Genomic DNA, 56,189 nt, shown 5'->3' with positions numbered 1-56,189 from the left:
GGCCACCTGCAGCGCGGCATGTAATTCATCGCAGCCGAGCGCTTGCATGGTTTCATAACGTTGCCGCTTTTCTTCTGGCTCGGTCATGGCCAAGGCGAGGCATAAGCTGGGCGGCACTACCCGGAACAGCATCTCGATCCGCTTGGCCAGGACGATGCCCTCGGTGAACTTGCCGTTCTCCTTCCTTGCCGAGAGCATCATCGTCTTCTGTGCCGGCGTGAGCTCACGGAAGCGCGCGATCTTCTCCACCTCGTCGGGCGGCATGTTCAAGCAGATCCACCACTCGATCATGTTGAGCAGCGCGGATGCTTCTGGGGGGATGTCGTCGACGTTCTGGGTTGCCATCCAGTACCAGGCACCCAATTTTCGCCACATCTTGGTGATCTTCACCGAGTACGGGGAGAGCAATGGAACTTTCAATGGGATGTGGCCTTCGTCGGTGAAGGCAATAAGTGGTCGACCTTTGAACTGGTCCCGCTCCGCAATGTTGTTGATGGTGTTCAGCAGTGAGATGTAGGCGATGGCCATCTGGGCCTGATAACCCTCACGCGCGTAGGTAGCCAGGTCAACGATCGTGATGTCAGCTTCCGGCCAGGCGGTACCAGGACGGTTGAACATCTCGGCTTCTGTACCCATGGTGAACATCCCCATGGCCTCGGCCATCTCCATGAATCGGTTGCGCCGGCTTTCAGGGAGTTTGTCGTCGCTGGCCATCGCTTGCAGCGCTGCGCTGATGTCTTCAGTGAGCACTGGACGGCTCTCGCTGACACACAGTTCAGCCGCGTTGAGGATGCACTGGCGGATGGCGCTGCGGTCAGCCCGAGTGAGGCGAGCATCTTCCTTGGACTCGCCGCCTGTGATCATCAATCGGGCAGTGATCTCCAGCTCGCCCAAGATATCCCGCTGCTCGTCCTCCATCCCCGCCAGGGCATCGGCCAAGTGTTGGTCCGAAGCATCCACGTCCGCCGCATTCAGAACCTTGACCTGGTCCTTGTTTTTGACGAGTTGCACCGCGTCGACGAACGGGGCGAGGCTAACGCCGCTGCCGGGCGCGAGCCGCACTCGGTTTACGGTCAGGCCGAGCCGCTTGGCGAAATCACCTAGCAGACCGAAGCTGTTGCCAGCCTCGATGATGAAGAACCTTGGGCGATAAAGTGCAATGGCTTGCATGATCAGGTAGTTGGCTGTCGCAGACTTACCCGCACCGGTGGGCCCAAACAAGAACAAGTGGGCGTTCATCTGGCGATCAAGCTTGTTCAATGGGTCGAAGGTCAGCGTTGCCCCACCCCTGTTGGATAGCGTAAAGCCGGGGTTACCTGTTCCAGTGGAGCGCCCCCATACTGGGGCCAGGTTCGCGATGTGCTGGGTAAACATCAGCTGGGTGTACCAATCCAAGGCACGGTTTTCATTCGGATCGAAATTGCACGGTAACCACCGCAGGTAGCTGTTCAGAGGAGCTACCTCGTCCTGTGGCTGGACTGGCTGCATGCCGGCGCCGAGGAGGACGTTGCACAAGCTGGTCGTGCGCTCCTCGAGCACAGCTTTATTCTGACCTCGGAGGAAGAAAGCAACACTGCCCCTGTAGAGCTTGTGCTTGCGGCCGAGGATGGAGCGTGCCGTTTGAACGTCATCCCGGGTGTGGCTGGACGCCTGGGTGTCGCCGATGGCCTTCCTGGAGAGTTGTTCAAGATGCCCTTCCAGCAGATCCTGTGGCGTCGGGACCATGGTGATGCACAGCACGGTATCCTCAGGCAGACGGTCGAATAGCGAGTTCAAGGAATCTGCCTGCTTGGTCTCACCGGTCAGGTGCCCGGTGAGGGGAGCATTTTTCAGGCGATCGAGTATCACAACTCGGTGTGGCATGCCGTCGAATGACCAAAGGCCGCTGTCGACATCCGAACGCGGCTCTCGGTAGAACAAGTTCTCCGAAAAGTCGGTACCGCTTGCCACTGGAAGCTCACCCTCATCGAGCTCGCGGGGTGGTTGGCAAACTGTGTCGTAAAATCGACGGATATCGCGATCAGTCGAGCCCAGGTGATCAGGGTGTGGGTTGAACCAGCCCACGAGCCAGCGCTTGACTGCGTGGCCATCCATACGTTTGGTTGTAACGCCGGCGTTGGCCAGGGATCCTTTAAGACGATCGCAGATTGACTTGAGGTAGGCGGCTGGATCCTGTCCGCGAACCACGAGGTCCTGTTTCTTTACCCGGCGGTACACCACCAGGCGGACTTTCCGGGTCTGTCCACGCCACGGGAGATTGCTGACTGCGGTGTCGACGAACAACCCACCCGGCTTGGAGATGGATTCGAGGTGGTGGCGGAACAGCGCGAGGTACAACTTAGTGAAATCCGTGTTCTCAGCCCGCGGCTGGACGTAGGCCTTGAGTCTTTGCAGGTAGTCACCCCAGTCTGTTTCGTCCTGGGCGTAGAGCTGGACTACCCAGTGGGAGCTTTCCAGCTCGTCGAAGCTGTCCTGCAGGACACCCTGCAACGCATCTCGGGCTTGTTGAAGCCAACTGTCGGATCGCCCCTCGGTGCCGATCGGGACAAGCTCGAAGAACGCGGCCCTGGAGATGCCATCCTCGAGGAGCATGGCTTCCTCCTCGGGCAGGTATTCTGCCCATGGCAGCATGTCCACGAACGACGGGTTGACCTCGTACATCCTCGACACGTCCGCTTTTGTCGCCGGGCGACGTTTGGGGTTCTGCCAGTCGATGGGGGACGGGATGCCCATGGACTCCAGGCGGGTGATGTACCGGTCAGTCGCAGCCTGGCGGTCCTCTTCGCTGAAGGTCGTACTGGCCGTTGCGGGAAAGTCGTCGACTGGCTCGTGCCCGGCAGTTGTCTGGCCAAGCACGGGCTCGATCGGCGTTACAGGGGCTTTGCCCAGCCATTTGCTGATTATCTGCATCAGTATTCCTCCGTCCGCTCGCCTGGCATGGCGTACTGCACCCGTTGATACATTGGGAACACCGTGGTGTAGCCCGGGACCGGTACCGGGTCCGTTCCAGCCAGGTGCGGGAACACGTACATCACCAGGTCAGGATTCGGCAGGCGCTTGAACTGGCTGTAAGTCTCGTTCTGGGGTGTGCGAGTGAAGGCGTCAGCACCTGTCTGTTGGCGAACCACCTGCGCCTCATCGAGCGGCCGACGAAGCTCTTGGCGAGCATCCAGTAGCATTCTGCTGTTGGAGCTGCCAGAGCTCCCGCCAGACGTGCCGTGTTGCCAGACGTCCATCATGTTGGCTTCCCCGTGGGGCAGCAGCTCGTCTTTGTCAGTCGTACATCCGCCGAGAATGAGGGCGAGCACGAGCCAGGCCCCGGCCTGCAGGTGGGGCTTAGTCCAGGTTTGCGGATACATGGTTGGCTCCGGCGTTGTAATCGACCTTGCGGCCTTTGATCTCGTAGTCGATGGCGAGCTGCTGGTCCAGATGCACGGCGACCTTTGCCCCGGGCTGGACGTACACGGCGGCGAATGCTTCGCCGTAGAGTTTGTTCATCCATGAGCGGATGTCGCTGACCCCGCCGGTGAGGATGGCGCCCATGGCGGAGTTCCCCGAGGAGCCCGTGGTCCCGAAGGATGTTCCGCCACTGCTGAAGGTCGTCGAGCTGTTTTGCTCATCAGCTTTCAACAGTTTGGCGATGCCGGCGCCTGCGGCCGTCACTAGGGATTGATTGGTCAAGTACTCCTTGGCGTTGGATCGGCGCTCGCCGGAAATGCAAGGGATCCCGTAGGAGTCGCTGATCCAGCCGAGTCCGCCCTGGATCGCAGGTTGACCGTTCCCGTTACTGCTGTTCTGGTTGTTGTTCTGGCTGCCGTTGGCCTCCTCTGCCGGGGCAGGGAACGAACGGACCGTGCCGTCGGCGAACACGAAGGTCAGGCTCCGGACTTGCCCGCGCACGCAAGACAACGTCCAGTCGCCCGAGGCGGTGCCGCTGGCGACTGCGCCGACGACGTCAGGAAGCTCGATGCCGTTTGCGGTTAGGTTGTCCGGGCCGATCATGACCTTGAAGGGGAAGGGATCATTGACCGTTCCATCAATCGGTACGCGACCAATGAGCGCCGACATGGCCACCGACCCCATCAACGTCGAGTTCTGAGGCAAGGTATAGGCTTTGCGCACTTGCTTGCGGGTATCCTGTGGAGATACCTCCGCACCGACGCTCTGCGCCGTCGCGCTGAGAACGGTCTGACCTTTGTCCAGGGTGTTGCCAAAGCTGGTGGGGAAATTGAAACCGCTAGCCGCCTGGGCGGAGCCGGGCTGAAGTGGTTTACCGCTAGCGTCCACGGCAGTGGCGTCGGTCGGCTCCACCCACACGAGGCCATTGGATTTCGCACCCTTGTCGAACCCTGCGCCGTCACCAGGTTGTACGCCAAGCCCGATAGGCAGGTCTTGTCCAGTGGCATTGGGGTTCTGCGACAGGTTATCCAACTGACGCTGGAATTGGTCCAGTAGGCCCAGGCTCTGGTTTTTAACCTGCTCTTGCAGCTCACCCTTCGCATCATTCAGCTTGCTGTCGACATTCTGATCTATGCGCGAGAGCCGGAGCTGGAGCTCTGCGTTCTGGTCCTTGAGTTCTTTGTTGTCGGTCAGCACTTTCGCGATCTGGTCTTTCACTTCCCGACTTTCAGCGACCACTGTGCGGAGAGTGTCGGCCGGGGTATCACCGTCCACCCCTAACTTGCGTGCGGTGTCGCCGCCGATGATGATCGGCTCATCTTCAGGAGCCTTCACCTCTTCTTTTTTACTCCCGCCCTTGAACAGGATGATGAGCACGACGATCAGCACCGGAATGAGCAGGTACTTGAGGAGTGGATTACTTTTCAGACTGCCCACGGCGCCCTCCTGCTTTCGGATCAATTTGGCTGACCGAGGACGGCAGCAGAGCCTCTTTCAGCCCTTTGCCTTGGGTGACCAGGTAAAGCGTGGTGGTATCGCTGGCGTTTCCGCGAGCCCCAAGGTACTGGTGCTGGAATGTCGCTGTGGTGAAATTACCCATCAGCTCTGTGGCATTCATCGTCAGCTGCTGGGCGCTCAGGTTCCTCAGCTTGACCGCAGTGACGTAGCTGTTGTCGAGGCGCCAAGCCCCCAGGATTGATGCCTCCACCGGCAATACCGGCAACAAAGTGCTCAGATCCAGGGCCCGGTCAACACGCACCTGGCTGATGCCGGCGACAGGCTCAACGGTCCGAAGTGGGGCGTACAGCATTTGTGCCGCATAGCGGGTCAGAGCCACAGGCGCTGGAGTCTCATGGCGGGGGGGCGGCGGAACATCCTCTTCCTCCTCCGACGTCGCGGATCGCTTCGTCGGAGTTCGTGCGGAGGTGGTAACGCCGTAGTAGGTGGAAGCGGCCGCACCGGCGACGATCTTGGCGGGCTCGAGCTTGGCTTGGCCCTCTGCCGCCGGTGTTGCGGCAATATCCACCAGCATGATCTCGCCGGTGGCCACGTTCTGCAGTTGGAGCCGAGTCGGTGGAATTTCTTGGCTGGCCAAGAGGTAGACCGCGCCACCGGTGCTCTGGATGCGCAGCGTGCCGACAAGTTGGGGAGGCATCCCAACGCGCACGTTTTGGTCGACGAACACAATGCGCTCTTGCCCGACAATCAGCGGGATTGCCATGGGGATACGGTCCCACTGCAGTAGCTCTACCGCTTTCACATCGGCAACTGCGAAGAGGCCCAGAGCAAGAAGCCAGGCGCGCAGATTCATGGCTTCACCCCGGTGGCTTGCAGATCAACCTCGATGCGTTGTGGGTTGGATGCGTAGCAGTTCCACATCAACCCGAATGGATTTTTCTCTGGGTTGACGTCGGCACGGACAATGGACAATGGGTAGCGGGTCATGGCGCGCTTGACCCGCTCCCCGTTCACCGACTCGTCAGCGAGCAGATCTAGGTTGACTGTCCAATCGTTGATCCCGATTTCTTCTACGCGCAGCACGCCAGGGTCGGTCAGCCCGTGACCCGGGATTTCTGAGACGTTCCGCTCACGGCGACGCAGCTCACCGGCGTTACGGCGCATCTCGTAGTCTTTCTTCAAGTATTCCTTGCAACCAGGGGTAACGTAGGAGGCCAGGCGTTCGATGTTGTCCTGGTAGTCGTCGTCCCCATTCTTCTCCCAGCGCTGCATCTGCTGGAAGATATAGAATCCGAAGGCGTACACGTTCTCTGGCGGCACTTCCCACCATTTGCGAGTGCTGCCGGAGCGGAGGTCCGGCGGCACATGCACGGTCAGGTCTTCGGGGGCTTTGTGCCAGCCGTAGAACGCAAAAAGACTGACTGCGCCCAGCACAATGACCGCGATTCGCAAGCTAAGGATGTGTGCCTGCTGAGCATCCACTCGTTTTCGAAAACTCATGAAGATCCCTACTTTCCTGTACGACGGCATGTCCACGCACCCTTCCGGGTGACCAACTGGGGGCCACCGAGGAAGGGGAGGTGTTGAGCCTTATAGAACTGGAGCTGGCGGTAAAACCATGTGTCCGGCCGGCCGCGCTTCATCTTCCGGAGGATTCGGCTTGCCACGGTCAAGCCCAGAGCTCCACCTACAAGAGCGCAAGCGATGAAAAGAGCTGGGTTGCCGAACAAGAACGACACAGGGATGCCCAGAATCACTCCGACCCCCCCACAAACACCGACCGTTCCCCACATTTCATCAGCAGTGAGGCCGCCCATGACGATGGGCTGCCTATTCAGGTTGTGGGGGAGGAAGTCGAGCGTTCCATCCTTCAGGTAAGTGGTCTCAGCCATGTCGCATCACCAGTTAGAGGACGCCGGTAGCTTTGGTGACCATGAAGATGCCAACGCCGATCAGACAGATCCCGACAACGGCGGTGAGCCCCAGGTCTCGCCACTTTTTCTTGCCCTCATGGATATCGTGGTAAACGCCGTAGGCATGGGAGGCGACCCCCACCATCATGCCTCCGAGCAGAAACAGCCCGATAAGCATGAAACCGTCGTAACCATAGTTCTGGATGGTTTGCAGCCAGCTCGTTCCCTCGCCGCGTGTGGGGGCTTGTGCTCCTGGCAAGGCGGCAGCGGCAATGACTGGGTGCAGACCAATGATCATTGCGGCGGCGCCGGTGAGTGACTTGGTGATGGTGCGGATAGACATCGGTTAGCTCCTTGGCTAGCTGAGAACGAGTGTGGAGAGGATCAGCAGGAGGACGATGACCTTGACGGTCGACGCGGCTGCAATGTTTCTGTCGATGTTCTGGGTCGCCCAGCCCCGGTAGATGCTGTACAGCGCCCAGGCACCCCAAAGGGTCGACAGTGCGATGACGGTGCCTACGAACAGCACGGTGCTGGCCTGCGGGGTGATGCCGCTGGCAGCGTTGAAAGCTGCGACTTGAGTGCCGCTCATGCTCATGGCATCCGCCCGCCGGTGAGGGTGTATTTTCCCGCCAGCTCTGCCGGATCCCGTGGCTGTGCGCGACTTGGGGTCAGGTACTCTTGCAGGCCCTGGCGAACGCGCTGGATATCGCCGGCCAGACGTTCATAGTCGAAGTAGTAGCGCTGGCCAGGTTCGCTGGCGATCGTGGCGCTGCGGCGAGCTGAGTCCTCCAGCGCGTTCAGTTGGCGGATCATCACCTCGATGTTGGCCTGTTCTGATGCACCGGCCGCCTGAGCGCTGGGTATTAGTGAGAAGCCGCCGCTGACGCTGATCAGCGCGCCAAGCAGGATTCGGCGAGGAGATACAAGGAGGAGGGATGGCTTGTTCACGGCTGGGCTCTGGGACGACTGACTGTGGATGTCAGAATGCCGAGACCAGGTGGGGGACGCCTCAAGAAATACTTATCTGGGGGCCGTAGAATTTTTTCTCGAGGCCAATCAGGCTTTGAAACCGTACAATTAACCTGTCTCGATAAGGCAGCTGATCAGCCCAGTTCGGCCTGAGCCCACTGCATCGATTACGATGAGCCGGAGTCAAGCCAGGGAGTTGGTGTACTGGAATACTGATCTGTGGGGACTCGTATGCCGCAGCAAAAAACTTATTCGCCGGCGTTTGATACTTGGGTCTCGGACTTTCTCGATGTGCGTTTCCGAGATGAGGGTTGCTACGATAAAGCGGTCCTGGCCGCTGAGCTGTTGCAGCACAGTCGGGCAGTTAGCTCGTCGGAGTTGATCGAGATGGTCAGAAGAGCCAATGCCATGTTGGCCCTTCTCCCTGGTTACGATCATGAAGGCTAGGCAACGGATGGGTCAGGCTGGTAACTCGATGTTCCTGGCCTCGCGCTTGAAAAAGAGTAGATATCCGACCGGCATGGGAAATCCGTAGGACCAGGCCTGGGCATTTTGATTGCCCACCTTGATCTCCCCTCGGCACACTGGCTGCGTGCTGACGAGTTCCCAGCCATCGGCGCCGAGCTCGAGCATCTTCGTCTGCAGCGGCTCGTCTTCGGACAAGAGAGACACAACATCGGGTTCCAACGTCTCCTCCGTGCTCTTGAAGATCCATGCGCCGCTAGTCGTGTTCTTGAATGGGATAGCGACAAACTCAGCGCGGTGTTCGAATTTCTTGCTCATGGTTCCTCCTTTACTTAATCAGCCGCGCGCTTGACGGGCCCCGGGGGTGAGCGCGTCGACGTAGCGTTCCATAATGGACAGCACCAGACTGTTGATCGCCAAGATCTTCATCGCTCGGGTGACGGCCACATACAGAAGGTTCAGCTCATCATCTCGTCGGCCTGGATCGATATCCGGTGAGAGCGGGTCTGACGTGAAGTCGTCGAAGAGCCCGACAAAATCCCACTCCAGGCCTTTCGACTTGTGGGCAGAGGTCAACGTAATAGTTGCGTCAAGCTCCTTATCCACCGTGCATGAGCGTAGAGCCAAGATTCGCTGGGGCAGGTCCGGATACATGTTGATGATCTTGATCGAGCGGATCATCTCGCTGTCCTGGCTCACCTCGGCGATTTCTACGTACTGGGCATAGTCCCGGTAGTCACGGAGCAGTTTTTTGTTCTGGACCAGGTCGCGCTGCTGTCGACTGAAATAGAACAGGTCCTCGAGATCGCGCACTGAGTAGCTGTCGATGCCGCCAACCCAGTAGATCTTGGGCTTCTCGGTGACCAGGCACAGAGCGTTTTCAATCACCCCAATGACGGTTCGATGAATGTACGTCCTGTGCGGCAGTCCAGCCGGCAGCGCTTTCTTCACCAACGTCTTCTCGCCCAGTCCCTGCAGCTTCCTGGTTTCTCCCTTGTAGGACAGGATGATGTTGGCGACATGGGCGACTGCCGGCCCAAACCTGAAGCTCTGGGTCAGGTAGTGCTTCTCAGCCCCGGACATCCAGCTGGCGTTGAGAGCATCTTCCGCGCCTCGAAAGCGATAGATCTGCTGATGACGATCACCCACTGCCACCTTGCGAATGCTCTGTATGCGCACGATGTCTGCGATCACAGGGTTTACGTCCTGCCCCTCATCGAGCAGAACACAGTCGAAGCGCTGGCTCAGATCGGGTTTGCTCAGCTGGTACAGCTTCAGGTAACCGTCATGCGTGATCTGCACCGCTGTGTCCTGCAGGTCAGTCATTCGCTTCCAGATGCCCATCGCTGCTACGAGCGCTTGCTTCAGGTAGCGCTCCTGGGCGGAGGTAAGCATCGGCCGGTCACGGAACCGCGGAAAGTGGCAGCGTTCGATAAGATCGTCGGCGCTGGCCATGTAGTTGTTGAGGGTGGTCAGCACGTCTCTGACCAACTCCCAGTCCTGCGTATCGATCGCACGGGCGATGTCGGTCAGCCGCAAGTTGTTGGTCTGCTTATGGCTGAACTGTGTGCCATAGACGGCGTATGCCAGGCCGTGTGCGGTTTTGTTCACCACGTTGCGCGGGAAGCGTCCCCGTGCGGCGATCTCCACCGACTTGTTGTAGCAGAGATAGAGAATCCGCAGTCGGGAGTGATGTTGAGCGTATCCCACCAGCGTGGTGGTCTTTCCACTGCCGGCGCCGGCCTGGATGAGGAGTTTCGGAGCCTCCGACTGGATGATCGGCGACTGTTCGTGGGTCCATTGCATCGTGCTCTTCCTCACAAATACTTCTTGAAGCTCGCGGCCGTGATGCTCACGGACACACCGAGCAGGGCGGCGCAGGGGAGCAGCACCAGCATGGGACTGATGCTGATCGGGAGTGCCAAGTAGAAGGTCCAGGGGAAAATAGCCAACGGCATGATCGTTGCGCGGGCCTTGTGATAGAGGTAGCTGGATTCGCGACCTGCGCCGAATTTGCGCAAATCTCGGCGCACTAGGCCGTCGACCAGGCCCGTCAGTGCCGCCATGGCGAACAGCGGTATGGTCATCAGCAATACAACCAAACGGACGCAAAACACCAGAACGGTGAAGAGAGCCGCCAGCACATAGTTCTGGACCGTTGTGACGCTTTGCGCGGCCCAGTAGCGCATGTCCAATTCGTTGCGGGGCCCGGCGTGGGCGATCGACTCCATCCCCTGGACCCAACTGAGCATCCCGGTCTTCACGATCAGCCAGTCATAAGCTTCGGTGACCAGCCATGTCGCAGTGCGCCCCGGCTCTTGGACGATGGCACTGTGGACCAGGCCTTTGGATAACCAGCTGACCTCGCTTACCAGCATTTGCTGACCGTGTCGCCATCCGGCTTCTGGCCAGAAGAAGTACAGGCATACCCAGTCGACCAAGATGGCGACGAGCAGCGAGCCGAACATCACTCCGATAAAGTTGAACGGGAACCAGAAGATCTTGCTGAACAGCGATTCCTGTCGCTCCTGCTGCTGTTCGGCCTTCTTGGAAACGTCGTCTGCCATGGCCTACACCTCAAGCTGCGTCATCGGTGGCCACCTGACGGAAATCTTCAACCAGGTCTTCGGGCAACGCAGATTTCAGTTCCTGATAGCCCGGGGCTTCCCACCAGTCGCTTGAGGACGCCGCCGAACGTCGCATGCCTGCGGCCAGGTCCTGCAGATTGCCGGGCATGACCTCGTCGGGGTCGTTCGCGGGAAGCGGCATGCGGACCTTCCAGAGGTTCCCACCCTCAATGAGCGCGAAGGCCTGCCCCTTGGGAAGCCCGACCACGTGGGCGGGCTCAATCATCGGAACGCTCGCCAACTGCACTTGGTCATGTGAGCTCGAGGTGAATGCTGTTTTCCCGTTGACCGAGTCGTTCGCACTGCTCGCCGGGGTGCTGTTGTAAATCTGCACCTTGGGCAGCTGGTTGGTCAGCAGCTCGGCGGTTGCGGTTTCACGGACGCGCAACATGAACAGGTTGTTGAAGTTACCGATCACCTGGCCGGCCTTGGCTTTTGAGCCAATCTTCGCCTCGATGTCGCTCATGGTCTGGGTGTAGGCGGTGACCTGCATGCCCGCGCCGCCTGCTTTGTTCACCATGGGGATGAACTCGTCCCCGATCAGTTCGTTGAACTCGTCAGCGTGGAGGTTGATGCGAACCTTGCCACCTGCCATATGGCCCGGCAGACCATCATCGATGCCATGCTTGTAAATGTGGCCGGCAACGGAGACCAGGTCGCTGAACATCGAGTTGCCCACCGCCGCAGCGACCTCAGTGTCGGACAGCGCATCGAGGCCGATGTATACGACCGCGCGTTTCCGAATCACTTGCATCCAGTCGAAAATCGGTCGCTGGTCAGCGAGATCCAGGTAGTCGGGCGCGAGTAGCTCAGCGATACGACCAGTGGTGAGTTTCTCCAAGAGCGGCAGCAGGGATGCGACGATCTTGTCGAAGTAGGTCTTGTCGTAGCGCACGGCACTTCGCAGGCCATCCATGACGGAGTCGTTGATGCGTTTCTGGGTCAAGTACATGTCGATCGCCACGACGCGCAGCGGACGGTCCTTCATGGCGAATGACAGGTTCTTCCGATCGATCTTGCCTTCAACTTCAACGATGGCTTGCCAGGCCTTCGGATCATGTTCTGCGAAATACTTCTGGGCGTATTCGATGAATAGCTCGTCGATGTTGATGACGTGCCGGCGGATCTGTTCGTAGTCAGGACGGCGGCCGAGGGCGACCAACGACTGCGCGATGATGTTGACGAATCGCCAGGCGAACTCCCGGAACGCAGCAGAGTTGCCCTCGCCGGAGAGCTGGCCAGCGATACGGGTGGCGACCTCGCTGATCCGACCAAAGCGGCCGATGGCGTTGTAGCGCGCGGAAATGTCCGGCCAGCCCAGGTGGAACACATAAAACTCGTCGAGGCGTCCGGCGCGCTTGCATTCGATGTACATGCGCTTGAGCAGATCCGCATCACCTTTCGGGTCGAAGACGATCACAACCTCGTGGTCGGCCTGTGCCTCTGCACGCCGGCGCCGGCTCCAGCGATGGGAAGTTTGGCTCCGGCGCCCCATACGGACTCGCGGCCCGCGTCGATGCGTTCGGCGAATGTCCTGCGTGATGAAGACCTCGGCCAGACGAGTCTTGCCTACCCGTGTGGTTCCCAGCACCAATGTGTGGCCCACGCGCTCACCGAGAGGTAGGCTAACGTTCTGCTCATCAGGCTCGATTCCATGCAGCCTGGGCAGGCCACCCACGGGAGGCAGCGGCCTGGCGGGGTTCCAGTTGGAGTCCCAGCCAGTGACCTTGGTGATTAGCTTCAGTGGAAAGGGGGCGAACTCCAGACGTTCTTCCAGCCAGCGCGCACGCATATAGAGGTTCGTCGGCTCGACGTAGGCCGCGAACTGGGGAAGGTAGGTGTCGGCCAGGCGTTGCGTGTGCTTCTGTGTCCACCGGAATCCACGACCGATGAACAGGCGCTCGTTGCTGATCGGCATTTCAGCGCTGGTCATGGTGTAGTGGGGAAGCCGCCGTAAATTCGCCTGGTAGCGTAGGACCCTCCGCGCCTGCAGGAGCCGAATGGTGCCCAGGTAGATAAAGCCCAGGGCGGCGACAATCCCGAACAGCGGTGTCAGGGCAAAAGCCCAGGGTGCGCCAATGCAGAGTGCAGCCGCTACATAGCAGACGGCAGTGGTGAATAGTTCTACCGGGGGGCGGAGCAGAGATTCAAGGGTATATGTCGCCATCTCACGTCCTCGAGGTGTAGGTCAGGGCGTCGGCTTCAGCGCGTGCTGCCTCGACCTGGTCCGGAGTCAGCCGTTCGGCCAGGCGCTGGGCGAATGCGTGTTCGTTGAACTCGGAGATCCCGGTTAAGCGCGCACCGTAGAGCTCGCTCACGTGGCGGACCTGGTCGATCATTTGCTCGCGGCCGGGTCGGTGCAGGGGATGGCTGATGATCAGCGTGAACACCGGCGATACAGGTCGTGTTGGGCGCATACCGGGTCTCACTGCTGAAGGGTTGTGGCTGTGATCAGCACCGGGTAGTGCTGCAGCCCCAAGCGACCAGCAATATCGCTGGCAGGAACGGGCATCACTTGCAACCCGGGAGCCCAGCGGCGGATCTCTTGCAGTCGTGCTGCGTTGCCGACATTCACGGCGAGTCCCACTGCCTGCAGGCCTTGAAGTGCCGGCAATTTCTGCTTGAGCCAGGCCTGCGACATTTGATCATCCCCGACGATGAACATCGGCTGCAGACCAGCTGCATTGATGGCCCGTCCCTGTACTGGGCCCGGACTCAGTTCTGGAGTCAACACCGGGAACGCCCCTCCAGCCCGGACACCAGTCACAACCGGGGGAGCGTGCGCAGGCTCGGGGTCAATGTCCTGGTAGTAGGGCAATGCGGATGCTCCGCCGCGGTCCTCCACTACTGTGAGCACCGCTTGCTGGTCAGCCCTGGTGGGTAGGGCCAGGCTGGTCACTATCGCGAAGGCCAGGGCTTGCAAGACGTATGACCGCCAAGCGTGGGGATATGTCATGGGGTCCGTACCTCGAAATTGATGCCGGTGACCCGGCTGAGATGTTTCGCGAAGTAGCCACGGTACTTTGCCGCCGGCGCGCCGCCGGCCGGGCGGTGATACCGCCCTGCAGCATCGATCCAGGTTCCCCCCTTGGCCTTTTGCTCAGCCAGGATCTGGGCGGTCACCGCCAAGTTCTTGTAGGGGTCCAGGCCTTCGCAGGGAAAGCTGTAGCGATGCCCGTTCGAGCGAATATTGGTTTGCCCCAGTCCCACGTCGACTCGAGCGGGCCCAGCGGTCGCAATTGCGACCAACAGCGCTCGGCAAGCATCTGCGCGGGTGGCGAAGCGATAGCCGGTGCCCGCGACATTCAACGTCCACGGCCAGGGCACAAGCTGACCCCGAAGGCGGGTGCCGCTCTCCTGCAGCGCCACTGAATAGAGCACGACCGGTGGAACCCCGTGCCTGATGGCGATCGCCTTGTAAGCTGGTGGCGGATCTTCCACGCCCCACGCATTGCCGGCGAACAGTAGCACCGGCAGCAGGCAGAGCTGCCACCAACTCATTGACGGCGCCATGATCCGTTCACCTGCGTCACGGCCGCTGGCAGCGAGCCGCCGAGACCGAGGCGAATCCAACGGCCCTGGTCATGATTGAGTGTGATCAGTCGGCTTTTCACGCTGGACGGGTCAACACCCGCGAGGATTGCCCAGCGGCGAATCCGTTCATCGTCGTTCTGGCTGCCGACGAAATAGAGGTCAAACGGCGTCTGGGACGCCTGCAGGCGTTTGACCAGGTCGATGCAGGGCAGACAGTCGTCTTTGACGAAGAGTGCCATTCGCCCGTTACCTTCCAGAGCTGGGCCGCTCCCGGACCCGGACCGGGCCGAAGGGGAGGCCGAAATCTCAATGGCATTGATGCCCGGGAACAGACGCTGGTACGCCTCATCGTAGGCTCGCTGGTAGGCGAGCTCCCTGTCGACTCGTTGACGCTCTGCCTGAACCTGGAGCTCGGCAAATCGGCGCCGCTCACTATCCGATCGAGCTTCGATTCCGAGTGCAGTTAGCGGGTCAAGCCCCGGCGAATACACCCCCCGAGGCCCTTGCATCACCTCTTGATATCGGTCGTATTCCTTGGCGGTCAGGCCCCACTCCTGCGCTGCTTTATCATGAAGCTTGTCCTGCGACAGGATGCTTTCGCTGGTGAGCTGTTGAACACTGGAGGCGCCTCCTCCTACAGCGGAAGGAAGCGGCGCGGCCTCAATGCCCGCAGCAGTAAATGCGCAGGCGCAGGCGATGGCTCGAACGATCGGTAGATTCATGATGCTTTTCTCATGGCTGGATGCTCAGGGTTCGGGTTGTGCCGCCGGCGTCGAAGGTTGCAGTTCGTTCATCTACAGCCTTGAGTCGCCAGGTGCTGCCACTGACCACTTCGCCTGGCCGAAGCAGGTAGATCTGGCTCAGTCGCGTGCTACCGGTGGGGGCAACAGATAGAAAGCGCTCGCCGCCCCGGTATTCGAGACCGACCATCTGAAATGGCGGAGGCTCTTGCGGGATGGGCGTGGCTTTAACCGGTGCGGGCTTCGCCTTCGGTTTGGAAGTGGAGGCTTTAGGAGCTGGTGCAGTTGCCTGGGCCTGTGGCCTGCTCATTTTCTGCAGTTTGCCGTCAAGTGACTCAAGGTCGGCTTTCAGTACCAGGAGATCGCCCGCAGTCGCGGATGAGCGAGTGGCTTCAACTGCAGCTTCGTGGGCCTGCTTTGCCGTGGCTTGCACAGCATCGATCCGGCTCGACAGTGTTTGCTGGCTAACACGGAAGTCTTCCATCGTGACCAGGGGTTTGCCTGACACAGTGTCGAGACGATCGTCGATCGCGCTCATCCTGCTCTGGAGTGCGTCGATGGAAATCTTCTCTGCTGCTCCGTTCACAGCGCGAGACAGGGTCGACAGCTGGTATTGCTGGAACGCGATGATGCCGCCCAGGATGAGCAGTCCTGCGGCGATGGGCAGATATTTTCGGATCGGCAGTTTCATGGGGGTCCTCTCGAAGCCGAGCACACCCTCGCGCAACCATGATGCTGTTTCAGCAGAAAATACTTAGCCCGCCCGCGTGGAATTTATTGATCGATGCCGAAGGACCCGCCATCTGCTGGTGAGCGCCGCGACTGAAAACCCACTCTTGCAGCCCAGGTCGCTCAGGACGAGCGTGCTGGACCAACTGCTTTTTTCGGCCTACGACCAGTGAACGATTGCCCCGAATGTTTAGAATCAGCCATCTGTGGCTTACACTGGATTCACTTTCCAGCAGGCAAAAAAAAACCGCCTTTAGGGGAGGCGGTTTTTGTGCAGTCCAGATTAGGGGTCTGAATTGCGAGTCCTCACAGGGACCATCAACGTGCGTTCAGTTTACGTTCGTAAATTACGATCTGTAAATGGTGGTGGTCCGATTGGGATTGCGTTTTGGCATGCGACGAATGTAGCGGCCGTTTTCGGTGGCCTGAAAACAACGGGCGGTGCGGGCAGCCCGTATTTTTGAAACAGCGGTGCCAGTGCGGCCCCGGCTACCTCGGACACGGCGGTGTCCCCCTACAGCGCCTCGGTGAGTTCGGCCAGATTCTTGGCATTGCGCAGCGGATGCCTCGTCGGAAAACACCAGCAGCCTGTTGATGCACAGCCGCTGGTTTTTCCAGTGCCTTGAAGAGTACCCGGCCAGTGATCGGACCGATGTAAAAGTCCATTTCGCCCTACTCCAGATCTTGCTGCATACGCGGTAACAGTCCCTCATGGATGGTCAGCTTGACGGCCGGATAACGCTGCTTAAACGGCTCAAGTACTATTGGTAGAAAGGCAATGTGGGGAACAGTGGAAGGCCCGACCGTGACCGTTCCCGAGGTGCTGCCAGCCAGTTGCAACACCTCGTCCCGCGCCCCGTCCATGTCCAGCAGTATCGCGCTGGCCCGCTGCTTATAATGCTTGCCGGCCCACGTCGGTGCCAGATCGTGGATAAAGTTGTCATCATAACGTTGGTAATGTCTGATTGTCTTATTTCGCACCGTATCACAGTTTAAGTGGGCATGCACAATCACTGAAGCTGCAAAAGGCGAGGATCAACTTCGCCACACGTTGCCATATGCTCCAGGCATTCCTGTACGATGAGACTGGCTTCCTCCATGGCGGCGACCTCTTTCGATAACGTGTCTGAGTCGCGCGAAGCGTGCGCCTTTAGAGCAGCAAAAGCAGCATCATGAACTCTTTTATGTGGGGGCTCAATTTCTCGATAGCCAGGTAGTTGAGAGTAGCTTTTTTTACCTGCACCCTCATAGTACCACTTACCAAGTCGACAGTGAGTATGAAGTGCAAAACTACTTTCGCTTTCGTCGGAGATACCAAATAGTACTTTATAAACTCGAAACTTATAGATCAGATGATCAATTTTTGCCAGCTCACAGAAACTACGCAACGCTGAGGCAGAAACAGTCCGTTCGGTGGTGGAGGACATTTCCAGAAGACGTCGCATGGTGTCAGCCGCCTCTTGGCCGTCTTTGCTAAACACCGCGGAGTGCTCAGCTAAATCAGCGATCTGATCGCGGCTATTTGAACTATCTAAGCGAATTTTTCCTACAAGAGTTGTAATTTCTGCGGTGGCTTCTGCTGTCCGCTTCGCCAGTTTACGTACTTCATCAGCCACTACAGCAAACCCTCGCCCCGCGTCACCCGCTCGCGCAGCTTCAATGGCAGCATTAAGGGCCAATAAATTCGTTTGGTCAGCTATCTCTTTAATAATTTGGAGGATGCCGCCAACCTTCTGCGCTTGCTCATCAAGTTGACCAACTTTCGCTGACGCCTCTTCTGAGGAGCCGGCCAATGTTTGCAAGTTCATTGCAATTGAATCGATAGCGCTTCGGCTATCTTGGGAAATCAGCTGAGCTTGGACAGCGTGCTGCCTTTCTTGTCCCATACTCTCCGCCAATTTAGCGAAGGAGGATTGAGTCATTTCCAACGATCTGGAGAATGTTGCAAGATTGGCGACCAAGCTGGCAAATTTTTGACTGCTCGCTTGATATTCGGCCGCTCGCTGCTCGGCTTCAAATGCACGCTTATTGGCTGAATTAAGGTTTTTATCCGCAATCTCCAGAGCTAGCTTCAACCTCTGAATTTCATTGTTTTCATTTTCTGATTTATTCCACCACGCCCTCATATTGCACCTGTCTGTAATCGCTTAATAATTTGTTATGAGCCGGTTTCGAAAAATGGAATTTTATAATAAAATAGCAAGTCGCTGGCCGGCGTAATTATTCTAGTGGCAAATGCCCTGATGCAGTTGCGAATATTGCCACAAATAAAAGTGAATTCAGTATATGATACTTTGATGCCCTGGTTCGCGATGCTTGAATGGATAAGAACGCCACGGGGTTGGTTGCTTTCATATGGGTGTTCGCCAAAGTCTCATTGCTCAGATGTCTATACACAATATTCTCAAGCATATTCTTTGCTTCTGCCTTAAATGCTTTCGATAACGAGTTGATACTTCAAAGAAGGCTTCTTAGTATCTGACTAGAACACTAGGTTTAACAGGGGCTAGCCTCCTACCCGGCTAATGTAGTGAGAGTATAAAACATTTTCCATAGACAGGCGGTACTCCCGAATACTCGATAAACTATTAATATCTGAATTAGTGGTGCAACCAACCTCATTTTCGGTTTGGCAAAAGCTTAAGAAGCCAATGTCAATACCTTCAAAATAGTATATTTCTATCAAGCAGCAATAGCTAGTCTATCAAGTAGGGGTTGGATCCAATACGTCAAGTGCCATTTTTTGGACGCCAAAAAAAAGTCTGGCAGGTGCGCGCTTATTCCATTATTGGACGATCGCAATCCAAAAGTGTGAGTTCCGTCTAGAGCATATGGTGAGATATCATATTGCCATTATAAGCATAAGTTATCCTTGTTTGATGAGATGTGAGATGTCGGGTTGCTATAGATTTAAGATTCAAGATAAGACTTTAAGAGTGAATCCCAATGCTTAACGATGTGGCATTGTTTGTTGAGATCGTGCGATCTGGAAGCTTGTCGAAGGCGAGCAAAAAGCTTTCGGTTCCAGCCAATACGTTAAGTCGACGACTGATAAATCTCGAAAAGAGACTTGGCACGTCGTTGATTCTCCGGTCGACTCAAGCATTACGGTGCACAGCCGATGGTGAGCGTCTTTTTGACAGTTGTAGCGCTCATATTGATATTTTAAATTTAAAAATAAACTCTTTACAGTCTGCGCTCAATGACGTGTCCGGGAAGGTCAGAGTGCAGGTTCCTTCAGGTTTCTTTAATTATCCGAAAAATGATTTCCTGTGCAAATTGTTAGAAGCTCACTCGGAACTTGAAATTGAGATAATTGTTTCAGATGAGGAAAAGAATCTCATAGAGGAAGGGATTGACCTTATGTTTCACTTCGGTGAGCCGAGGAAGGGGAGCTATATAATAAGGAGGCTGAGTGGTTCGGAGTTGGGGTTGTACGCGAGTCCCTCGTATCTTGCCGAAAATGGACTTCCTGAAAGACCTGAAGAAATGGAGATGCACGATTGCTTCCACTGTACATCTGAAAGCTCCGTTGAAATTAAACGGCGGGACGGTAGCGGCGCCAAAGAGATTATTTTATGCAAGAGATTGAAAACTAAGTCAATTCCAGCCCTGATTAACGCCGCCGAGCATGGCGTTGGAATCGTGTTAATGAATACTTCTTGTATGATTAACAATAATAGTTTGATACGGGTTTTACCTGAGTTCATGGCTGAAGGTGAGCCTTTGTTCGCAGTCTACTCTAATCATCATGCCTTATCGGCCTGCGCTAGAGTGGTAATGGATTATGCCTTTCAACGGAGCGAAGAATTCGACGTTTATCCATCAATGCCTTCCCATCTAGAATTTAATCATGAAGAAGAACTTACCCGTCACAAATAACCAGTGCGTTTTCCCTTCGGGTCAGCGTTTGATTTCAGCTACAGATCTTCAAGGGAATCTGACCTACTGCAATGAGGAGTTCGCCTCCATCAGTGGATACAGTCGCGAAGAACTGATAGGGAGTCCCCATAACATTGTAAGGCATCCCGACATGCCAGAAGCCGTATTTAAGCAGATGTGGTCATATCTACGGTCGGGAAGAAGTTGGATGGGTGTCGTAAAAAACCGATGCAAAAACGGTGATTTTTATTGGGTCAGCGCTTACGTCACTCCAATCATGGAAGATGGCCGGTTGACCGGATATGAGTCTGTAAGGGTCAACCCTACCCGTAAACAAATAGAGCGCGCTGAACTGCTATATGCTCGTTTGCTGATCGGGAAACCTGCGATTCCTTTGCTGCGTAAATTCATGGTGGTCCTGTGCAGATATGTAGTGTCTATCATAGCTGGGATGGTCGCCTGTGGTGCGACTCTATTACTCCCGAGCCTAGCAGCCTTATCTGTAACATTTATCTTATTCCTGGCCTCGGGTTGGTGGATATGCGCCAGGCAAGAAAAGGTATTGAAGGCAATTTTTAAAACTGTCCCTCATGCTTTTAAGGATTCATTAAGTTCTCTGACCTATAGCGACAGGCCGGGCAGTCTAGGTGAGTTGGAGTTGATCTTACTCAGCGAGGATGCGCGTCTTAAAACTGCGCTCACTCGCCTGGATGATCTGGCTGGCAAAGTGGCTGAAGCTGCATCGCATGCCTCTTTGCTTTCGACCCAAATCGAACATGCGTTAGTGGAGCAGCGCGCGGAAACAGACATGACCGCCGCCGCCATGACAGAAATGGCCGCCTCTATCAGCGAGGTCTCCGGGCATGTCCACCAAACTGCCACAGAGGCTGAAACAGCACATGGGCTGGCTGTGCAAGGTGACAAAGTTGCCGGGACTTCTCGTGAGGCTATTCAGCTCCTAGCAACTACGGTCACGAACATTAGCAATGCTGTGGATAATCTCGCCCGAGAGACTCAACAAATCATGTCCGCCGCAGAGGTTATTCAGTCCATCGCGGATCAAACAAATTTACTCGCGCTCAACGCTGCGATAGAGGCCGCACGGGCTGGCGAGCAGGGGCGCGGTTTTGCTGTAGTAGCTGATGAAGTCCGCGCCTTGGCCAGCAAAACTCGGGTATCCACACAAGAAATTCAGAGAGTGATTGAAACGCTGAAAAAAGGCACCGATGAGGCAGTTGACATCGCGAGGATCGGTACGGTGGAAGCTGATCATGGTGTGCAGCAGGTCATACAGGTTCAAGGGGCGCTGGAAGGTATTCGCGAAGCAGTTGGGCGCATTAGCGGCATGAGCCAGCAGATGGCGGCTGCCTCAGAAGAGCAGTCTCATGTCGCAGAGGATATTGCCCAACAAATTAACAATGTTGCTGACACCGTGGAGCACACTGCAAAGAGTTCCCACGCAGCAGTGATTCGTGCGGGTGAGCTTGAAACCACCTCGCGTGGTTTGCATGCCCTGGTTGAGCGCTTCAATAGGTAACGTCTTGGAAAGCTATGGGATTAGTCAATGAGTGAAGGATATCGTGCAGCTGTTGATGCGGCGGCTATTTTTTCAGAAACCGACATGGAGGGAAATATTACCTATGTCAATGATCATTTCTGCGCTATTTCCGGTTACAGCGCTCAGGAGCTCTTAGGGCAAAATCACCGGATTCTGAATTCGGCCATGCATCCGCCGGAGTTCTTTACCGAGCTATGGAATACCATTTCACGCGGCAACGTCTGGAAAGGGGAAATCTGTAATATTCGCAAGGATGGCAGTCTCTATTGGGTGGACAGTACAATCGTCCCCACGTTTGACAGTGTTGCAAAAGTTAAAAAATACGTGTCTATTCGTTTTGACGTGACCGAAAAGCGTAAATTGATGGATACGCTACAGTGGCGTGCGGATCATGACGTATTGACGGGTCTTCCCAATAGATCCTTGCTGGATAAACGTTTCAAACAAGCCATTCAGACGGCGAGTGACCGCGGTATTTCCATCGCGGTGTGCGTGCTTGATCTCGATGGCTTCAAAATTATCAACGACCGGTATGGTCACGCTACAGGTGATCGCTTACTGGTAGAGGTGAGTGAGCGGTTAAAGAAAACTATTTTTGGCGATGATACAGTGGCGCGCTTGGGAGGCGACGAGTTTGTACTCCTGTTATACCTGTCGGACACCAGTGATTTAGAAGTGGTGATGTGCAAAATTCTGCATGATATTTCCTCTGCGTATACTATTGACGGTGTCGAACTGGAGATTTCCGCCAGTATTGGCGTTACCCTCTACCCCAAAGATAATGTCGGTATCGACTCGCTCCTTTTGCATGCCGATCAGGCAATGTACAGGGCTAAATTGAGAGGGAGAAATTGTTTCCATGTATTTAATTTGTTATTGGATAATAAGCACCGTACTGCATTCGAAACGGTGGTCGAAGTCAGCAAGGCACTACGTAATGACGAATTCCGATTGTACTATCAACCAAAAATTGACTTTAATACCGGAAAACCTGTTGGTTTCGAGGCGTTGCTACGATGGTTACATCCGCAAGACGGGATTATCTCACCTCAGAATTTTATCCCGTTCATCGAAAATACTAATCTGATCGTGGATATCGGTAATTGGGTTATGGAAGAAGCTCTGAAGCAAATTACACGGTGGCGCGAATCAGGACAAGTATGGTCGATTTCAGTCAATATTGGTGCTTTACATTTCCAGCAAAAAGGTTTTGCTGAGAAGTTAAAGTGCTTGCTTGCCCAATATCCCGAGGTGCGACCGGAACAGTTGGATATTGAGATTGTTGAGTCTGTCTTGCTAGGCGATATGCCCGGTGCCATCAAAAACATTAACGATTGCCAAAGCTTGGGCGTGACCTTCTCGTTGGACGATTTCGGCACAGGCTATTCATCACTTAGCTATCTCGAGAAGCTGGATACCCAGTCCATAAAAATTGATCAGTCATTTATACGGGGCATACTGAATGACAAGAAGAGCTTGTTGCTGACCATCGCCATAATTGGCCTGGCGAAGTCATTTAATCGACAGGTCATAGCTGAAGGGGTCGAAACCGTTGAACAGGCAGATCTGCTGATGCGCCTAGGCTGCGATATCGCTCAAGGGTATGTGATTGCCAAGCCTATGCCAGCGGAACACGTCCTGCAGTGGGTTGAACAGTTCGTAAAAATCGGAGGCGAACGCCACTGACGCCCGGTTGGCTCAGTGATCGCCGCAGATGGGGTCAGCTCCCGATCCTGAACGGTAACACTCCACAATACGTTTGCGCTGAAATTCTGCAGAGCACCATGGCTTTGCGTGGTGTAGCGCCTAACGGTAGTACCGAGGTGAATGGCTTTACTAATTTCCTAGTGATAGCGACACTAAGTACCATCGTCCTAAATCCATTCAAGGTCCCTGTTTCCTCGAATGCGTTGGATTGGCGATAAGTGGTCACTGGTCCGTGAGGTCTTCCTTGCGGGGACGAACTGCCTGCTCACAGCCAAAAACATAGAATCACACCAATAGATTGATTTTTTAAAGTGCATGGCTTCAAATATGTTCAGGGTGGCTTTCTTTATCCTCGGGTGCCTTTTAAGGATCTCAAAGAGTTGCTCTCTAGCCTCTGACATCGTCATAATTATCGAAGTGAATTGGAGTTAGCGTATGGGCCCCATTACTGGAATACTATTCGTTTTTTATGGCGAACATGGCGATAGTCTCTGCCCTTGCTATGCATTGGTAAAGTATACATCCGTCAATGACCCAGGCGTCTCTATGCTCCTAAGTGAGCCCTCGTCACAGCACACTTATGCTCAGTATTTTCTTACTGTCTCGCAGGCCATGCAGCCAACCGCCTGGTTGGCAATTGCCGCGTGGTTTGCAGAAGCCCCTGCGAGAAAACTGACTATGCAGTTCGGCCAGACGCAAGTTCATGCTTATTCGCTACTGGAAGTCGCCGTCCTGCTGGAAGAGCTACTGTCTCAAAATACCACGCGCACCACTAAACGTAATTGAATGTCAACCTCAGTGCCTTTGGAGGTGTTATCTCCCCAATCACATACAAGGACGCGGGCGCAACATATGTGCTTTTTTGGTGCTGCAACCTTTCTCCTGGTTCGTGAGGTGTTCGAGCCAACCACTCGACTTAGAGAGGTCCAACTGTAGCAACCCTAGAGCAGGTGAGCCGAGCGCGATGCCAAGGCCAAGACAAACCACCGAGGTGGTAACCGGTGCCCAGCGAAGATAGGACGATGACAGGGCTAGGACCAAGAGCACTGCGCCCAGCATGGCGAACCAAACGATGGAGGTCATTACCCAAATGCCTTGAACTCAGATGGTGAGCGTTCGAATGGGTGCCGAAGCGGCTCGTTCAGCCTGTCTACAGATGTCACTTGTCTAGCCGACCAAATGTAAAAAAAGATTTCAGGCTCTGACGACGGTCCTACGTTCTAGTACGCCTAGGAGAAAGTCATGAAATTCGCGCAGTTCTGCCAATGGCTCGCCAACCGGTCGGGCAAGCCAAGTACATTTTTGATCGCCGTGGTGCTCATCGGGCTATGGGCTATCTCAGGGCCCTGGTTCCACTACAACGACACCTGGCAGCTCATCATCAACACCTCTACGACGATCGTCACTTTCCTGATGGTGTTTCTGATCCAGAACACGCAGAACAGGGATAACGACATCATCCACGTGAAGCTGGACGAGCTGATTCGCGCCACCCAGTCGGCTCAACGTTCTGTCTTGGATTTGGAAGATATGGACAGCAAAGAGCTTCGAGCGCTGCGCAGGGAATACCGCGCGATGGCTGAAAATTGCGGTGAAGCTGGGGCGCCAGAGTCAAATGCTCCTGACTGTGGAAAGGAGCGCGGAAAAATCGATCAGCAACGGTAGCTTGGAGCGCTTGATTGATTAGGTGAGTCAGAATGAATTTTTCTGGCACAAGCGATGTCGTAATGACATCGCGCACCAAGCCGCCTTGAAGACGGCGACAGGATGTCAGCTTCGACCTGGTGCGCATTACGCGAGCCAGATGATGAAACCCACGATTTCCCCTCCACCGCTTCCCCCCGTGATGCTTGTAGAAGACGAACCTGCGTTAAGAGAAATCCTCACCTTTATGCTCGAGGATCTCGGAGCTGTGGTAACCAGCTTTGCAACGGCAGCTGAAGGCCTCGCCGCTGTAGGTACTCAGGACTGGGCGTTGGTCCTGACGGACGTTAGAACCCCAGGGCCTGTCGATGGGCTTGCTCTTGCAACCACAGCTCGGGCAAGACTGCCGGCCGCTGGGGTCATAGTAATGAGCGGGTTCTATGAAGAGATGGGAAGACCACTGCCGATGGGAGTGTCTTTTCTGCCCAAACCGTGGCCTTCAGAGTCTTTTGACCAACTGGTAATGCCCGTTCTCGAACAGTTCAGCAACCGGATGTACCCAGAGTAGGTGGTTACCGGCTTAAGGCTTGTCCGATGGCGTCAATGAGTTGTTCAAGAGCCCAAGGTTTGAAAAGGAAGATGGTCCGAGGATCGAGCCCACCTGTGTCTAGGTTGAAGCCGGACGTGAAGATACAGGGCAAATCGGGCCACTTCTGTTGGATCATGGAAAGGAACTCCATACCTTTGATGCTACCAGGTAGCCCATGGTCGGCGATGGCCAGAGAGAAGCTACCGTGCTGCTCCAATAACTCGATGAGCGCGTCATCGGCGTTATCGAAAGTTGCGCAGTCACCTCCCAACTCCCGAATGATATCGGACACCAATGTCCTCAACGTCTGATCGTCTTCCAGAACAAGTACCTTCATTCCGGTCAAAGACAGTCCTTTTGTCTCGAATTCCATAAGGCCTCTCGCCTGCAAAAAAGAGAGTTTTACATGATCCTGGGGGGTAATCGACGGTAGCGTATAGCCATCGAGCTGTCTGCTTGCGCCGTCATATTTTTGAACAGAACACCAAAGGAAGATGGTTGCGAAGACGGTCGTCTTCGGTGTGTGGATGCGAGCCTCCACGTCCAGAGATATTCTGAGCGAAGCGGCTTGATAAAATTCCCTACTCGGCGCTATGGGTACGCTCGAGGTAGGGGCGGAACTCTCGCAGAAAAATTTCGAGGGTTTTCGGCCCGATCCCGTCCAGGCTGAGAAGCCAAGTTTCAAATTGACCGGTGTCGGATGCTGTGACGACAGTGGCAAGCTTGGCGTGGAGCTCTGCCTCAAGGCGTAGCCCTAAAGCGTGGAGCCGGCGGGATGTTGATTCGTCATAACGTGCATAGCCCGCCTGGCCCAGCAACTTTACAAGGATCTGGTGCGAGCATCCGGCCAGCTTGCTCGGTGAATCCAAACCATGTCTGTCGACCAGGGTGCGATAGGCCTCTGCTGCGGTGCTGGACCGAATCCTCTTTCCAATCAGAAAGCTGGCCAGCAGCCACTTGTAAACACCGACTTCATAAGCCTCTGAAATGTCGATGCCCAAAGTGGCAGCGGTAACTGTGATCACCCCTTGGTACGCTGCGGGTCAGCGGCACGTGGATACGTCCGTTCTTCCTCGATTGTCCCGTCGGCCTTGTGGATCTTCACCGAGGCGGTTTTCCCGTCGAAGAACTCGGAAAGGTGGCCGACCAATTCAGCCTTCGTAGCAGCGCGCTTGGAAGCACGTTCAGCACCGGCTTTCTTCAGCTCCCAACCATCGGCGGTCGGGCTCACGTGATAATTTTCCACGGCTCATCCTCCTATTAGATTGATTCGCCATCGTCCTGGATGTCTTGCTCGGCTTCAGCTGCATCCGTGGCGTCGGCATCGTTCAACGGCGGAGACGTAGGCTTCTCCGGGTCATTGATGAAAGGGACCTTGCTCGGCCCTTGCTCTTCAGAACCTTCTGTTTTTGGCTGCATGGTGCACCTCCTTTACCCACGTTTGGAGCGCTTCGCCGCGTCTACGTTCAGTTCGATCAGTTGCACCGTCCTTCCAATCCTATGCTGTTGGCAGAGGTGTTCAGTTATCTGGGCCCCGGGGTTCACACAGTTACTCAGCGACCATGTTGCCTCGCAATCGATGTTGAGGCGGCTTGGCCAAGGTGGCGAGCACGAGCAACCCCCCAGTTCATCGCGCGGGTCATTGTCTCGCCGGGGCGCTTGTCGAAACCCTCCTCGGAGAGCGGCTGACCGAGCTCATCGTAAACCCCGACGAAGAGTTGGGTTTCTCCTGTCCGGGCCAAGCGCACCTGTACATCGATCAAACGCCCGTTATCCAATTTCTCACTGTGGGTTCGGTGATGAAGATTAGGATCCGCCCACTGCAAAAAGGCCTTTCCCCGGTGTTTCATTGTCTCTGCCTCCGCTTCGGCTGCTGTGTGTCTTTTGACAAAATAGCGGAGGCACCAGTCTTCTCAAATCCGTCGCCTAATTATGTGACCTGCTTCAGCCGCGAGGAGCGCTCAGTCCTTTGTGAAGGAGTTTTAGGGCTGGGACACTCGCCACTCTCTATCCGGAGCAGGCGACACGTGACCGTCTACGAGGTCTGCTGAACCAATCGTTTTGGATAAACGTCAATCCAGAAACAGACCAAGGGGACTACAGCCTTGTTTAAGGATCCCGTTGCGGACCTGCTGGCACTGCAAGGAAAATGATCTTCTGGTGACCACCGCCGAATCATGTACTGCCAGCTACATGATTTTCCTGCTGGCAACGGGGCCGATTATGTCTGGGGTATTACGAGGCCTCAATAGATTTTGGTGCGCACCCTTACACCAAGTCTGTGATTGGTCATCTGTCTGACTCCGGGCCGGCCGGAGAAGGTCTGCTGGGTTTGAGCTTACTAGCGTGTGCGGGGAAAATAGCTGGCAAGTCAATCACACCTTGTTTGTCTGTGTTGAGGCTGGGCAGGCCATCGCATATTTAATAGCGGCCTTAATCGATAATCACCCTTTAATCTACGAGCGTAGTACAGTATTTCAAGGCTGGGTAGATGCCAAAAATCGGATGGTTGAGGTGCTGACTGGTGAAGCTTGCGATCGCAGTAAGCCAGTCTACTCTTCCGTGAGCCCCCGCTATGACTACATGGAAGAGTTGCTATGCTGAATATAAGTGAGAATGCGTTCAGGGATTATATATTCAATAATCATAAGGAAGATTTTTCCTCGAAAAAAATGGCCCTCATCCGACTCGCGTGGATCTTTTTGGGTGCTCGGATTCTACAGGCATCACTATCATCGAGTTGAAAAAGTCGCAGCAAACCGAACGGCAGGCCTTTACTGAACTCTTAGCCTATGCAAATCATTTCTCCTCGATATTTGCTGGAGTTAACGAGACGGCCATCACCACAGTGTTGGTTGCTCCGATGGAGACCCGAACGGTAAAGGATGCATATGTTCAAGAGCTATTGCTGAACAAGAAGAATATTGTCTCTCTTATTCCTTCTTGTGAGGGCGGTCGCTATCGCCTTAATGTGTTTTACCCTGATGAGAGCTATTATAGATGGTTTGAGAATAATGTGTTCAATGATCACTCCATGACCTGTTTGACTCTGTCATTTCCGTTGATTAAAGGTTGGATAGATTCTGAATACAGTGAGCCTCCGCAGTACGCAAAAGATGCATTGAATCAAATAAGCAAATCTATTGCGCAAGTCTTAGAGTCTAAAGGCTTCCATTCTATAGTTTATGCTTCTCAGAAGTGGAGCGAGATCACGAGTCTATTCCCCTATCCTAATATGATTGTTGTGGCCGCAGTGAGTCCATTTTCCTCGGTGAGAACGTATGTTGAGGATGATGAGATTGGGGGAAGATCTGCGCCCGGGAGGCTGACTGAAATTCAAGCAATTTATAACCAGCTCACCAAAGACGATCAGCGCTTTAACTGGTTTGAGGCGATGGAAAGTAACTATACCGGTCGTTTTATTCGAGCCGTACGCGATCAGCTGGAGTTCTGCCTTCTGAATGATTCGCGATCAATACATGTCGAAATTTGACTGCCGGATTGGTATGGATTTAAGACGAGTATGGTCGATGCGGTATTTACACACAATTTGGAGGCTCATACTACTGGACTTTTGAGGGAGGTTTATACCGAATATATTTGCTATCTTTATGAAACTGGGCAGCAAAAAGTCATGTTTGGTTATCAGATGTTAACTCCGTTTCTCGCAGTGTGGGAGATTTGTCGCGGCTTCGGTTACGAAGCAGAGTAATAGCATTCGGAGAAAAATGGCCACCGATTGGTGGCCCTTTTTTCATGGAGCTATAAGTTGTCTAGCAAGAGCCATTTCAACAGAGTCCTCATCCTGGTTCAGTGAGTCGAGCCCGGATTCCGGCACATCGCCCGAAGTGCTCTGCGCCACTGCGATCTTCTTGGCCATCAGCTGCAGGCAGGTGATCTGCGAGCTGCCGGCGTAGCCGAAGAAGACCACGCGCACCGGGTGTTTCTGCCCGATCCTCCACGAACGCCGCGCGGCTTGCTGTAGGGTGTACACGTTGTACCCCGTTTGCAGGAACGCGATGGTTGGGAAGTCCAGCAGATCCAGCCCGGTCTTAACCAGCTCCGGGTTGGTAAGCAGCACGTCGACATCGCGGTCGACCTGGTCGAGGATCCAGTCCTCGCGCCGAGCCGTTTCAACCGTGGCTCGCAGTACCGCAACGCGCAGACCGGCCTGCTCGAGGACCTTCTTCAACCTGGACGTGGTGTCGCGCGTCCCGCTGTAGACGGTATATGCAAGTACCTTGCGGCCTTTTGCTTTCTCCTCGAGGCACAGGTTCAGCAGCGCCTGCTCCTTGGGCATCAGTTCATCGTCACCGAAGAGCGCCGGCACAAAGGCTAGCGTGTCTCGGGTGCGAGGATGTTTGACCATCTCCGATCGGAAGCAGCAATCCGGCCAGGCCAACAGCACATTGAGCACCACTCCCAGAAGGGTGGTGTCTCTCCGGGCCAGAGCCCGGCGGAGTTCAGCTGTCAACGTGGCCGCCAAGCGCAGGTAGGCCGAGGCCTGCTCCGGCGCCATGGGCACGTCGATGAACTCCTCCTGGTAGCTGGGCAGCACATTGCCACCGATATCCTTGAGCTTCAGGAACACGGTGAATGGCAGCACGAACCGGTGGATGCCTTTAGGGCCGAAGCCTGGGGCTTTCACGGTGCGTACTGACAGCTTCTTGCCCTTGGCGGTCTTGTGCGAATCGCCATCGCGCTCGGTGTAGATGTCCTTGAGCACGCCGTGATCGCGCATGAACGACATGGCTGCAGGAGCCATACTGCCGCGTGCGTTGGGTCGGTAGCCGTCCTCGATCATGCGCTGGGTGAGGATGCGGAACAGAAGGTAGAACAGGTCGTCGGCGTAACCACCCATCAAGGTGCCGGTGAGAAGCACGGTTTTACGCGCCTTCGCGGCCAATACCCCCATGGCCTGGCCCTGGGCCGAACCGCTGTTCTTGTACTCATGCCCCTCGTCGACCACCAGCAGGTCGAAGAAGCCATCGGGTAGGTAGCGCTTGATGAACTCTGTCGGCTGATAGCCGCCTTCGCCGAATCCGAACTCGATGTTGGCCATCGCCCGTTCCATGCGCTTGGCCTGGCGATCGCTGAAGACGAAGTTGCCTTTCGCGTCCATCAGGTTGATGAACTCTGAAACGTTGTCGACCAGCATCGAGGCCAGGAAGTCCTCGCCGAAGTCGTTCAGCAGCCGTTCCGCCCGGACCGGGCCGATCGTCGGTATCCGGCACATCGACTTCAGGATTGTCGAGCGCCGGTCCCCACCATCGGCTTTACCTGGGCGCATAAGCGTCCAGAGGGCAGCGTTGCAGGCAGTGCAGTTGCGACGGCGATCACCGCGCTCGAATTCATCCACGGTGACCAGGTTGCCTTCCAGGTCCTCGAGGACCTGGCCACAATCTGGACATGCCGCCAGCAGCTGGCCACCTGCAGTACGCCGCTTCCAGCAGGCGAGCCGCCAGTGGAAACCCATCCGCATCCTGACGCGGCCGAGAATGAAAAACTCCGGTCGGCCATCGTAGGCTTGCCCCGACTGGTCACGCAGCTTGAGCAGTTTGACCAGCGTGTCCGGGCCGTTGAGCACCCAGACGCGGGCGCCTGGTGTGGTTTCCAGGATCTCGCGCCGCCACTTGTAGACCAGGTGGGGCGGCGAGATGACGAGGGTTCGACGGTAGCCGGCCGCGTGGAGCACGGCAGCGACTGCGATGGCCATCATCGTCTTCCCGGTCCCCATCTCGGCGTTGATGATCGCAGCTTGCTCGTTGCGATCGAGCAGAAGCGCGGTGATGGCTTGAACAACCTCAGCTTGCGCCACGAATGGCGTGCGCTTGAGACTTGCCATCACGGCCTGCCGCTGTTCGTTAATGCTGCCGGTATAAACCGGAGGGTTGGAGCGGTTGAGCGACTCCAGGAGCTCGTCGCCGAACTCGTCGATGAAATCGGTCAGGTTGATGTTCAGTGGTGAGTTGGCCGAGGCGGCTACTTGGGTCAGTGCGTTCATGTGCATCTCCTGCAGGGAAAGCAGGGCATGCCCAAACCCCGACGGGTATAGGCATACCCTGTGGGTCGGTGTGGGGTTGTCGCCGTTGCGGCGCTGGTCAGTAGTCGCTGGGAAGCAGCAGGGTGGTGGAGCTGCGGTCGGCTTCGGTGATGATCCAGAGCCTGGACTCGTCGCCGGCGTCGATGTCGTAGCCTGAGAACAAACGGTCTCCGTGGGTAAGCGCAAGCTGATTGGAGGCTCGATCGTCATCGCATAGCTCACCCCAGTCGCCAGCAAGATGGCGTTTCAGCGAGGGAGTAGGGTTGAGCTGCCCGGTTTCGACCAGATGGCTGACAGCGGCGGTCATCATGATCTGCCCCGGGTTGAACAGCGGCGTTGCAACTGACTCAACAGTTGCAGGCGCCTCGTCGTTGCTCGCCGGTGAGGAACTGATGATCAGCACCTGGCCGTGGTTCACCGAGGAAGGTGTCATTTCCCAAGCGCGGATGATCGGAATGAACCGGTCGGTGAGGATCCTGACTTCTGAGACGTTGCCTTTCTCGTCCTCGGTGAATTCGGTCTTGCGCACCTTGTCCTTGTAGGTATCACCCTTCACGACCAAGACGCGCCCCGACTTCGAACGTACAACACCGGAGATTGCGCCGGCGGCCAGGGCCAGTGCGAGGTGCCAGCGGGAAAGCTCGCGGACAGGGGCCCGGGGTTGAAGGCCGACTTGCCCGAAGTGCAAGTTGAAGTCGGGCCAGAGGCCTCGCAGCCGCAGAATCTCGGAGGCGAATTGCTCCGGCTCCAGGGTAATGCGATAGAAGTGCTCAAGCTCGCTGGCAACTGACGGAATGAGGTACGGCTCCCATGGCCAGGTGGCAGGGACCTCCTCGGGCAGTTGCTGCCCAGCGCCGATCGCCTGCAGGCGGGACCTCACCTGGTTGGTGGTGGCCCGAGCCAGGTCTTGCCGGCGTACGCGAATGCCGAAGATCACCACCTGTTTGAAGGTGGGGTCTGCAGCAGCGTATACACGCAGTTCGGCGAAGTGGTTGCTCAGCCATCCTGTGAACTCGTCGTCCAGCACGTAGTGAGGAACGATGAGCACCATGACGCCGCCGTACTGCAGAAGCGGGAGGCAGCGTTGATAAAAGGCTTTCTCCAAGCGCCGGCGGCCGCTGCCTTGGTACTGTGATGCACCGGAGTGATCCGCGACCAGGTCACCGTAGGGTGGGTTGAGCCAGAGCAAGCCGAACGACTGACGGCTGATCAAGGTGTCGAAGAGGTCACTGTGTAGCACCCGGTCGAGCAGACCTCGCGCGTGAACCGCGCGTTCGCGATCGTACTCGACCGCGAACGCTTGGACCTGGTCGCGGCCCAGGAAGTGAGCTGCTTCAGCAAGGGCAACACCCTCACCGGCACAAGGGTCGCAGATCCTCATCCTGCCCGAAGTGGCGGGAGTGAGTGCCTGCAGCGTGCGTTCAAGAGTGATTTCATCGGTGGGGTAGTAGCCGTTGCGGGCAAAGTTGCGCGCCAGGCGCGGAAACATGAGGGCCATAGGGCATCCTTTGAATTGGTGAATGAGCTCAGGCAGGCGCCTGAGCTTCAGTGGTGAGTACGCCCTGGCGAATCAGCTCTCCGAGAGCAGGCTCAAGTACCTCGAGCTTCATGGCGAGTCGCCAGGCGCAGACATCGCCGAACGCTCCAGAGAGGGCGATCAGCATCTGGTGCTGGGTGAGGACTTCCATCACAGGCTCGCGCCAGTGGGAGAGAAGGGGAAGCGGGCAGGTCTCGATCACCAGCGGCCAGAGCCGATGGTGTGGGGCTTCATTACGCTTCAGTAGGGCGAAGGCGAAGTGATTGGCTTGGTCGGGCACCGAGGCGCGTCGATCGAACAGCCAGAGGTGCAACATGCTGCCGAACAAAGTCCCGCGGAATTGCCGTGTTGTGCGCTTTTCCAGCTGGTCCTGGTTGGGGAAAACGGGGATGCTCCGCCCGTCGACGAGAATGTGAAACTGCTCGAGGCCGTTATCTTCCCGGCCAAGCGTGAGCCTGGCCAGAAACTCCTGCAGGGCAGTGTCACGACCCCAGGCCGACATGAACACCAGGTTGCGCTGCTCGTCGCACACGCAGGCGTCGACGTACAGGTCTGGGCATTCCTCGATCTGGAACAGGGGGGATGGGTGCATGATGGCCTCCATTGTGGAGGCGTCCGTCCCAGAGGGCGGAAACGCCCCCCGGGATGGTCTGGTGGTTAATTGAAGGTCCTGGTGAGCTGATCGAAAGCCACACTGTGTTGGTGCAGCGGGCCGTGACCCTCTAGGAATATTTGGATCCGGTACTGGTCGCGGAGACGTATAGCAGCCTCAGCCTGGTCTAGGGTGAGGTCCAACTCTTCGATGAAGAAGTCGACGAGCTCCTCGTCAGTCGACACCTCGTTGTTGGACAGCTGGTCCTCAATGTTGGCGAGGATTTGTTTGCTCAAGTTGCTGAACATAGCGTTCATGATGGTGCTCCAGGTAGATAAATGGAGCCCCTGAGGAGGCCCCTCAGGGTGTGTGGTTCAGGTTGACTGCGGCAGTGGTCTGACAGGCCGCTTTAAGGGGAAGCCCTGGTCCAGGTTTGAGTTTTGAAGTCCATGGTAAAACCGAGCTGGTCCAGCCGCGTGCACTGGGCGCGCAGCCGTTGTCGGTCTACGGTGGTGTCGAGCCTCACGGTTTCGCTCAATGGCCACACCGTGCCAAATAGCTCGGCATCGATGTCGTTCGTGATCGGAGACACCGGTGGGGTCATCCCGAAGGGCTCATCCGAGGCGAGGGCATCAGTTTGGGGCTGTCGCGCCGGCGCACTTGGAGCCCGACGTGACGGTATCGGTGTGGGTGGTGGCCCGTCCTCTTCAAGAGGGTCAGGGACGTTGGTTGGCAGGTGTTCTTCGTCCTCGCGACTGAGACCTGTGACATCCTCCAGGGTCATGCCCTCGAGTTCAGCCCTGATCTCAACAACGAGTCGACCGCCGTGTGAGTAATACGATGGGCGAATCTGCTTGATCGCGAAGTCACCTCGGTATTTACCCTCTTGGTATTGATCCAGAAGAGCATCCTTGATGGTGAACTCACCGATCGAGGTACTGAGGCGGCCGACGTTGAAGAGCCCGAGTCGGCCGGAGATGGTGCGGATGGCCAACTGGCCGGTGATTGAGATCATGTGTGCTCCCCGTAAAGCATGGGGAACTCCCTGCGGGCGTTCCCCGCGAGGGTGGAAGGTGTTCAGCAGTCGAACAGCGGCAGACCGTCGAGAACGTTACCGTTGGGGTCGATGACCAGGAACCTCACTTCAGCCTCAGCGGCAAGAGTGAGCACTCGGATGGTCTGCTCGCTGAAGCCCTCGGCGGCTTGCAGCGCTTGAAGTGTCGATAGGTCGTACCCCCAGTACTGTCCCAGATGTTGGTCGGTCCAGGGCGTACTGAGAAGTTTGAAGCCGATGGCATCACTGTCGGGCAGTACAAAGCACTCGAACTGAAGGAGAGCTGTATCAGCAGTTTCAACGAATGCCTGCAGCTCCTCCCAGTCCTCCTCGGGCAAGTGCGCAGATGCGATCTCGAACGCGTGGCTGCAGCAGGGATGAGTTACAGGGTGATCACCAGCAGAGATGTGGAAGGGGTTGGGTGATTGTGCCATGTGGCGTGCTTCTGGTTGAGAGGAAGCCACCCCAGAGGGTGACCCCTCTGGGTGAGTAAAAAATGGCTGTGTCAGGCAGGGGCTGCAGCGGGCTGCAGCTTGATCTGGATGTAGGATGGCTCGTCCTCGGGGGCCACGATTTGCAACATGAGGGTGACCCAGTCACGGTCACAGCCGGTGTGGCGCTTCGTGTACACACCGAAGGACAGAGCATTCGCCTGAGGCTGCTGCTTGAGCTCTTGCCACGCAGTTTGGACGACAGTGGCGAGGCGTTGGCTCATTTCGGCTACCCGGTCCGGGTTTTCGAGATAGACCGCACGCATCCACGCAGCGTTGTCCAGGACAACCGGAAGGGTGAGGTATGGCTCGGACGATGCGGATGGTATGGACATCAGAGGTCTCCAGAATGAGCGAGGCCTCGGTCCGCGAGGGATGAGATCCCCGCGGGTAGGTAAAGTAGAAGGCACTCCATCACTGAGTGATGTGATCGCGCTACCGAGTGCTCGGCGATCTTGGGTGGGTTGGCGCAATGCGCTGGAGCCTTAAACCCTGGCTCCGGGAGGCACTGTCAACGACAGTGAGCTAAATCTGTCCCCGTCTAGACGGGGAACTTACGGTTATATTGGAAGCCCGGAAGAAAAGTCTCTCCGTGCGATTTTCAATGAGGCATGAAGTCATCATCTACATAGCTCAATTCGAGCTCATTCATTAAGCTCTTGTACTTCCTGAGAAGCCCAAGTTCTTCAAGTATCGGTTGATGCTTCGGGCGGTAGTTGTGAAGGTGATCCGAGCCTGCAAGCTCCCATAAGGCTATCTCCCACTCACTGTCCCTATCAAAGAGATTGAGCGGTGTTTCTGCAGAGCCAGTATAGGGGGGTATTGCTGTTGAAAAATCGAGTTCAATCTTATCGAGAACCCGCTCATGCGCGTAGAGAACACCAATCTTGATGATTAGAGATAGTCTTTCAGGATAAGTATTAGTGTGCATTTTTTAGCTCCAAGGGAGGTGAGGAATACGCCTCCCCTAGGAGATCGGCGTCCCCTAGTGGGTTGGAATCAGGTGGTGTGATCAGTTGATCGGCACGATCGTGGGCAGAAAGTAAAGGCGCTGAAATCAGCGCCTTGATAGGGGTTACGCGGCCTCGTTGACCTCTTGGGAACGATCACTGCCGAAGACTGGGGGAAGCTGTTCACCGAGCTGCTCGGCGCCTGGCTGACCTTGGTCTACGGGTTGGTCCTGGTCGCCCGGACGGTCCGTATCATCAGAGTGGTCTTCATTGCCAACGGGCGGGTTGGTGAATTTTGGCTTCGCTTCGTAAACCAGCTTGCCGTCAACTTTGATCCAGCCGATGAAGAGCAAACGGCCTTTGAGGCTTGCGCCGGCCTGACCCTTCTTGTCGCCTTTATCGTAGGTGAAAGCATCAGCCCAGATGTCGCCGATTCGGAAGGAGACGAGCACCTTCTTTTTGGCTTCAACGGCCTCCTGGCAGCGTTTGATCAGCGATTCTGCCTCGGCACCGACAACATTGCAGTCGATGTAGGAGTACTCGGCTTTATCAGCCGAGCCGTGCAAGGCTGCAACGGTGACACAGGTGAAGGGCTTGCCCTTGCGGGGACTGACTTCACGGATACGGTTGAGGTAGCCGATGCCAGTGGTGTGCAGGTCGAAGAATTTGGCTTCGTTGGATTGGTTGCTCATGGTGATTCTCCAGTTTCAATAGCGAAAGCGGAGAAACACTTTGCCCATGGGGGAAGTATTCCCCGCATGGGTTGGGATGTAGCAAGTTGGGTGGGCTTCCATCAATCGAGAGATTGATCAATCGCGCTTCCGGAAGCTTGGCGATTTTGGGGAGATCAACACCGTAGTGGGTGTAGCGGTCTTTCAGATCATAACCGCTCGGGCTTGGGTTACTGACGACGTCAGCAGCTCACAGTCACAAGGATGGAAACGGAGAAACACATTGTCAAGCCCTGAAAGAAAAAAAACCTCCTGGTGGAGGGTTAAGTTGGGAAAATAGATGATCAATGTGCTCGAAGAATCTTCTGGCACCGGCGTTTGATGTTAGGCCAATCGGCCCAAACTGCCATGCCGACGCAGATGACGAGCAGGGCGGTGAACATGAGGATGCCGAATGTGGTTTGGCTCATGTCATTCCTCCGGGGTGAGGTAGATGCCTGTTATCCAGATTACAACACCACGAGGGCGAAAGCGGTTAGGAGACGGCTAGTGCTGAGGAAGATACCTACGAGGGCGGCGGCAACGGCCGTCGTTCCGATCTTGCGAAGGTCGTCTGCCACTGCCGCACGTTTTTTTGAAACCATGGCGTTCCTTTGATCGCCAGGCCCTCACCTTGCCAGGTAGGGAGCCTGGCACTGGTTGAGGTTGGAGGGGAGTTAGATCGCAACTGGAGCTATGAGATCGTTCAACGGGCCCATACGCAGCTCTGATGCGTTGGATTTGCTCGGCTTGCGCTGACGGGGCCGGCGCTTGGTCGGTGGTACCGCTTTGGTGTTGATTTCGTACCACTGGTTCAGATCAACGCCGCGGCGTGAAAGGGTTGGAATGCGGCAAAGCTCATCCCAGTCGTTGCGGGTGGGCGTTATGCTCGCGAATTGAACGACAGGCCGGGCGTGGGCTGGGACGACTGGGGCTGGACGTTTCATGGCGCGCAGGAACTCACGGGTGAGAGTGCCGAGCGCGTAGCCAAAACGGAAGCCGATCGAGGGTGTGGACATTGCGGTCATGGTGTTTCTCCTGCGGTTTAAAAATGCGGAGAAAACACTGACCCTGACGGGGAAATGTATTCCCCGCTGGGTTTGCGGAATGAGCTTCTATCGACGGAGGTCGACCGGTCGTGCTACCAGAAGCTAAACGACCTTGGGCTGTTGGACCACACAGACTTCGTGCTGCAGCATTACGGATCCGAGCTGCATGGGACATGTTGCTGACGACGTCAGCAGATCACCGCTTAATAATCGGAGCGGGGATGGATTGTGTCAAGCGGAGGGGGCGGAAAGGGGGGAGAGAGAGGGAGAAGGCCGGCTGGATCAGCCCTTGGAGGTGATCCAGCCGTATTTGAAAAAAAGTTGAAGAAGCCACCTGTGTCGAAATCGTCGATCCCTGGGCATTGATCGTCTCGATTCTCATCACCTGGCCATTCTCGTGGCTTTGGCCAGCAAACATGAGGCACGCATCCGCGCACAAAAGGAGCCCGGCTTATCGCCGGCGGGCCACCGGCAAAGGAGAGAGTACCCATTGGGTAGCCTCATGAACCTTTCACAAGTCCATCAGGCTACCCAAGGGGAGGAAAAGAGGAGGGGCCACATTACCAATGTGGCCCTTGGATCAAAGAAGCACCGAACCTCTTGAAACTCTATGTGCCTTTGAACCCGATCATCACGAGTTAGACGGCTGCGCGACTAGAGAGAGCAGGGAGACACAGGGAGAGCTTTCAACCAGATCCGCACGCCCTTCCCGGAGCTATAGCGTGCTTACGGTTTGGTGTTGAGGCGAACCACGACACCTGGGCGCTACTGATGACCGACAGTAGCCAGCGGGGTTAAACCAGAACTGATGTCATTATGGGTTGTACAACGGCCGGGACGCAAGGCTCGTAGGCATTTTCGCACGGCGTCAACGGTCAATAGACCGCAACGACTGCCCCTTCCGGGACTGGCGCTGGAACAGCGATGGCCATGCTCCCCCCCTTCGGCGAGAACAACTGGCCCGACCGCTTAATACCTACCGTCATGGACTCAGTGCGCTCGCTCAGTGCGGAAGGCAGGCCGGCAGGAACCATTCCGCTGACGTAGGTGTATGAGACCCCTCCGACGATGTATGTGGCGATCCCGTTTTGCTTGATGTACCAGCTCGGAAGGTTCAGCGATGCGTCCGCCGGCGCTCCAGTGAATCCAGGATTGGTCTGGGCATACTCTGCTGCGGCAGAGCGGTAGATCAGCATGCTCCGGCTGAGAGCATCGATCGTTGCCTGCTCAGAAACGACCTCATCTGTGTGCTGCACCTGGGTGAAGATGCCTCCTGCCACGATTAGCAGGGTCATAGCGATCCAGTAGATGTACATGAAGAAATCCTGAGGATTAAGCGTTGTGGACTATAGTCCGCTGACGATTATAGTCAACAACCCGAAAATTCTGACCTTTGATCTCGTGATCTCGGGTTGGACTTTTGGAATTACAACCAGACTCTTCGAAAAAGCACAATCATGCTTTCGGCATGGTGTTGGCCGAGTTGCGCATTGCTCGGGGCATCTCGCAAGAAAAGCTGAGCTTCGAAGCTGGTGTAGATAGGTCGTACATCAGTCTGCTTGAGCGTGGCCACAAATCTCCAACCCTGGATACCGTTTTCAACCTTTGCCGCGCATTGGAAATCTGATTCGACCAGTTGGCCAGGCTGCTGCAGGCCAAATTGGAAGATTTGAATGACCCAGGACATGACGCTTGCTGAGGGATTGACCCTTTATCGACAGAAAGTCTCCGTACTGAAGAAAGGCTTTGTACAAGAAAGTTACCGTATCTCTAGTCTGCTCAAGTCCAAGTACGCCGACAAGAGCATGCGTGAGTTTCGAAGTCCAGATATCGCTAGTCTCCGCGACGAACGTCTGTCGCAGACCAACCCAAAAACGGGTTCACCGATTTCACCATCGACGGTGCGCCTGGAGATGTCGTTGCTGTCGAACGTGTTCGACATCGGCCGGATCGAGTGGGGGGTATGCGAGTCGAACCCAGTCTCGAACGTGCGTAAGCCGAAAGCAGCACCTGGCCGTGATCGACGCTTAACCGCCCGTGAGGAGCGCCAGATCATGCGTTATTGTCACACGCATCCCACGCCAGACCTCTATGTCCTTGTCGTCCTGGCAATCGAGACGGCTATGCGCCAGGGGGAACTGTTGAAGCTTGAGTGGGAGCACATCAGCCTACAACGGCGAATTGCGCACCTCCCGGATACCAAAAACGGATCGAAGCGGGACGTGCCCCTGAGCCTCAAGGCTCGTGATGCGTTAATCCAGCTCGGTGCACGATCGAAGGGCAAGGTGTTCGGCTATACCGCCAATGGGTTGAAGTCGGCCTGGCGCATCATGCTCCAGCGCCTGGATATCAAGGATCTTCATTTCCACGACCTCAGACATGAGGCCTGCTCGCGCCTGTTTGAGCTTGGCACGCTCGACATCATGGAAATTGCTGCCATCAGCGGGCACAAGAGCCTCGCAATGTTGAAGAGGTACACCCACTTAAAAGCCTCTAGGTTGGTCAAGAAGCTTGAGGGGAATAAGCATCGTGGTCAGCAGGTGATCATCAATCATCTAGTTCCGTATCCTGCTGTAGTTTCGGAAACCCCTAACGGTGTCATCGTGCGAGTGCTCGACTTTGATGGTGTACAAGGGGCAGGGCGGACTGCGGAGCTGGCAAAGCGCGTGGCGCAAGATGCGCTGCTACGACATCTGATGGTGTCGTTGCGAGACAAGGAGCCTATTCCAGCGCCTGACCAGTATTTAGAGCCGGTCAACGAGGGCGACATAATCATGTTGGACCCGTTGAGTCAGAATTGTCCCTTAGGGACACCATGAGTTACAGCACGCACAAAGGTGCCCTGCTAACCCGCTTCAGCCTCGAACCGCTATATAAGTCCGTCGAGCAGCGCGCTTGCCCCATCGCCCGTACAGCCTTGCAGAAAGTCCTGCTGAATGCCTGTGGCGCTGAGAACGTCACTCTGAGTGTGAGCTGCGACAGTGTCGAGGTTCAGGAGGGCGGTGTGCTCGTGAAGCTCTCCGATGGCCAGCGCATCCAGGCCGATCTTGTGGTGGCCGCTGACGGTACCCACTCGCGGCTGCGCAACTACGTGGCTGGCTGCGAAGTAGCGCGTGACTACTGCGGCTATGTCAACTGGAACGGGCGCGTGGACGCTAGCGACGATCTTGCTTCTGCTGACGAGTGGACCCAGTTTGTCGGTGACCAAAAACGCGTTTCGCTCATGCCTATCGGCAACGGCCAGTTCTACTTCTTTTTCGATGCACCACTTCCCGCTGGAACTCTCAATGTGCGGGATCGCTACCGTGAAGAGCTGTACAGCCACTTCGAAGGCTGGGCTCCTCCAGTGCAAGCCCTAATAGAGCGTATGGATACCTCCATCGTCAGCCGCGTCGAAATCCACGACATAGCGCCAATCACCAGCTTCGTCAAAGGCAGGGTAGTTCTGCTGGGCGATGCGGCGCACCCCATGGCGCCTGACCTGGGCCAAGGAGGCTGTCAGGCTATGGAGGATGCCTGGGTACTTGCCAAATGCCTGGAGCTAAGAGCCGCTGATGTCGTAGCCCCGCTTGACCTCTACAACAGCGCTCGTGTCGATCGCACCGCGCAGATCATGCTGCGTGCCCGTAGCCGGTCAGAACTGACCCACGGGAGAAGCCCGACGCATACGCAAGCTTGGTATCAGGAGCTCGCGCAGGAGACAGGGCAACGTGTAATTGCGGGGATCGTCAAAACTACCCTAGGAGGCGGGGAAATGGTACTCGGCTGATCCGGAAGTGGCCAACCCTGTCTGCGCAATCTGAGACAGTAATGATCTCCCTTGAAAGTCTCTTCAGACGCATAGGCGCCTGGTCGATCAGGTCATTGGTGGCATCTGCGTCATTACCGATCGAACCATGCGTTCAACCAGATAACCTTCACCTGCGACCTGGATTGTACCTGTGCAAGGGCGGACACCATCGCCCTTAATGCTGGAGTTTGGAGGTGGGTTCGCCGAACGCATACGTTCGAGTAGTGATCTCGACTGCTCATACTGATAGGTCCAACCGTGATCGCTCCAGGGGCCGCTCTACACGAGGCCCACTTTCAGTTGGTGCCCGGCATACCTCGCAAAAGCTGCCGTCAAACCCAGCCGGTGACCATTCCCATTCAGGCGCAAGTGTTTCATCGTCCCAAAGCTTCGTGCGGGGCATTGTCAGAATGGCTGGATAAAGGCCAGTGCGATCGCGCTGGCCGTGCAGACCGCATTACATGGCGTAGGTTTTGCGGAACATGTTTTTGTAGTGGTCCTCGACAGTGATCACCGGGTACTTAGGCGACTCTCCTGGAATCAGACATTGCTGAATACACTCGATCTTGTGATCAACATTCCCAGAATAGAAATATGGCACTGAGTAACGCTCGTTCCCTGACAGATTGACTACCCGATGCAAGGTCGAGCGATACAGATCGTTGGTCCAACGCGAAATCAGGTCGCCTATGTTCACCACGTAGGAACCAGGCACAGGCATAGCCCAGATCCAGCCGTTACTTTCCTGATCCCAAACCTGCAAGCCCGAATTATCGTCCTGCAGTAGTAGCGTCAGGCCGCCCCAATCGGTGTGTGCTCCGCAACCTTTTTCACCTGGTGCTGCCGAAGGTGACTGGGGCGGATAATGGAGCAACCGCAAGGTCGTCATCGCGTCGTGGCAGAAGCCAGTAAAGTGCTGCTCAGGAAGACCAAGGGACAACGCGACGCCTTGCATCAACAGTTGCGCTACACCCTCCAGCTCCCATTGGTACTGCTCCATCGTTGCACGAAACTCAGGCAAGGTTTCTGGCCAGAGGTTTGGACCTTGGTTGAACTTACCATTCAAAACATCAGGGTGGTCGAGTGGCTTATCCTGCCCGATATAAAATCCCTCTTTAACATCGGCAGGCGCCCCGGCCTCAAGCACCTGATTGCGTAGCGGCTCGTAGCCTCGATTTGCTTGAGAGAGCGACTTATCAACCTTGGCTTTTTCTTCGGGGGCCAGTGCAAACAGCTTCGCTGCCTGGTCGATGACTCGCTGCTGGAGCTCCGAAGATATCTCGTGACCGGTCACATAAAAGAACCCTTTATCGCGGCAAGCCTCACCGATTTTCCGGCCTACCTTGGCGCGTACAGCGAGGTTCGATGAGCGCAGTCCGGACATATCGATGATCGGCAGCGATGCAGCCGTATCGGAGATTTCAATGGTTGTTGGTACGAGTTGAGCGTTTGTCATGGGAGCAACTCCTGCTTGAAGACTTTTAGTGTCATCGGTTGAGCCGCATACGAAAAGCATCGAATATCGCTCTCGCTGATGCCTTTTTGGCAGCGCTAGCCAGGAGCCCCGTAATCAGCGGCCTCTTGGCGCTCGCGGAGCAAAATCTCGTCTGCGAGAATTCTGGCAAAGGCATCAACGGCAGTCGGGATATAACGACCCGCCCGCTTATACAACCCAAGATCGCAAAAAACCCCGCCGCCATCCGTTAACGGCAGCATTTTTAGCAGCTTCGCCTCCATTTGCGCCTCAATACCAAATCTGGTCTGGAAAGCGATGCCACGGCCCCGGAGCACCATCTGCTTAGCAAGTTCGAGTGAGCCAGACTCAATTCGGGCTTTGCCTGGAATATTCGCTGCCTTTAGCAAGGCCGCCAATCGGTGGCGAGTCGATAACTCAGGTTTGCCGAGAATGAGATCGTAATCTGCGCAAGCACCGAAACTAACTTGAACCCTTGCACCTAATGGATGCCCCGGGGGCACTATTGCTCCAAGTCGAAAATGCCCGAGGGCTAGCTGCTGAAGCTCTTCGTGTCTGGGCAGCGCAAACGCCAAACCAAGGTCAGCGTCTCCTGTAACGATCGCGTCAGGAATGCCATCGGCACCGCAGAGAGAAACCCCAATAGTCACCCTTGGATAACGCTGATGCATTATCTCCATCACCGTTGGTAAGAGGTCGACCGCCAGCGTCTCAACCGTTACCACTTCTACATGCCCAGCACGCAGCCCCTCCATCGCGTCAAACTCTGCGCGCAGCCTTTCAACGTCATGCAAAACCACACCGATGTGACGTGCAAATAGCTCGCCAGCGGGCGTCAATCGGAGGCCGGAATTGAGCCGATCGAACAGGGGTGCACCAATGTCATCTTCGAGCTTAAGTATCTGACGGTTTACCGCTGATGAGGCGACATTCAAACGCCGCGCGGCTTCGCGGATGGACTCGCAACGGCGGACCATGTCGAAGTAGGTGACCGCAATTGAGTGAAACTTTAAACGGCGAGCCATTGTTAATCCCTCAAATCACTATGCGGGCTTAAGAGGTCTTCAGCCCAAGCGATGCTAGGGCAAAGACTGGAGTTAGCACGCGTGCACAAGCAGACATACGCCTCACCAGTGCACCAATCTGAACCACAAAAGAAGATTGGCGCACCTCTTTGGCGCTAAAAGCCTCGCCAAGAATCTTTGGACGCTTTCACCAAAAGCTGTCCGACCAGTCAAATAGAGGGCTAGCCCCATCAATCAAGTGAATTGGCACAGGAAGTGCTTTGACATCGGCATAACTGGTATACCAGATTGTGCGTCTGGAAAGCCATGAAATTTGATGATGACAGCAAATGGCCTTTGACTCTGGCTCACGCGATAGGGGATCAACACATGAAAAAGATGTTCAAGCTGGGATGTGCCGGTCTCGGCATTCAAGCGTCGTCCATGCAGCGGCCAGTTTCCCTAGTCGAACTGCCTATACTCGAGCAGTTCAAGCTGGTAAAGGAAGCCCAAGTCTGGGACTTCATTGACCGTATTCCGAACAATCGTCAGGAGCTGGACGAGTACATCAAGGGCAGCCAACTCTACGATCTGCCGGTACTGTCGGGCAGTGGCTGCTACACCTTGGGGCTCGATGAGGCAGTCATCAGGGAAAACCTGGATCTCACCGTAGAAGTAGGCGGCAAGTACCACAACTTCATGGTTTGGGCCAAACACAAGGACGGCCACTACGTCACCAATGAGGAAGTGGCTGCCTGCTACCTCGACGCTTATGAATACGCTGCCAAATCTGGGGTCATCATCACCTTCGAAAACCACGTTGACATGTGGTCAGAAGACTACCGGCGAGTGCTGGAAGTAGCCGATCTGGTTGAGGCTCGCGGTGTGCCATTCAACATGGCGATGGATTACAGCCACTGCATCTTCAAGATTGAAAATGAGGTCGAGCACGCGGTTTCACAGATGCGCGGAGATAACGAGGCCATTGCGATGCTTGACCCGTTCAATTCCGATAGCTACGCAGATCAATGGCTTAGCCGCAACCTAGTGCACTGGGCGCAGATGCGGCCAGCAGCACCGAACGGCCCATTGAACTGGTGGGGCTTTGAGACTGGCCCTTGGGACGCGAAAGGTATTGACCGCCCAGGTCGATCTATTCAGTACCCATTCGAGCGTCCAGCCAAGGGGGAATGGCACACCGATATGTGGCATGCGCACAAGTTGGCTTGCACCAAAGAAGTGACCCGCAAAGTCATCGATGCGTATCTGCAAAGTGACGACACCTCGCTGTCGCTGATGACCATCGACAACATCAATCTGAACGCCTACGGCCTAGGCTGGAAATACAACATGTTCGCTGACAGCTGCGCCTACGCGAACTTCGTTCGTGAGCTGTATGCCGAGCGTGCGGCTGTCCATCAAGCCCGCAGTGCTGTTTCACCTACCGAATTCGTTGCCCAGTACCGGGCCCAATAACCGTGACTGCCCCGGTCACTCCACGGTGCGCCGGGCTTCAGAAGGCATTTTCATGCACGCAGAAAACAGCTTTGTAATCGACGACTGGTATCCCGTCGGGGCGCTGGCCGAGACAGTCAGCGGCCGGAAATACCACACTCGAATTTTAGGGACGGAGATCTGGTACCAACTTGCAGATGGCACTGTATCCGCCGGGCTGGCAGATAACACGGCGGAGCTAGCGTCCAAGAGCATTTATGGTCTGCTTTGGGTGTCACTAAGCGATAACCCTAGGGACGTCATTGCGATACCGGAGTTCGCGGAAGCGGACCGCAGAGTGGTCAGCGCAGGCTCGATCCGAGTAGCTACGTCAGGACTGAGGGTTATCGAGAACTTTCTCGACATGGCGCATTTTCCGTTTGTTCATACCGACATTCTTGGCGCGGAGCCCCTGACCGAGGTTGCCGCTTACGATGTCGAAATAGATGAAGCGGCTGATGAAATTCGGGCAGTCAATTGTCGTTTCCCGCAGCCCAAGGGGTCAGCAGCTGCGAGCGAGCCGGTGGAGATGCAATACGTCTACCGGATAGCTCGCCCTTTCATTGCCATCCTCTACAAAACATGTGTGATCGATGCCAACCGCTTGGATGTGCTTGGACTTTTCGTGCAGCCGGTGGATCAGGAGAGCAGCATCGCTCACACGATCATGTGCTACCTGGACGACATCAATACCGACAAACAACTGCGCGACTTTCAGCAGCGCATTTTCGGGCAGGACATCATGATCCTGATAAACCAAGTCCCCAAGGCCTTGCCCCTTAATCCAAGACATGAAACCCCCGTGCGAGCGGATGCACTCTCCAGTGCCTATCGACGCTGGCTTAATGACAGAAACGTGACGTTCGGCACCACCCGTGGGTGAGCTGTATTAGCAGGTGATGAGATATGGTTTCGTTGAATCAACAATGGCACGTGATTGCCAGCTCTGAAGACTTGCCGTTCAGGCATGTGTACCAGACACGTCTGCTTGGCCAGGAGCTTGCCGTCTGGCGTGACGACGCAGGTGAAGTAAACGTATGGGAGAATCGTTGCCCACACCGTGGTGTGCGGTTAAGCCTAGGCGTGAATGTCGGCGACCAGCTCAAATGCCAATACCACGGCTGGAAATACGAGAGCGGCTCGGGGCAGTGCTCCTTTGTACCGGCACATCCCGGCGCAAAACCTAGCACTGCATGCGTTCGCACGTTCCAGTGTACGGAGGTGGACGGTGTAGTTTTTGCTCGGCTTGAGGCCGCTGGATCTGAACACAAACCGAACAACTCTGCACCGATCGATGCAGCCGTAGCGAGCAACCTACGCAGTCATACTGTTCCCATGAGCGCCACTGCAGCCGCAGGCTTGCTCAAAGAAGCAGCAACGTTATTCGCTCCTGTTTTGGGCAGTTCTACCGATGGGGTTCAGGTGCTGGCCACCGGCCTTATTATAGACCTGAAGTGCGCAGGCCTTTTGGACACCCTACGGCTGTTCGTGCAGCCGGAGTCGGATGGACGAGCAGTAATTCATGCTCGCCTTTTCTCTAACCAACCCGTGTCCTTAGAGCGTAAGTCGACTTTCATTGATATTCTGGGAAATTTGTTCTTGCCCGCGCGGGAGAGCACTAGCAACGTCGCGGCTCCCCCTGTCCGACTGATTGCATCTGATGCCGTACCAGTGGCGGCAACACGCAAGGCTACAGCGAACCACCAGTTCTGGTGCACCGTGACGTCACGTCGTAGTGAAACTCCGGACATTGACTCTTATTGGCTCACGCCTGACGAGCCACAACAATTCGATCTCGAACCGGGAATGCATGTCAGCGTGCTCACGCCCTCCCGACACCTACGCCAGTATTCTTTAGTGAACACCCCGGAGGAACGGGACGTCCTGGTGATCGGAGTCAAGCATGAAGTGAACTCACGAGGCGGCTCGCGCAGCATGCACGCTGATGTGCACGTCGGCACCAAAATCCTGGTCTCACTACCACGAAACCAGTTCATCCTACAGCCGCCTGGCCGCACACCATTGCTGATCGCGGGTGGCATTGGGGTCACACCGATCTTGGCGATGGCTTTGCATCTGCAGTACGTAGGGCGCCCCTATGGTTTTCATTACCTGGCGCGAGGTGAGCAACATATCGCCTTCCCGGATCGAATCGCTACCTTGGCCAGTGATCATCCACCTTATCTAGGATTGGATGTCCTTGGGACCCAACGAACGATCACTGAACTGTTGCAGTCGGTGGATAGCGACAAGCACGATGTGTACGTTTGTGGTCCACAACAGATGATCGAGTTGGTGGCTACAGTTGCTCAGCAAGCGGGGTTTACCCGAGAGCAGATTCACTTCGAGTACTTTGGTCTGACGCCTTCCACAGGCTCAGTCCCCGCCACCACAACGACCGGGTACCAAGTCGCAATAAATTCTACAGGCCAAGAGTTCACCGTCGAACCAGGGCAAACACTTCTAAAGGCGTGTCTGGATCACGGCATAACAATAGATTACTCCTGCGAGCAAGGCGTCTGCGGGGCTTGCGTTACCCCTGTTATCAGTGGCGATATAAATCATGAAGACGTCTACCTTTCCGCCAAAGAGAAGGAAAGTGGGAAATTAATCATGCCATGTGTGTCGGGCTGTAATTCCAAGAAGCTGGTGTTGAATATTTAATCGGTGCCCCATGTTAAAACTTTACGATTTCGAGTTGTCTGGCAATTGCTTCAAAGTCCGATTAATGATGTCGATTCTAGGTCTAAAATACAAGACCGAGGTTGTGGAGTTTTACCCAAGGCGGGAACATAAAACCCCAGCATTTCTGAGAATTAATCCGATGGGGCAATTGCCAGTTTTGCAGGATGGTGAAAAAACCATTCGAGACTCCCAGGCGATATTGGTTCATCTCGCTGCGATGTATGACTCGACGCGTCAATGGTATCCGGTCAATCGCCCCGACGTGCTTGGAGATATCCAGATCTGGCTAGCATTCGCGGACAGTTTGACTGGGTCCATCTCAGCTGCTCGGTTGCACGAGCTTTTCATGTACGACTTCGATGCTGAGAGTTGCCGCTCTCGCGCTTACGATCTGCTGAATGTAATGGATAAGCATCTTTGGATGCAGCGTCAACAGGGCTTCAATTATTTATGCCCGTTGGCACATGCGACTGTGGCTGACATTGCCTGTTTTCCGTATGTAGCGATGGCCGACGAAGCAGGACTATGCCTGCAAGATTATCCCTCCGTACGTTTGTGGCTGGATGCAGTCAAGCGAGTTCCTGGATTTACAGTAATGTCGGGGATTTTCCCAGCAGGAGACGCACCGCACTAATCAGGATTGGCACTGGGCGAAGCGCCGAGCCGAGCATCGGCGCCCGAAAATTCGTGCCAAACCGATTCAATTTGAAACGCTGCCTTGCTACTAAAACATTTAGCTGAATGAGGCTTGGAAATGGTCATTTACACCCCGCCATCAGTGGCAAAGAACATTCCTGTTATCGATTTGCTCGACAGCTTTTCTCACGATATTGAAAAACGCAAGGCAGTAGCCTGGGAAATTCATAAAGCTGCTCGACAGACTGGTTTTTTTTACATTAAAAACCACGGCGTTCCGTTAGAGCTGCAACAGGCGCAATTCGCGGTGGCCAAAGATTATTTCCGAACTCCGCTTGAAGATAAGATGCGAATTAACTCTAAGAAATCGAGTTGTCTGCGTGGCTATGAGCCTATCGCGGCACAAACCTTGGACGAGGGTTCGCCACCCGATTTGAAGGAAGGGTTCCTTTTGGGGCGAGAGCTAACCGAGGCGCATCCCCATGTTCAGCGCAAGACTCCTTACCATGGCCCCAATCAATGGCCAGAAGGGAATCCACGTTTTCGTCAGCATACCGAAGATTACATGCAGTACATGGATCTACTCGGCCGTAGGCTGGTTCGCTTACTCGCGCTATCACTGCAACTGCCTGAAGACTTTTTCGACGAAGGTCTCAAGGAACCAATGATCATCACTCGGATGCTTCACTATCCAAGTCAGCCGGCCGATGCTCGTGAAAATCAGCTGGGTGCCGGCGCACACACCGACTGGGGTCTAATCACTCTCCTGCTGCAGGATGAAGTGGGTGGTCTGGAGGTACGTAATGCCGACGGGGAATGGCTGAAAGCCCCCTACATTGATGGTACTTTCGTTGTGAATCTGGGCGACATGGTTCCGTTGCTAACGGATGGCCTGTATCACTCCACCATGCATCGGGTCTTCAACGCGAGACAAGACGCCGCGCGTTACTCGATTCCTACCTTCTTTGACCTGGATTACTACTACGAGGTCGAAGTAGTACCGTCACTTCGCAAGCCTGACACTACCTACCCGGCACCTATCACGGTTGGGGGGCACATTGCTGCGATGTTCGACAAGACGTTCGGCGTCACCAAAGCCACGGTATAATCACTCGCCGGAATGCAAAGGCCACCCTCGGGTGGCCTTTTTAATTTCTGGCTCTGCTAACTATAAATGGCGAACTACCAGCCCGCCACTATAGTTAAAAATAGTATTTCACAATCAGGCTTGTCACATTCTGATTGGTATTGAACTCCTTGGTACTCTTAATGGCGTACTTGTTAGACCAATTATTATACTCGATACCTGCATAGAAGTGCTTCGCTTTATAGCCTAGATACTTGCCAATGTCATATTTTACCTGGGGATTGAAGAGCAAATTGCGATGGTAGCTCCCCTTGTTATTGACTACCCAGTCCAAATAACCATCGATAACAAGATCGGAGCGTCCCATCGGAATCGTATAAGCCCAGCTTGGAGTAATCTGCCATTGACCAGAGGGCGCGGCGCCGCCATCTGGCTTGCGGTAATAGAAATTTATCTGGAAATAATCGAATCCTGGAAGAGCGAGATCAAATCCCGGGCCTAGTAGATAATTGACCTGATCGTGTGAACCGTTCCGGTCGTTCTTATCCCATTCAATGCTTGTTGCGATTAGCACATCCTTGATCGGACCAAAGGCAAGGTTGCTGTTGAACATTTTGCCAAGTGAAATACGCGGCGCCGCCTCACTGTAGATAGAATGATGCCCGTCATTGTAGGTCCCACCTCCTGGATACCAGTTGTTATCAATGAAAAAATACACGTCGCCCCACGACCAATCGCTAAAATGTTCATAGGTGATGGTCTGAACAGTCTTGGCATCGACTTTGAACTCTTTACCATATTGGTATGTAAGGCTGTCGCTATGCCAATTCATGTCTGCAAATGCAGATAGTGGGAGACAAGTGATACCCAGCAGCCCAGCAGAGCCTACCGCAGCGACCAACTTATTAACTTCCATCTTACCTCCAATATATAAAACTGACCGAGCGATCAGCTATTTATACATAGCAAGTATGGGGCCAGCTAAACACTCTATTGCGCAGATTTTACCGACGAAATCAACACATAAAAAAATCTTTTGCGCTGTGTGAGAGCATATAAATAAATGGCGGCGTATTACGGTGCGGGATAATCTCTCTCTCTTGCAACGTGATGGTGCGGCCGCGCCCCATAATAATCGGGAGTTTGAGAGGCAAAAAAAAGCGACCGATAACGGTCGCTAAGCGCAATCCTGACCTGGGAGCATTAAGGCAGGTACCACTTCATATTTTCTAAAACATTTATCAACATTACTGAGTTCTACTTTATAGAGTTTGCGATTGAGCAGGAGTTGATTCGGATCCTTGACGCATTGGTTTCGCAGCTACTCCATTGAAGAACAAATTAAGGGGAGTGGCGACGATCGCGGTTAGTAGAATAGGACTTTCAAGAATAGGCCCTAACGCAGACGGTAACTTATTGAAGAATTGCGGAGACACTACCGGCAGCAGGCCTACCGCAAGGCTGATCGCCACTATATAAAGGTTGCCCACTTTCTTGAAGTCTACCCGAGCCAAGACCTTCATCCCGCTAGCAGTCACCATGCCGAACATTACAATGCCCGCACCACCCAACACAAAAGGAGGTATGGAGGCGACGAAATACGCGACCTTCGGAAATAACCCAAGCACAATCAGTATCATTCCGGCAAAAGCGCAAACCCAACGGCTCCGTACCCCGGTGATACTCACCAGGCCTATGTTCTGCGCATAGGAGGTGTAAGGGAACGTGTTGAATATGCCGCCAATCATAGTGCCTGCAGCATCAGCACGAAAACCCCGAACCAGCGTTCGCTCGTCCATTGGTTTCTCTACTATCTCGCCTAGGGCGATGAACATTCCGGTGGACTCGATGAAGGTGACCAGCATCACGATGCACATGGCTGCGATTGGCCAGATATGGAAGGTCGGTATGCCGAAATGAAAGGGCTTGATAAGCCCGAACACTGGTGCTTCCTGAATCCCCTCCAGGCTTACTAAACCCGCCACCGCCGCCACTGCGAACCCAAATACTAGCCCTAGAAGTACAGATATGTTATTCAGAAAACCCTTGGCATACCGCACAATTAGCAGAATACAGACCAACACTGCGGCAGCGATTCCAAGGTAGAGAGGTCGACCAAAGTCCGGATTCCCAAAGCCGCCGCCAGACCAAGCGGCAGCTACGGACATTAGCGAAAGTCCTACTGCGACGATCTCTGTTCCCGTCACCACGGGCGGGAAAAAACGCAGAAGTTTCCCCACCAATGGCGCGACAGCCAAGCCGAACAAACCAGCAGCGATGGTAGCCCCAAAGATTCCCGACAAGCCCACTGTAGCGTCGGAACCGATTGCAATCATGGGGCCAATAGCTGTGAACGTTACCCCCATCATTACAGGCATGCGAATACCTATTGGCCCCACACCTAACGCTTGAATGATCGTGACGATCCCGCACGCGAATAGGTCGGCGTTGATTAGAAAAGCGATGTCGGCCTTAGACAATCCAAGCGCCGCACCCAGCACCAATGGAATCGCCACGGCACCGGCGTACATCACCATTACGTGCTGGCATGCCATTAAGAGCATTGAAATGAAGCGCGCATTATTTCTAGGTGGAGAGTTCTTCATACAGACCTGCGCTGTGGGGCTCCTTGCTTATGGCAACTGGCTGGAGCTAGTAGTCGAAGTGGACACTGAAATGCCAGATTGGATATCTGGTATACCAGTAGCCATCTGACGCAAGCATCCTTCATGCCAGATCCACAAGCTGTCTCGGTGATCAGGTTTCTGAGGGCTGCGCCGGGAGTTTATGTTGGGCTTTTCGACCAAAACGCCCCTTTTCGGACCATTTTCTGCGGAGGCTCCCCAAGACAGTGCCAATCCCGCCGGAGAAGGCGGTGTGATAGGCTACCCGGCTGCTAACTTCCATTGATAGCTGGTGCCATGCTCACTCAAAAAATTGTTTCCGCTATTTCAGACGCCATCTATCATCGCCGACTACCGCCAGGGACCAAGCTGAACGAGCGGGACATCGCTGAGCTGTTCGAAGTAAGCCGCACCGTTGTAAGGCAAGCGTTGATACGCTTGTCACAGGATCGGCTGGTAGTGGTCTCGCCTAAACGCTCCTCAACAGTTGCCTGCCCCACCTTCGATGACGCCTACCAGCTGTATCAAATGCTGCTGGTCATGGAAAGTGGGGTCATTGACCAGTTGACCCGCAGCATCAGTGAAAAAGATCTAGAAACTTTACGGGCTCATACCCTGAAGGAGCGAGTTGCCTTCGAAAACCACGACCACGATCTTGGCGACCAGCTTGGCCGGCAGTTTCACTCGCTACTCATTTCGTTTCTGAAGAACGACATCCTGAATCAAATCCATACCCAGCTTCGACGCCAAGAAGCGCTTATCAATGCCTTGTACCGTTCAGGATTCGACTACTGTCAGCTACGAAATGAGCATTCCCGTCTGGTCGACTGCCTCGAACTTAAAGATGGCGAATCGGCTAAGGCCCTGCTGGCCTCGCACTACAACCTGGTCATTAAGGGCTACAAGTTCGACACCGCAGTGCCCCCCGAAATCGATCTGAAAGCGGTACTTGGTTTGTAGCGACGGAGGGTGTTGACGCCGCATCCACCCCACAAGTTTTTCACTAGGCAGGGGTGTTTAGCTCCTGCTCAGCGAAAAGACTCCCCCAATCCTTCGCTTTATCAGGGATCTAGTTGGCGAGAGAAGACGGCTGACGGCGCCGTGAGCACCGTGGCTACTCGACAACGTCGTCGCTTCAACCATGCTCGCAGTGGTCGTCGATTCGAGTGTTTCCCGAATCGCCGCATACAACCGAGCAAGGAAAAAATGCCCCTGAATGCCGATAAACTTTCTGTCTTCAGCCAAAATTCCGCATCCGTAGCTACGGCCGTCGCTGTACCCATCAGATAGCCGACGACCAGAAGCTTACGAGGTTCAACGTGATCGGACAGCAGCCCCACAGGTTATGACGCCAATAACCTAGCTACTATGCAACGCCCCTCCATAAGCGCCGGTTCAGATGGCTCATCAACGGTAGCGTGAGGATCGGCCACAGGTTAGATTACGGAGAGAGCTCGAGCCTGACCTTGTTTACCTGGGAGACGGCGCAAATGGCCCAGCCAGTAAAAATCACTGTTGAGCGTGAATCTACGTCCACAGGCACACACACCGTTGTCATCACGAGCCGTGACCGCTTTCATGAGGTAAAGGTAATCTCAGTCAGCGGACTGTCTAGGCAGCAAGCTGACGCTTACCTTGAGTGCGTTGAATACGTAGCATTAGCGTTCACAGCTCAGATGAAAGCTAGGCCGGAGGACAAGATCACTGACATAGCCTCCATGCTCTTGCCGGCTAAACCAATCCCCCCCTCCATCCTGCGTGAAGCGAAGATGCTGGCCAGGGCCAAAAGTCGAACATTAAATAGCGGAGACTGGCTGACAGCTCGAGACATCGCCGAGCTCGCACAATTCAGCAGCGTTACGCCAGCTCGCAGCCAAACAAGTGGAAGCACGCCGGAAAAATCTTCGCTATACGGCACTCCGGCAAGGACTACTTTCCGGCCTATGGACTGGACCCACAGAAAAGCCATCGTCCTCAGGTTAATTTGGCACCCGTCATTTCCGTACTTGCGCAGATCACCGATGGCTGGGGCATGGCGTTCTGGTTTGGCTCTTCAAACTCTTACCTGAGGGGCCGAAAGCCGAAGGAGGTTTTGATGGCGAACCCTGAAGAGGTGCTCAAAGCCGCACAGAACGAGATTTATGGGGCTCTGCATGGCTGAGTAGGCAAGGCGAGCGTGATAGCTATGGACCAAGTATTATGAATGTTGCAGGCAGTACTGGAGCGAGCCAGAAATGAGCGTCGGTACCTCCGAGTTTGTCTCGCCCTTTACTTGTGCTTTACCTGGCTTGCCGCAACCAACCAAAGCTTTGCTCTGAGCTTTCAAGTAACCGATTGTTGGGGGTATCGCTTTGTGGCATCGCTTAACTGAGGGATGGTCTGAAGTAGACATGTATTTCCGGCCGACTTCAGCGCTCGTCGATTTTTAAAACAGCAGCCCGAGCAAAAACGATCAAGTCTCCCGCTCATTTCGATGTTTTTGGCCGCCACGAGCACCTCGCAGCAGCCTTTTCCCACATTACAGGCGCACCTCTCCCGCAGTCGCCAGTAAATGTCTGCGCACCATCCACAGGTTTGACAGGGCGAACAGCGTCACCAGTTGCGCGGTGTTCTTGGCCAGCCCCCGAAAGCGCGTCTTCACATAACCGAACTGGCGCTTGATCACCCGGAACGGGTGCTCGACCTTGGCCCGCACCTGCGCCTTGGCCTTTTCAATCTTGCGCTTGGCTTTGTAGAGCGGGCTGTTCTTGCCGAGTTTTCTGTAAGTGCTGCGACGCGCCGCGACCTGCCAGATCACTTCGCGGCCCGCATGTTCTGAGCGCTTTTCGACCCCGGTGTAACCGGCATCGGCGCAGACGACGTTCTCCACGCCATGCAGCAGTTTGTCGACCTGAGTAACGTCTGCAACATTGGCTGCTGTGCCTACCACGCTATGTACTAAACCCGACTCGTCATCGACGCCGATGTGCGCCTTCATGCCGAAGTAATACTGGTTTCCCTTCTTGGTCTGGTGCATTTCCGGGTCGCGCTTGCCCTCCTTGTTCTTGGTCGAACTCGGCGCATTAATCAGCGTCGCATCAACGATAGTGCCTTGCCGCAAGGACAGACCGCGGTCGCCCAGATAGCCATTGATGACAGCCAGAATGCCGATAGCCAGTTCGTGTTTCTCCAGCAGCCGACGGAAGTTGAGGATGGTGGTTTCGTCAGGAATGCGCTCCAGGCTCAACCCGGCAAACTGGCGCAGGATGGTCGTTTCGTACAGCGCTTCTTCCATCGCCGGGTCGCTGTACCCGAACCAGTTCTGCATCAGATGAACCCGCAGCATGGCCATCAGCGGGTAGGCCGGTCGACCACCTTCACCCTTGGGGTAATGCGGATCGATCAGGGCAATCAAACCCTTCCACGGCACCACCCGATCCATTTCGACCAGGAACAGTTCTTTGCGGGTCTGCTTGCGCTTGCCGGCGTACTCGGCGTCGGCGAAGGTCATCTGTTTCATCGGAAAACTCGGCGGGTGGGGTCCGGGTATTTTGTCAAAATCAGGAAGTCTTTTTCAGACCATCCTGAGCTTGGGGAAAAGCTCGCTTCAGCCCATACGTTGCACTATCCCACCAATATTTAGGGCGGGCGTATGCTTCACTCCGCCAGCCCAAGGCTGACAAACCATGCTACCGGTCTAGGGATGCTCTGAATTAGCCGGATATTTTCCGGCTATTGGGAGGTCAGTCCCTCTGAATGCCAGCAGCCCACCG

At 55.4% G+C, this 56,189-nt stretch carries 58 protein-coding genes and 3 pseudogenes (1 of these 61 running past the window's edge); 17 read left to right on the top strand and 44 right to left on the bottom strand.

Annotated elements, in window-relative coordinates:
• The 21 genes and pseudogenes from V0R59_RS21105 to V0R59_RS32035 form a co-directional block, all read right to left on the bottom strand.
• On the bottom strand, window positions 1–2,910 hold the 5' portion of the coding sequence (locus tag V0R59_RS21105) for a conjugative transfer ATPase (RefSeq protein WP_375547397.1). 84 nt of this gene lie to the left of the window's left edge; the window shows 2,910 of its 2,994 coding nt (coding positions 1–2,910); its start codon is at window positions 2,908–2,910; its stop codon lies off the left edge, out of view.
• Window positions 2,910–3,359, bottom strand: a complete 450-nt coding sequence (locus V0R59_RS21100) for a TIGR03751 family conjugal transfer lipoprotein (protein ID WP_330076378.1) — start codon at window positions 3,357–3,359, stop codon at window positions 2,910–2,912. The genes V0R59_RS21105 and V0R59_RS21100 overlap by 1 nt, the downstream gene beginning before the upstream one ends.
• Window positions 3,337–4,836 carry a TIGR03752 family integrating conjugative element protein gene (locus tag V0R59_RS21095; protein WP_330076377.1) on the bottom strand — a complete coding sequence of 500 codons (1,500 nt, stop codon included), beginning with the start codon at window positions 4,834–4,836 and terminating at the stop codon, window positions 3,337–3,339. Before V0R59_RS21095 ends, V0R59_RS21100 begins: the two co-directional genes overlap by 23 nt.
• Entirely contained in the window at window positions 4,817–5,710 is an 894-nt protein-coding gene (locus V0R59_RS21090; RefSeq protein ID WP_330076376.1) for a TIGR03749 family integrating conjugative element protein, read from the bottom strand. The genes V0R59_RS21095 and V0R59_RS21090 overlap by 20 nt, the downstream gene beginning before the upstream one ends.
• Window positions 5,707–6,357 (bottom strand): PFL_4703 family integrating conjugative element protein, encoded by a 651-nt coding sequence (locus V0R59_RS21085; RefSeq protein WP_023660749.1) that lies wholly within the window; start codon window positions 6,355–6,357, stop codon window positions 5,707–5,709. The genes V0R59_RS21090 and V0R59_RS21085 overlap by 4 nt, the downstream gene beginning before the upstream one ends.
• Before the next feature lie 8 nt (window positions 6,358–6,365).
• Window positions 6,366–6,749: a TIGR03750 family conjugal transfer protein gene (locus tag V0R59_RS21080; protein WP_023660748.1), complete on the bottom strand. Its 384-nt coding sequence runs from the start codon at window positions 6,747–6,749 to the stop codon at window positions 6,366–6,368.
• 13 nt (window positions 6,750–6,762) lie between these two features.
• The gene (locus tag V0R59_RS21075) at window positions 6,763–7,068 is read right to left on the bottom strand and encodes a TIGR03745 family integrating conjugative element membrane protein (protein WP_330076415.1); all 306 of its coding nucleotides are present in this window, start codon (window positions 7,066–7,068) and stop codon (window positions 6,763–6,765) included.
• Between the two features lie 60 nt (window positions 7,069–7,128).
• On the bottom strand, window positions 7,129–7,362 hold the full coding sequence (locus tag V0R59_RS21070; RefSeq protein WP_023660746.1) for a TIGR03758 family integrating conjugative element protein: 234 nt from the start codon (window positions 7,360–7,362) through the stop codon (window positions 7,129–7,131).
• Window positions 7,363–7,364: 2 nt separating this feature from the next.
• Window positions 7,365–7,682, bottom strand: coding sequence for an integrative conjugative element protein, RAQPRD family (locus tag V0R59_RS21065; protein WP_028690570.1), 318 nt, complete (start codon window positions 7,680–7,682; stop codon window positions 7,365–7,367).
• 519 nt (window positions 7,683–8,201) lie between these two features.
• Entirely contained in the window at window positions 8,202–8,525 is a 324-nt protein-coding gene (locus V0R59_RS21060) for a hypothetical protein (protein ID WP_330076375.1), read from the bottom strand.
• Between the two features lie 18 nt (window positions 8,526–8,543).
• Window positions 8,544–10,013 carry a UvrD-helicase domain-containing protein gene (locus tag V0R59_RS21055; protein WP_330076374.1) on the bottom strand — a complete coding sequence of 490 codons (1,470 nt, stop codon included), beginning with the start codon at window positions 10,011–10,013 and terminating at the stop codon, window positions 8,544–8,546.
• A gap of 11 nt (window positions 10,014–10,024) precedes the next feature.
• Window positions 10,025–10,774 carry a TIGR03747 family integrating conjugative element membrane protein gene (locus V0R59_RS21050; RefSeq protein WP_330076373.1) on the bottom strand — a complete coding sequence of 250 codons (750 nt, stop codon included), beginning with the start codon at window positions 10,772–10,774 and terminating at the stop codon, window positions 10,025–10,027.
• A gap of 10 nt (window positions 10,775–10,784) precedes the next feature.
• A complete protein-coding gene (gene traD / locus V0R59_RS21045; RefSeq protein WP_225231593.1) occupies window positions 10,785–13,001 on the bottom strand; it encodes a type IV conjugative transfer system coupling protein TraD in 2,217 nt (738 codons plus the stop codon).
• Window position 13,002: 1 nt separating this feature from the next.
• Window positions 13,003–13,251, bottom strand: a complete 249-nt coding sequence (locus V0R59_RS21040; protein WP_330076372.1) for a hypothetical protein — start codon at window positions 13,249–13,251, stop codon at window positions 13,003–13,005.
• An 8-nt stretch (window positions 13,252–13,259) separates the two neighbouring features.
• A complete protein-coding gene (locus tag V0R59_RS21035) occupies window positions 13,260–13,757 on the bottom strand; it encodes an integrating conjugative element protein (RefSeq protein WP_375547396.1) in 498 nt (165 codons plus the stop codon).
• 29 nt (window positions 13,758–13,786) lie between these two features.
• Complete coding sequence (locus tag V0R59_RS21030) at window positions 13,787–14,347, bottom strand: lysozyme family protein (RefSeq protein WP_031324278.1); 561 nt, start codon at window positions 14,345–14,347, stop codon at window positions 13,787–13,789.
• Window positions 14,332–15,090, bottom strand: a complete 759-nt coding sequence (locus tag V0R59_RS21025) for a TIGR03759 family integrating conjugative element protein (protein WP_330076370.1) — start codon at window positions 15,088–15,090, stop codon at window positions 14,332–14,334. Before V0R59_RS21025 ends, V0R59_RS21030 begins: the two co-directional genes overlap by 16 nt.
• Window positions 15,091–15,100: 10 nt before the next feature.
• Window positions 15,101–15,799: a methyl-accepting chemotaxis protein gene (locus tag V0R59_RS21020; protein WP_330076369.1), complete on the bottom strand. Its 699-nt coding sequence runs from the start codon at window positions 15,797–15,799 to the stop codon at window positions 15,101–15,103.
• Between the two features lie 710 nt (window positions 15,800–16,509).
• Window positions 16,510–16,851, bottom strand: a complete 342-nt coding sequence (locus V0R59_RS21015; protein ID WP_330076368.1) for a hypothetical protein — start codon at window positions 16,849–16,851, stop codon at window positions 16,510–16,512.
• Window positions 16,848–17,264, bottom strand: coding sequence for a CZB domain-containing protein (locus V0R59_RS32040; RefSeq protein ID WP_375547399.1), 417 nt, complete (start codon window positions 17,262–17,264; stop codon window positions 16,848–16,850). The genes V0R59_RS21015 and V0R59_RS32040 overlap by 4 nt, the downstream gene beginning before the upstream one ends.
• A 33-nt stretch (window positions 17,265–17,297) precedes the next feature.
• A pseudogene (locus tag V0R59_RS32035) lies at window positions 17,298–17,555 on the bottom strand (methyl-accepting chemotaxis protein); the annotation flags it as partial.
• A gap of 1,228 nt (window positions 17,556–18,783) precedes the next feature.
• Here V0R59_RS32035 and V0R59_RS21005 point away from each other — a divergent pair.
• The 5 genes and pseudogenes from V0R59_RS21005 (at window position 18,784) to V0R59_RS20990 (ending at window position 23,770) form a co-directional block, all read left to right on the top strand.
• Window positions 18,784–19,719 (top strand): LysR family transcriptional regulator, encoded by a 936-nt coding sequence (locus tag V0R59_RS21005; protein WP_330076366.1) that lies wholly within the window; start codon window positions 18,784–18,786, stop codon window positions 19,717–19,719.
• Window positions 19,691–20,020, top strand: a pseudogene (locus tag V0R59_RS32030) (PAS domain-containing protein); the annotation flags it as partial. The gene V0R59_RS21005 and the pseudogene V0R59_RS32030, both read left to right, overlap by 29 nt.
• Complete coding sequence (locus V0R59_RS21000; RefSeq protein ID WP_375547398.1) at window positions 19,997–21,256, top strand: methyl-accepting chemotaxis protein; 1,260 nt, start codon at window positions 19,997–19,999, stop codon at window positions 21,254–21,256. The pseudogene V0R59_RS32030 and the gene V0R59_RS21000, both read left to right, overlap by 24 nt.
• 27 nt (window positions 21,257–21,283) lie before the next feature.
• Complete coding sequence (locus tag V0R59_RS20995) at window positions 21,284–22,963, top strand: putative bifunctional diguanylate cyclase/phosphodiesterase (protein ID WP_330076364.1); 1,680 nt, start codon at window positions 21,284–21,286, stop codon at window positions 22,961–22,963.
• Between the two features lie 456 nt (window positions 22,964–23,419).
• Complete coding sequence (locus V0R59_RS20990) at window positions 23,420–23,770, top strand: hypothetical protein (RefSeq protein WP_330076363.1); 351 nt, start codon at window positions 23,420–23,422, stop codon at window positions 23,768–23,770.
• A gap of 102 nt (window positions 23,771–23,872) precedes the next feature.
• Here V0R59_RS20990 and V0R59_RS20985 read toward each other — a convergent pair.
• Window positions 23,873–24,067 (bottom strand): annotated as a pseudogene (locus V0R59_RS20985) (cation:proton antiporter); the annotation flags it as partial.
• Window positions 24,068–24,226: 159 nt separating this feature from the next.
• On the opposite strand from V0R59_RS20985, the gene V0R59_RS20980 reads away from it, so the two are divergent.
• Together V0R59_RS20980 and V0R59_RS20975 are read left to right on the top strand one after the other, a co-directional pair.
• Window positions 24,227–24,649, top strand: a complete 423-nt coding sequence (locus V0R59_RS20980; protein ID WP_330076362.1) for a low affinity iron permease family protein — start codon at window positions 24,227–24,229, stop codon at window positions 24,647–24,649.
• Window positions 24,650–24,788: 139 nt separating this feature from the next.
• Window positions 24,789–25,196 carry a response regulator gene (locus V0R59_RS20975; protein WP_330076414.1) on the top strand — a complete coding sequence of 136 codons (408 nt, stop codon included), beginning with the start codon at window positions 24,789–24,791 and terminating at the stop codon, window positions 25,194–25,196.
• A 4-nt stretch (window positions 25,197–25,200) separates the two neighbouring features.
• On the opposite strand, the gene V0R59_RS20970 is transcribed toward V0R59_RS20975, so the two are convergent.
• The 5 genes from V0R59_RS20970 to V0R59_RS20950 form a co-directional block, all read right to left on the bottom strand.
• Complete coding sequence (locus tag V0R59_RS20970) at window positions 25,201–25,758, bottom strand: response regulator (RefSeq protein ID WP_330076361.1); 558 nt, start codon at window positions 25,756–25,758, stop codon at window positions 25,201–25,203.
• A gap of 40 nt (window positions 25,759–25,798) precedes the next feature.
• Window positions 25,799–26,242, bottom strand: a complete 444-nt coding sequence (locus V0R59_RS20965) for an HhH-GDP family DNA glycosylase (protein ID WP_330076360.1) — start codon at window positions 26,240–26,242, stop codon at window positions 25,799–25,801.
• Window positions 26,239–26,463 carry a DUF2188 domain-containing protein gene (locus V0R59_RS20960; protein WP_330076359.1) on the bottom strand — a complete coding sequence of 75 codons (225 nt, stop codon included), beginning with the start codon at window positions 26,461–26,463 and terminating at the stop codon, window positions 26,239–26,241. Before V0R59_RS20960 ends, V0R59_RS20965 begins: the two co-directional genes overlap by 4 nt.
• 14 nt (window positions 26,464–26,477) lie before the next feature.
• On the bottom strand, window positions 26,478–26,636 hold the full coding sequence (locus tag V0R59_RS20955; protein WP_330076358.1) for a hypothetical protein: 159 nt from the start codon (window positions 26,634–26,636) through the stop codon (window positions 26,478–26,480).
• A 134-nt stretch (window positions 26,637–26,770) separates the two neighbouring features.
• The gene (locus V0R59_RS20950; protein ID WP_330076357.1) at window positions 26,771–27,067 is read right to left on the bottom strand and encodes a hypothetical protein; all 297 of its coding nucleotides are present in this window, start codon (window positions 27,065–27,067) and stop codon (window positions 26,771–26,773) included.
• A gap of 890 nt (window positions 27,068–27,957) precedes the next feature.
• Here V0R59_RS20950 and V0R59_RS20945 point away from each other — a divergent pair.
• On the top strand, window positions 27,958–28,710 hold the full coding sequence (locus V0R59_RS20945; protein ID WP_330076356.1) for a hypothetical protein: 753 nt from the start codon (window positions 27,958–27,960) through the stop codon (window positions 28,708–28,710).
• A 261-nt stretch (window positions 28,711–28,971) separates the two neighbouring features.
• Here V0R59_RS20945 and V0R59_RS20940 read toward each other — a convergent pair whose 3' ends face one another.
• From V0R59_RS20940 to pilM, 12 genes are all read right to left on the bottom strand, one after another.
• A complete protein-coding gene (locus V0R59_RS20940) occupies window positions 28,972–31,221 on the bottom strand; it encodes an SNF2-related protein (protein ID WP_330076355.1) in 2,250 nt (749 codons plus the stop codon).
• Between the two features lie 97 nt (window positions 31,222–31,318).
• Entirely contained in the window at window positions 31,319–32,758 is a 1,440-nt protein-coding gene (locus V0R59_RS20935) for a DUF6094 domain-containing protein (protein ID WP_330076354.1), read from the bottom strand.
• Window positions 32,759–32,786: 28 nt separating this feature from the next.
• On the bottom strand, window positions 32,787–33,389 hold the full coding sequence (locus V0R59_RS20930) for a hypothetical protein (protein WP_375547395.1): 603 nt from the start codon (window positions 33,387–33,389) through the stop codon (window positions 32,787–32,789).
• 65 nt (window positions 33,390–33,454) lie between these two features.
• Complete coding sequence (locus V0R59_RS20925; protein ID WP_330076353.1) at window positions 33,455–33,706, bottom strand: hypothetical protein; 252 nt, start codon at window positions 33,704–33,706, stop codon at window positions 33,455–33,457.
• 92 nt (window positions 33,707–33,798) lie between these two features.
• Window positions 33,799–34,404, bottom strand: coding sequence for a DUF3275 family protein (locus V0R59_RS20920; RefSeq protein WP_110968437.1), 606 nt, complete (start codon window positions 34,402–34,404; stop codon window positions 33,799–33,801).
• 62 nt (window positions 34,405–34,466) lie between these two features.
• Entirely contained in the window at window positions 34,467–34,877 is a 411-nt protein-coding gene (locus V0R59_RS20915; RefSeq protein WP_110968438.1) for a DUF5983 family protein, read from the bottom strand.
• Window positions 34,878–34,948: 71 nt separating this feature from the next.
• Complete coding sequence (locus V0R59_RS20910; protein WP_330076352.1) at window positions 34,949–35,269, bottom strand: hypothetical protein; 321 nt, start codon at window positions 35,267–35,269, stop codon at window positions 34,949–34,951.
• 266 nt (window positions 35,270–35,535) lie between these two features.
• On the bottom strand, window positions 35,536–35,865 hold the full coding sequence (locus tag V0R59_RS20905; protein ID WP_330076351.1) for a hypothetical protein: 330 nt from the start codon (window positions 35,863–35,865) through the stop codon (window positions 35,536–35,538).
• 144 nt (window positions 35,866–36,009) lie between these two features.
• The gene (locus tag V0R59_RS20900; RefSeq protein WP_330076350.1) at window positions 36,010–36,576 is read right to left on the bottom strand and encodes an STY4534 family ICE replication protein; all 567 of its coding nucleotides are present in this window, start codon (window positions 36,574–36,576) and stop codon (window positions 36,010–36,012) included.
• A 323-nt stretch (window positions 36,577–36,899) separates the two neighbouring features.
• Entirely contained in the window at window positions 36,900–37,025 is a 126-nt protein-coding gene (locus V0R59_RS20895; RefSeq protein ID WP_023629570.1) for a hypothetical protein, read from the bottom strand.
• 246 nt (window positions 37,026–37,271) lie between these two features.
• Window positions 37,272–37,622: a hypothetical protein gene (locus V0R59_RS20890; protein ID WP_330076349.1), complete on the bottom strand. Its 351-nt coding sequence runs from the start codon at window positions 37,620–37,622 to the stop codon at window positions 37,272–37,274.
• An 896-nt stretch (window positions 37,623–38,518) separates the two neighbouring features.
• On the bottom strand, window positions 38,519–38,959 hold the full coding sequence (gene pilM, locus V0R59_RS20885) for a type IV pilus biogenesis protein PilM (protein WP_110968443.1): 441 nt from the start codon (window positions 38,957–38,959) through the stop codon (window positions 38,519–38,521).
• Between the two features lie 152 nt (window positions 38,960–39,111).
• Between pilM and V0R59_RS20880 the strand changes: the two genes are divergently transcribed.
• Genes V0R59_RS20880 through V0R59_RS20870 form a run of 3 tightly spaced genes read left to right on the top strand, consistent with a single transcriptional unit; the run spans window position 39,112 to window position 41,412 of the window.
• Window positions 39,112–39,270, top strand: a complete 159-nt coding sequence (locus V0R59_RS20880) for a helix-turn-helix domain-containing protein (protein ID WP_330076412.1) — start codon at window positions 39,112–39,114, stop codon at window positions 39,268–39,270.
• A 46-nt stretch (window positions 39,271–39,316) separates the two neighbouring features.
• The gene (locus V0R59_RS20875) at window positions 39,317–40,462 is read left to right on the top strand and encodes a site-specific integrase (protein ID WP_330076348.1); all 1,146 of its coding nucleotides are present in this window, start codon (window positions 39,317–39,319) and stop codon (window positions 40,460–40,462) included.
• Window positions 40,459–41,412, top strand: a complete 954-nt coding sequence (locus V0R59_RS20870) for an FAD-dependent monooxygenase (protein WP_330076347.1) — start codon at window positions 40,459–40,461, stop codon at window positions 41,410–41,412. The genes V0R59_RS20875 and V0R59_RS20870 overlap by 4 nt, the downstream gene beginning before the upstream one ends.
• Before the next feature lie 478 nt (window positions 41,413–41,890).
• Here V0R59_RS20870 and V0R59_RS20865 read toward each other — a convergent pair whose 3' ends face one another.
• Window positions 41,891–42,889, bottom strand: a complete 999-nt coding sequence (locus tag V0R59_RS20865) for an isopenicillin N synthase family dioxygenase (RefSeq protein ID WP_330076346.1) — start codon at window positions 42,887–42,889, stop codon at window positions 41,891–41,893.
• A gap of 95 nt (window positions 42,890–42,984) precedes the next feature.
• Complete coding sequence (locus V0R59_RS20860) at window positions 42,985–43,932, bottom strand: LysR family transcriptional regulator (RefSeq protein ID WP_054890492.1); 948 nt, start codon at window positions 43,930–43,932, stop codon at window positions 42,985–42,987.
• A gap of 306 nt (window positions 43,933–44,238) precedes the next feature.
• Here V0R59_RS20860 and V0R59_RS20855 point away from each other — a divergent pair, with 306 nt between their 5' ends.
• The 5 genes from V0R59_RS20855 (at window position 44,239) to V0R59_RS20835 (ending at window position 49,834) form a co-directional block, all read left to right on the top strand.
• The gene (locus V0R59_RS20855; protein ID WP_232107112.1) at window positions 44,239–45,387 is read left to right on the top strand and encodes a sugar phosphate isomerase/epimerase; all 1,149 of its coding nucleotides are present in this window, start codon (window positions 44,239–44,241) and stop codon (window positions 45,385–45,387) included.
• A 52-nt stretch (window positions 45,388–45,439) separates the two neighbouring features.
• Window positions 45,440–46,288, top strand: a complete 849-nt coding sequence (locus V0R59_RS20850; protein WP_009682459.1) for an aromatic ring-hydroxylating oxygenase subunit alpha — start codon at window positions 45,440–45,442, stop codon at window positions 46,286–46,288.
• Between the two features lie 23 nt (window positions 46,289–46,311).
• The gene (locus V0R59_RS20845) at window positions 46,312–48,069 is read left to right on the top strand and encodes a Rieske 2Fe-2S domain-containing protein (RefSeq protein WP_232894437.1); all 1,758 of its coding nucleotides are present in this window, start codon (window positions 46,312–46,314) and stop codon (window positions 48,067–48,069) included.
• A gap of 10 nt (window positions 48,070–48,079) precedes the next feature.
• Window positions 48,080–48,724, top strand: a complete 645-nt coding sequence (locus V0R59_RS20840) for a glutathione S-transferase family protein (protein WP_232894438.1) — start codon at window positions 48,080–48,082, stop codon at window positions 48,722–48,724.
• 120 nt (window positions 48,725–48,844) lie between these two features.
• The gene (locus V0R59_RS20835; protein WP_009682462.1) at window positions 48,845–49,834 is read left to right on the top strand and encodes an isopenicillin N synthase family dioxygenase; all 990 of its coding nucleotides are present in this window, start codon (window positions 48,845–48,847) and stop codon (window positions 49,832–49,834) included.
• A 94-nt stretch (window positions 49,835–49,928) separates the two neighbouring features.
• Here V0R59_RS20835 and V0R59_RS20830 read toward each other — a convergent pair whose 3' ends face one another.
• Window positions 49,929–50,729 carry an outer membrane protein OmpK gene (locus V0R59_RS20830; protein ID WP_330076345.1) on the bottom strand — a complete coding sequence of 267 codons (801 nt, stop codon included), beginning with the start codon at window positions 50,727–50,729 and terminating at the stop codon, window positions 49,929–49,931.
• Between the two features lie 346 nt (window positions 50,730–51,075).
• The gene (locus V0R59_RS20825) at window positions 51,076–52,419 is read right to left on the bottom strand and encodes a nucleobase:cation symporter-2 family protein (RefSeq protein WP_330076344.1); all 1,344 of its coding nucleotides are present in this window, start codon (window positions 52,417–52,419) and stop codon (window positions 51,076–51,078) included.
• Between the two features lie 315 nt (window positions 52,420–52,734).
• Here V0R59_RS20825 and V0R59_RS20820 point away from each other — a divergent pair, with 315 nt between their 5' ends.
• Window positions 52,735–53,397 carry a GntR family transcriptional regulator gene (locus V0R59_RS20820; RefSeq protein ID WP_054890485.1) on the top strand — a complete coding sequence of 221 codons (663 nt, stop codon included), beginning with the start codon at window positions 52,735–52,737 and terminating at the stop codon, window positions 53,395–53,397.
• Between the two features lie 1,558 nt (window positions 53,398–54,955).
• On the opposite strand, the gene V0R59_RS20815 is transcribed toward V0R59_RS20820, so the two are convergent.
• Complete coding sequence (locus V0R59_RS20815; RefSeq protein WP_064314787.1) at window positions 54,956–55,936, bottom strand: IS5 family transposase; 981 nt, start codon at window positions 55,934–55,936, stop codon at window positions 54,956–54,958.
• Between the last annotated feature and the right edge of the window lie 253 nt (window positions 55,937–56,189).

The sequence above is a fragment of the Pseudomonas ulcerans genome (genome assembly GCF_036324125.1).
In the GTDB taxonomy this organism is placed as follows: Bacteria; Pseudomonadota; Gammaproteobacteria; order Pseudomonadales; family Pseudomonadaceae; genus Aquipseudomonas; species Aquipseudomonas ulcerans.
This window is presented reverse-complemented; position numbering and strand designations above follow the sequence as displayed.

Bases quoted from the DNA above. Each gene is read 5' to 3' on its own strand.
- V0R59_RS20825 (WP_330076344.1), bottom strand. From the start codon at position 52,419: ATGAAGAACTCTCCACCTAGAAATAATGCGCGCTTCATTTCAATGCTC.
- V0R59_RS21030 (WP_031324278.1), bottom strand. From the start codon at position 14,347: ATGGCGCCGTCAATGAGTTGGTGGCAGCTCTGCCTGCTGCCGGTGCTA.
- V0R59_RS20865 (WP_330076346.1), bottom strand. From the start codon at position 42,889: ATGACAAACGCTCAACTCGTACCAACAACCATTGAAATCTCCGATACG.
- V0R59_RS20815 (WP_064314787.1), bottom strand. From the start codon at position 55,936: ATGAAACAGATGACCTTCGCCGACGCCGAGTACGCCGGCAAGCGCAAG.
- V0R59_RS20925 (WP_330076353.1), bottom strand. From the start codon at position 33,706: ATGAACGCTATGTTCAGCAACTTGAGCAAACAAATCCTCGCCAACATT.
- V0R59_RS21005 (WP_330076366.1), top strand. From the start codon at position 18,784: ATGCTTAACGATGTGGCATTGTTTGTTGAGATCGTGCGATCTGGAAGC.
- V0R59_RS20980 (WP_330076362.1), top strand. From the start codon at position 24,227: ATGAAATTCGCGCAGTTCTGCCAATGGCTCGCCAACCGGTCGGGCAAG.
- V0R59_RS21085 (WP_023660749.1), bottom strand. From the start codon at position 6,357: ATGAGTTTTCGAAAACGAGTGGATGCTCAGCAGGCACACATCCTTAGC.
- V0R59_RS20955 (WP_330076358.1), bottom strand. From the start codon at position 26,636: ATGCAGCCAAAAACAGAAGGTTCTGAAGAGCAAGGGCCGAGCAAGGTC.
- V0R59_RS20895 (WP_023629570.1), bottom strand. From the start codon at position 37,025: ATGAGCCAAACCACATTCGGCATCCTCATGTTCACCGCCCTGCTCGTC.
- V0R59_RS21090 (WP_330076376.1), bottom strand. From the start codon at position 5,710: ATGAATCTGCGCGCCTGGCTTCTTGCTCTGGGCCTCTTCGCAGTTGCC.
- V0R59_RS20820 (WP_054890485.1), top strand. From the start codon at position 52,735: ATGCTCACTCAAAAAATTGTTTCCGCTATTTCAGACGCCATCTATCAT.
- V0R59_RS21060 (WP_330076375.1), bottom strand. From the start codon at position 8,525: ATGAGCAAGAAATTCGAACACCGCGCTGAGTTTGTCGCTATCCCATTC.
- V0R59_RS20880 (WP_330076412.1), top strand. From the start codon at position 39,112: ATGGTGTTGGCCGAGTTGCGCATTGCTCGGGGCATCTCGCAAGAAAAG.
- V0R59_RS20860 (WP_054890492.1), bottom strand. From the start codon at position 43,932: ATGGCTCGCCGTTTAAAGTTTCACTCAATTGCGGTCACCTACTTCGAC.
- V0R59_RS21050 (WP_330076373.1), bottom strand. From the start codon at position 10,774: ATGGCAGACGACGTTTCCAAGAAGGCCGAACAGCAGCAGGAGCGACAG.
- V0R59_RS21040 (WP_330076372.1), bottom strand. From the start codon at position 13,251: ATGCGCCCAACACGACCTGTATCGCCGGTGTTCACGCTGATCATCAGC.
- V0R59_RS20905 (WP_330076351.1), bottom strand. From the start codon at position 35,865: ATGCACACTAATACTTATCCTGAAAGACTATCTCTAATCATCAAGATT.
- V0R59_RS21000 (WP_375547398.1), top strand. From the start codon at position 19,997: ATGGAAGATGGCCGGTTGACCGGATATGAGTCTGTAAGGGTCAACCCT.
- V0R59_RS32040 (WP_375547399.1), bottom strand. From the start codon at position 17,264: ATGTCCTCCACCACCGAACGGACTGTTTCTGCCTCAGCGTTGCGTAGT.
- V0R59_RS20835 (WP_009682462.1), top strand. From the start codon at position 48,845: ATGGTCATTTACACCCCGCCATCAGTGGCAAAGAACATTCCTGTTATC.
- V0R59_RS20900 (WP_330076350.1), bottom strand. From the start codon at position 36,576: ATGAGCAACCAATCCAACGAAGCCAAATTCTTCGACCTGCACACCACT.
- V0R59_RS20990 (WP_330076363.1), top strand. From the start codon at position 23,420: ATGGGCCCCATTACTGGAATACTATTCGTTTTTTATGGCGAACATGGC.
- V0R59_RS21025 (WP_330076370.1), bottom strand. From the start codon at position 15,090: ATGAATCTACCGATCGTTCGAGCCATCGCCTGCGCCTGCGCATTTACT.
- V0R59_RS21080 (WP_023660748.1), bottom strand. From the start codon at position 6,749: ATGGCTGAGACCACTTACCTGAAGGATGGAACGCTCGACTTCCTCCCC.
- V0R59_RS20910 (WP_330076352.1), bottom strand. From the start codon at position 35,269: ATGTCCATACCATCCGCATCGTCCGAGCCATACCTCACCCTTCCGGTT.
- V0R59_RS20875 (WP_330076348.1), top strand. From the start codon at position 39,317: ATGACCCAGGACATGACGCTTGCTGAGGGATTGACCCTTTATCGACAG.
- V0R59_RS20855 (WP_232107112.1), top strand. From the start codon at position 44,239: ATGAAATTTGATGATGACAGCAAATGGCCTTTGACTCTGGCTCACGCG.
- V0R59_RS21075 (WP_330076415.1), bottom strand. From the start codon at position 7,068: ATGATCATTGGTCTGCACCCAGTCATTGCCGCTGCCGCCTTGCCAGGA.
- V0R59_RS20845 (WP_232894437.1), top strand. From the start codon at position 46,312: ATGGTTTCGTTGAATCAACAATGGCACGTGATTGCCAGCTCTGAAGAC.
- V0R59_RS20840 (WP_232894438.1), top strand. From the start codon at position 48,080: ATGTTAAAACTTTACGATTTCGAGTTGTCTGGCAATTGCTTCAAAGTC.
- V0R59_RS20890 (WP_330076349.1), bottom strand. From the start codon at position 37,622: ATGACCGCAATGTCCACACCCTCGATCGGCTTCCGTTTTGGCTACGCG.
- V0R59_RS21100 (WP_330076378.1), bottom strand. From the start codon at position 3,359: ATGTATCCGCAAACCTGGACTAAGCCCCACCTGCAGGCCGGGGCCTGG.
- V0R59_RS20930 (WP_375547395.1), bottom strand. From the start codon at position 33,389: ATGCACCCATCCCCCCTGTTCCAGATCGAGGAATGCCCAGACCTGTAC.
- V0R59_RS20950 (WP_330076357.1), bottom strand. From the start codon at position 27,067: ATGAAACACCGGGGAAAGGCCTTTTTGCAGTGGGCGGATCCTAATCTT.
- V0R59_RS21055 (WP_330076374.1), bottom strand. From the start codon at position 10,013: ATGCAATGGACCCACGAACAGTCGCCGATCATCCAGTCGGAGGCTCCG.
- V0R59_RS20850 (WP_009682459.1), top strand. From the start codon at position 45,440: ATGCACGCAGAAAACAGCTTTGTAATCGACGACTGGTATCCCGTCGGG.
- V0R59_RS20935 (WP_330076354.1), bottom strand. From the start codon at position 32,758: ATGGCCCTCATGTTTCCGCGCCTGGCGCGCAACTTTGCCCGCAACGGC.
- V0R59_RS20870 (WP_330076347.1), top strand. From the start codon at position 40,459: ATGAGTTACAGCACGCACAAAGGTGCCCTGCTAACCCGCTTCAGCCTC.
- V0R59_RS20920 (WP_110968437.1), bottom strand. From the start codon at position 34,404: ATGATCTCAATCACCGGCCAGTTGGCCATCCGCACCATCTCCGGCCGA.
- V0R59_RS20830 (WP_330076345.1), bottom strand. From the start codon at position 50,729: ATGGAAGTTAATAAGTTGGTCGCTGCGGTAGGCTCTGCTGGGCTGCTG.
- V0R59_RS20940 (WP_330076355.1), bottom strand. From the start codon at position 31,221: ATGAACGCACTGACCCAAGTAGCCGCCTCGGCCAACTCACCACTGAAC.
- V0R59_RS21020 (WP_330076369.1), bottom strand. From the start codon at position 15,799: ATGAAACTGCCGATCCGAAAATATCTGCCCATCGCCGCAGGACTGCTC.
- V0R59_RS20975 (WP_330076414.1), top strand. From the start codon at position 24,789: ATGATGAAACCCACGATTTCCCCTCCACCGCTTCCCCCCGTGATGCTT.
- V0R59_RS20995 (WP_330076364.1), top strand. From the start codon at position 21,284: ATGAGTGAAGGATATCGTGCAGCTGTTGATGCGGCGGCTATTTTTTCA.
- V0R59_RS21070 (WP_023660746.1), bottom strand. From the start codon at position 7,362: ATGAGCGGCACTCAAGTCGCAGCTTTCAACGCTGCCAGCGGCATCACC.
- V0R59_RS20915 (WP_110968438.1), bottom strand. From the start codon at position 34,877: ATGGCACAATCACCCAACCCCTTCCACATCTCTGCTGGTGATCACCCT.
- traD (WP_225231593.1), bottom strand. From the start codon at position 13,001: ATGGCGACATATACCCTTGAATCTCTGCTCCGCCCCCCGGTAGAACTA.
- pilM (WP_110968443.1), bottom strand. From the start codon at position 38,959: ATGTACATCTACTGGATCGCTATGACCCTGCTAATCGTGGCAGGAGGC.